Source organism: Microcoleus sp. D3_18_C2 (assembly GCF_036702395.1).
Classification (GTDB): domain Bacteria; phylum Cyanobacteriota; class Cyanobacteriia; order Cyanobacteriales; family Microcoleaceae; genus Microcoleus.
In genome coordinates this window covers 29,331-86,184 of record NZ_JAUBTG010000026.1, presented here as the reverse complement: position 1 = coordinate 86,184, position 56,854 = coordinate 29,331, and the positions used below count along the sequence as shown (strand labels likewise).

Sequence of the window (56,854 nt, the reverse complement as noted above, 5' to 3'; positions counted from 1 at the left end):
TCCCGCCCGTCATGAGTGGACGGGCGGGACGCCCATCCCACTTTCAAGAGTGGAAGTTATTTAATTCTCATTCCTTAGCAATTACCCCTTCCCAAATTTATTTAAGATAGCGAACCAAATACATATCCAACTCCCCTTTATTTTTAGCATAAATTTTGCCTCGGTATTCGCATTCAAAAAAATCTCTAACTAATTCAAACGTGTCGTGAGAGATATTGATATTTCCAGGGACACCGGAAGATTCCATCCGAGATGCAGTATTAACTGTATCTCCCCAGACATCATAGGAAAACTTTTTATTGCCAATTACCCCAGCCAGTATTGGGCCTGAATGAATGCCAATGCGGATATCCCAATAAGCAATGTTTTGTTGAGATTTCTGTATTTTTCGCAAATCCATGAACTGTCGAATTTCTAGGGCAGCAAGTACAGCGTCAAAAGCGTGTGTTGGGCGAGGCGTAGGGATTCCGGCCGCGCACATATAGCTGTCACCAATAGTCTTCAGTTTTTCCATAGAGTATTTATCCATCACGCGATCGAAATAAGAAAAACAATAGTCTAGTTCGTCAACTAATTCTCGCGGCGTCATTTTTTCAGATAACTGAGTAAAGCCTTTAAAGTCAGTAAATAAAACCGATACGTTATCATAATAAAGTGGTTCCACTTTGCCGTTATTTTTGAGTTCCTCAGCAATCTCAACCGGGAGCACATTCAACAGTAGCCGATCGGATTTGTGCTTTTCGGCATCGAGTTCGGAATACAGCCTATTTATTTCTTTAAAACGTTCAGCATTGCGGATGGCTGAGGATAGTTGCAAAGCCAAAAGATAGCCAATTCGCAAGTCTTCTTGAGTGTAAGCTCGCGGCTTGGTTGTGGCAAAATTAATGGTTCCTAAAACCTTACCTTCGCTTTCCAAAGGAAGGATTATTTGCGAAGCGTAGGGGGATAAAATAGCAGTAGCACCCGCTTCTTGAATTAATTGAGGTTGACGTGTGTTGAAGGCCTTGTGAATAGGGCCGCCCTCTGGGAGGGCTGCAATATCTACAGGAATATGCGGGCCAAATAAAGTCATGCAAGCATTAGTGCTGTGCAGGCAAACGCTACAGTGTTCAAAGTCGAGCAACCATTTGGCTTGCTTGCCTACTACCCGCAAAATCTGGCCCAGATCGAGGGTGCGGTTAATGGCTGTGGCAACTTCGTTAACGGCGGAAATGCGGATGGAAAGGGCTTGAGCTTCTGCTAACAAACGGCGGGCTGTCAACAGAAGTTCTTCTCGATCTTGATCTTCTAGCCGATCGCCCATAATAGGGGTATACAATGTAGATTACAAAGCATCTATTTCCAGGGCTATTGCATCCGTATATCGGTTGACAAAGCTAAACAAGTCTGCTGTCGCAATAATCTCAAATATTTCAGAATCATCTAGCCCTAAATCCCGCAGGTTTTGGTAATCAGTTTCTGTCACTTCCAGGGGTTTTGTAGCAGCGAGCAAGCCAAAGGTAATTACGGCTTTATCACGTTTTGGCAAAGGGCAATTGGCAAAGTCAGAAACTAGGGTTCGCAGTAGTTCTTCGCTCATCCCCAAGGCTGACAATCCGTGCAGGTGAACTTGGAGAGCGTACTCGCTATTATTTGATTGGGAAATAGCGACGCCGACCATTTCTTTAAGCGTGCGGGGTAAGTCTCCTTGCAGAATGGTTCCCCGGAATTTTTTCCAATTTGCTTCTAATATGTCAGGGTTGATTGCCATTGACTTGAACAGGTTGGGGACGATGCCAAACCCCAATTCTGTCAAGATTTCTTCGTACACTGCTTTGGCTTTAGGATCTGTAAGTTGCTCGTATTCTATAAGTGGAAAGTGTGTCATTTTTTTGTTGAATTTTACGGCAATTAACTGGGTGATAATTTACGTTTTTGTTATGTAATGCTACTCAAAGGTCGATCTTACGACAGATATTGGCTTGAGTCGGATTGATAATAAAATGCACCGCTGTCAAAAAACCGCGAATCATGAAAATGAGCTAGCAACAAATCGGATTTTTGAGGCTGGATTAAACCTGTAATTATAGCAGTAACAGGCTCCCATAAAATTCTGTTGCGATCGGGTTTTACGACTAATTTTAGATGTTTCCAATGGTTGTTGTCAAGGATCGGCAATTCATCGGGCGCGACGGCGTGAAATCTTACCACAACTCTTGAATTAGAGATGGCTGTTCGGTTCGCTAATTTTTAGGTAAAAAACACTGTTCGATCTCACATCTTGCACCATTGTCAAGAACAGGCTTTTCGGCCTGTTCCACAAAGAGTGAATTTTCTTGTGGAACAGGCCGAAAAGCCTGTTCCTAAAAAGCTTATTGAGAATGGTGCAACATCTCAGTTCGATCGAACTCCACAAATGGCCGCAATCTTATACTCCGGCGCGCACAGGGGAAGAAATAAAACGCTGTGCGATCGACTTTATTGAATTAATCAGACGCTCGATCGACAACCCATGCCCCAGATCAGCTAGGCTAACGCCGGCGACTGGAGTTATCATGGGTAAACTGTAAACTTCTATCATTGTCGCTGCATTTGCTATGAACCCTGCCCTGACTCAATTTGGCGCTCAGATGTCCCACCTCACGGGAGTTCGGGCAATTATGAAAGATATTATTGAAACACTCCGAGCCGGCAGCGGGCAGGAGTTTATCAATTTGAGCGCCGGAAATCCGGTGATTTTGCCGGAAGTCGAGCAGTTGTGGCGCGACTGCACTGCGGAACTTTTGGCGAGCCCGGAATACGGCGAGGTGGTTTGTCGCTACGGTTCCAGTCAAGGTTATCAGCCCTTTATCAATGCGGTGTTGGCGGATTTTAATCAGCGTTACGGACTGAATTTGACCGATCGCAATATCCTAATTACTCCCGGAAGTCAATCGATTTACTTCTACGCAGCCAACGCTTTCGGCGGCTACACCGCACCCCCCCCATCCCCCCCTTACCAAGGGGGGGCTAGGGGGGGTAGCCTTAAAAATATCGTGCTACCGCTGAGCCCAGACTACACGGGTTACGGCGGCGTGAGCTTGATTCCCGAAGCGGTAGTCGCCTGCAAACCTACCCTCGATATTGATGCAGCCGCCCACAGGTTCAAATACCGCCCGGATTTCAGCCAATTGTCGATCGACCAAACCACCGGTTGCGTCATTTTTTCCCGTCCCTGCAACCCCACCGGCAACGTTCTCAGCGACGACGAAGTGAAGAAAATTGCCGATTTAGCGGCCGCTTTTGACGCGCCGGTGTTCGTTGATTCCGCCTACGGCCCTCCGTTCCCGTCCTTGAATTTTACCGAAATGACGCCGATTTTTGGCGGCAATATCGTGCACTGTATGAGTTTGTCGAAAGCCGGATTGCCGGGTGAAAGAATCGGAATTGCGATCGGCGATGAAAAAATCATTCAAATATTAGAATGTTTTCAGACCAATATGTGCATTCATTCGCCGAGATACGGACAGGCGATCGCAACTCGTGCTATTGCTTCCGGCGCTCTTGCCGACATCTCCATCAACGTAATTCGCCCGTACTATCAAAGCAAATTTGCGATCGTAGAAAGCACTCTAGAACAAGCAATGCCGAAAGATTTGCCGTGGTTTTTGCACCGGGGCGAAGGAGCAATTTTCGCGTGGTTGTGGCTGAAAGATTTGCCAATGACTGATTGGGAACTGTATCAAGAGTTGAAAAAAGTCGGCGTAATTGTGGTGCCAGGAAGTTCTTTTTTCCCCGGTTTGCGGGAAGATTGGCAGCACAAACATGAGTGTATACGCATCAGTTTGACTGCAACAAATGATGAGATTGAAACTGCCATGAAACGCTTGGCTCAAATGGTAGAAAAGCTTTATCAGTCTTGATTTCTGATACCAAATCCGGCGAAATCCACCCCCTTTATGATGCGGCGGTTGAAACCGCTGTCGAGAGTCAAACAAAGTCCGAGTCCGATCGAGTGACCGCGATTAAAAGGGCGGGTTTTTGAGATTGTCAATTATTGACAGATATTTTTCGTGAACCCGCCTCTACCGTATTAGGGGTAATCGACCGGACATAATATCAAAAGCGATTTCAATCGCCGACTCTGATCGAGGAGTTTTTAACAATTAAACTACCCGATAAACAAAACTCAGAGTTGCCCAAACATTCACATCCAAAGCCAAATCATCCGTCGATAGCCCCACTTTCTGTACCCCCGGAATGCTAGCGGCGTGCAAATCTTCGAGTACCGCCCGCGCCACATTTAAAGGATTCAACAGCACTCGAATTGGCTGGGCATCCCTCGTTTGCTGGATCTCGGCTTCTATTGCAGCTAGAGTTCGATCGAAGGTAGTCTCACTAAATATAATCACGATTTCCGCAAGTCCGATCGGCGCAGATACCGGCCACCCGATCGTCCCAGCCGCCGGCACGGTCAAATTCTCCCCCGGAGCGATCGGCCGCGACATTCCCCCCACAGCGTCTTTGCCCTCAGCGCCCAGCACAGACAGCCGTCCCCCGCTGTCCGAGCCAAACACCGCAAAGTAAACCGGGCGATCGCTGTCGTTATACAATCTGCACTGAATTCGGCTGCTGTTGCTCACACTTAATATATGATCGCGGGCGGATTTCTCACTTTCTCCGCTCAGCGGTTCCAGCCGATAATCACCGCCGGCCCGCACCGGCTCTCGCTGCGCCACAGCCCGCGCTTGCGGTGCGGTAGTTGCCAGAACCGCCCGCACCTTCAGGCGCGAAGACCCCTCATTGGCTGTCAGCCGCAGCAACTTCCCAGCGTGCAGCGCTTTCAACTGCGGAGTCAAGCGCTGCACCGCCACCTTAACTGCTTCTCCCCCGTCGCCCTCAGTATCGGGAATCAGCGTTTGAGCCAAAGAAAACAAACCGTAACGGCTGGGATACAAAGCAGGCTCGTGAGCCGAAGAAGTTTCGGCTAAAGTCGTTTCCGGGACTCTGCCGAACCGACAGTCAGCCAATTGCTCGCTGGCTACCGCCGAAACTTGCGGCACAGTCGCAAAGGCGCTGGTAGCGTCCACCCGCTCGATGCGTTCCAAACCCGAGTCCAAAGCTACTGTCAAACCGATGTTTCGCGGCAAAACCCGAATTTCTTCCCTCACCACTTCGCCGACTGTTAATTGGCCGTCTGTTTGAGCAGACCCATCTAAAACTTGGGCTTTAGCAGAGAGGCCCGTGCGTCCCCGCAGCAACAGCCTCGCGCCCTCGGAAGAATCCACAGCAAACACAGAACCCCCGGAGCACTCCAAAACCGAGGGCGACAACCCCCCCAGCCACAACTGCACAGTTTTGCCCCCCTCTTCCACCGCCGTCACAGCGCCGTCAGATGCAGGGGAATTGAAGATTAAATTTGAAAAATTCACCGCCGGCGCGATTGTTAAATCGTGATTGAGAATTTGCGGTTGCTGCGATAACCCCGCCAGCTTGCTGTAAACATTGCCCGCAGCGCGACTGAAACTGACGCTGAAGCTGCTAGCGGGAGTTGCCCACCACAAAGTTTGGGTGAGGGCGTAGGTAAACAAACCTGCGGTAAATCCGTCCCACTCTTGTTCGGCGGCGAGTTGGGAATTCGCGCCTGCGGCAACTACGGCGGCGGCAGGACGAAGATTTTTGCGGGTTCGGAGGCCTTGGGCAAACGTTAATTCTGCGAGGCGAGGCTGGCCGATGGTGGGGCGGGGGCGGGAGCGAATGCGAAAGTTACCGTTTTTGGAGAAACCCGGATAGGGGTAGCTGGTGTCGAGGATGGCGATCGCATTTTCTGTCGCGAGCGATCGCATCAACAGCAACAGCGTTTCCTCTAAAATATCGTTCACCGCCCGGTTGGCTAACAACGGCAAAACATCATCCGCCGGCACCAAACTGTTTTGGATTTTTCCGGGAGACTCGCCCAAACTGACTCGGCTACCGCAGCCACTAAAGTGAAAAACTACCACGTCACCGGGTTTTGCTTGTTGAGTCAAGTGAGTCACAAAAGCCGTCTCGATATTCTCCCTCGTAGCTTGAGCGTCAGTCAAAGTCAAAATGTCCGACGGCACAAACCCAAACCGATATATCAGCAGTTCCCGCTGCATTTCCACATCCGTGACGCAGCCGTGCAGGGGCGAGTCTGGATATTTGTCAACGCCCACCAACAAAGCCAATTTCCTGGCTGTCGGTTGCGCTAAGGCTTGGAGGTAGCCATCGCCCAACTGCAGCCACAGGGCCTCGCTGATTCCGATGGCGGCCAGCACCCGGCCAGCTTGCTGCAAAAATTCCCGCCGCTTGAGTCCCATTTTTAAATAGCTTTGAATTTTAAGTTGTGACTTTTTAGTTAAATTCCCCGCAATAATTTTAGGGAATTTAATTAAGTTGTGAGTGTTTAGTATTAAGATAAGTTTTAAGTTTTAAGTTTTGAGCTTTAAGTTTAAAATTATAAAATTTTAACTCAAAACTCAAAATTCAAAACTCTTCAGAATGTCGCCCCCACCAAAGTTCAAGATTTAAATCTCGTAACTAAAAATATTCATTGCCTTGGCTAATTCAGCAGCGACTTCCGGCCGGGAAAACTGGGGCGGCGGCAATTTTCCAGCGCGCAGCATTTCCCGCACTTTGGTTCCCGACAAATGCACCCGTTGTTCGGGAGTGCTGGGGCTTGTTTTAGTTGTAGCCATTTGTTCCGTCAGTGTGCAATAGAAAGCGTGCTCGAATTTCATCGGCACAATTCCCAATTCTCCCGGCTCAAATTCGTCAAAAATATATTGGGCATCATAAGTCCCGTAATAATCGCCAACTCCAGCGTGATCGCGCCCCACGATAAAGTGAGTGCAGCCGTAGTTTTTGCGGATTAAAGCATGAAAAATTGCTTCTCGCGGCCCGGCGTAGCGCATCGCCGCCGGATTAATTGCCAAAATTACGCGATCTTTTGGATAGTATTTTTCTAGCAGAATTTCGTAGCAGCGCATCCGCACATCAGCCGGGATGTCGTCTTCTTTTGTCGTCCCGACTAGCGGGTGCAAGAACAAGCCGTCTACTGTTTCTAAGGCGCATTTTTGAATGTATTCGTGGGCCCGGTGGATGGGGTTTCGGGTTTGGAAACCGACTATGGTTTTCCATCCTTTTTCTGTGAACAGCATTCTCGATTTCGCCGGGTCAATTTGGTATTGGGGGAAGCGAACATCTAGTTCGCGTTCCAGCAGCCAAATGTCGCCTGCGAGGTTAACGGGCCCGGATTTGTCTACTACTTGGACGCCTGGGTGTTTGATGTCGTCGGTGCGGTAGACGTTGATGGCTTCTTCTTCTTTACTGTAGTGATATTTTTCTGCAAGTTCCAAGATGCCGACAAACTCGCCCGCCTGGGTGTCGAGGCGCACTAAAGTTCCTGCTTTCAGGGGGGCGGCGACTTCTTCTGTTACCGAGAGGGTGATGGGAACCGACCACGGAAGGCCGTTGGAGAGGCGCATTTGTTTAACGACCGATCGATAATCAGCTTCGTTCATGAACCCTTTGAGGGGACTCAGGGCGCCGATAGCGATCATTTGCAGGTCGGAGATCGATCGATCTGAAAGCTGAACTCGCGGCAGGGACTCTGCTTTGTCGAAAAATTCTTGTCTTTGGTCTAGTGTGGCAATGCGGTTGACCAGGATGCCGCCGTGAGGGGCAATGCGGTCTGAATGCTGGCTCATGTCGATTTGAAGTTGTGGGTTTTAGCTGCCAGAGTACATAGTATCAAGCGGTGGCTGCAATTCTACATTTTTTAATTGTTCTGGACTTGTGCACAACGCTGCTTTTGTGGCGCTGTAATTCTTTAACTGTAAACTCGCGCACTCAAAACTCTAAACTTTCGCCTCAAGTCTGGACTTGAAATTCTTCGGGATCTATTCCCCAATTTACCCAGCTAATCGCTTCTTTAGCGGAGCACACTTTTGGCGGCACTCGCAAAGCGTGAAGGTGTCCCGTACTCGGACAAGTCATCTTTAACAAATAAATTGGCTCTATGTCAATATTATTCTCAATTTTCAACAAAGTATATTCTTGGTAGGGGTAGCCCCCCGTGGCTACCCACTTATCCAATTCAGTTGCTTGCAATTCTTGACAAATTTTCGGATAGCCGATCGCCTGAATCAAAACTCGCCGCACTTCGGCATTCTGTTCTTTTAACAGCCATGAAGCTTGCCAAGATTGGGGCGGAATTTGACCGATTATTTCCGGCAGTCGGACGCCACGATAAGAGTATAGACTGAACTTGTCAGCAAATTCAACCGCTGGTTGACATAAAGCGTGGAGCAAATATTCGTTGTCAAAATGAAGTTGGATCGAGCGATCGCACACAAAGCACATTTTCTCAAACGGGTAAATCCAGCCGCAGTTTTCCATCTGAAATCTCCCGCCCAACTTCCTTGCTAATTTGACGTAAACTTCGTCTTTAACATGAAGGTGCAGTTGATTCATCAGTTGAGCGTACAGCGGATTATAGAGTTGGCTGTAAATCTTATTTTCTAATTTCCTGTCCAGTTGACTTCTTAATATATCGTACAATTCATTATGAATTTTGTTTCTGATTTCGCTGGCCATTCCCAGACCAGAATCGCGTATCCTTAGCGGTTCAACTGCTTGCAAAGCTATGTAAGGGCTGTCAATCGATTTTAGATTTTAGATTTTAGATTTTAGATTTTAGAGGCGATTCCACGGATAAATGCGGGGGCTTGAGGATTTTCGATTTTCGATTTTGGATTGATTCCCTTGTAGGCGGTGTTGATGGCCGCTGTCGCTTGCGGGCGATCGATCTGTGCGATCGAAAGTCCAATTTGTCGCCACTGCTCGCGATAAATCGGAATTAGCGCTGTTTTTTCTGGAGTCATTGCGATTATTGGTACAGCTATATTAAATGAATTCCGGTTGTATTGGAATGATTAAACCGCAGAGGGCGCAGAGAATACAGAGAAACGGAAGAGACAGATGAATCATTCCGATGCCAACGGATTTGATATTATTTGATTTTCGGTAATTTTTTTCGCTCTCGCCTCTGGGAAAAAAATATTATTAAGTTGGTAATAACCAGGGATTTTTCCTATAAACCTATTTTATTAGATTCGTCAACTTATTGGTATAAATTAACGATTGTTTGCAAAACACCTAAAATCATAGAAACATTATCTAGACAATAAACATCAACATCAATAATTAAATTATTTCCTTCTAATTTAAGAAACCGCCAGACAACCCCAGTAGTTACGCAGCCATATATTGCAGGTATGGAACTGTGTTCGCGTTCGTTAAATAGCTGAGCCGCTACCATTTGTGCTGCACACTGTGGCAGACAAGATTCTATTTCTCCGCCTTTAGTTTCTCTCAATACAAAAACCGGAACTTTAATTTCCAAATCAAACGGAACGGAAGACAATAGAAAGTCGCATTCCCCATTCAATCCCCGCTCAGGATCTACATCAAATGACCAACCAGAAAAAAGAGAAAATTGTCTGTTGTTCCTTTCTCTAAATTCTAACAGAATAGGAGAAATAATCCGTTCCGAACGTTCTTTTACAGTTGTAACAGCAGTGTTAGAACTAATTTCGATTGCTCTCCAAAGCCATTCGGAGGGTTCTATTGGAACCACCTTGGCACTCAAAAGAGGACTGAGTGATAGCTCCAATCCAAAGCGCTCTTCTAATTGTTGGAAAGTAAAGGATTTGTAAGACATATTTCTCTAATCAGTCGGTGAAAATAAAGATTACTTCGAGATAGAAAGCGAGTCGATAAATTCTAAACTCGCTTGTATAGCAACCCTTGCAGGATTTTGTCAACCTCTCTTTTCTTCCTTCCTCTCTATTACCTCGAACTTCGACATCGATCCGTTAGTTAAATCCGTCGAGCGAATCCGTTGCCGAACTTCCCTCTTCCTGCTAAACATTTAACCACTCAAGGAGTACCCTGGGCGCCGGCAACAAAATCATTAACAAAAGCCCGATCGCCATTAGCCCCAAAAAATCCCGCCGATCGTCCAATTCACTGACATCATTCAACGCCGGTTCGTCGTTTAGCGGCGTGAAAAACAAAATAATCGCCCACAGCAGCAAACCCTGTTCCAAAAAAGAAAGCAGCAGCATACAAAGTCTAGCAACTTGCCCGATCGCCATACTCGCTCGCTGGCCGAACATCGCGTGTACAATGTGCCCGCCGTCGAGTTGTCCCACCGGCATCAAATTAAACGCCGTCACGATCAAACCCAAATAACCCGCCACCGCTACCGGATGCAAATCGATCGCAGTTTCCGCATTGAAAGCACCACCCAAGGTTAACTTGCTCAACAAAGTCATCAGCAGCGAAAAACTGGGTTTGAAAGAGTCAAAATTTAACATTCCCGACTTGTCTGACAGCGGTACAATAGTCGAATGATTCAAACCCCAAATTAATAATGGCACTGTCGCCACTAAACCCGCCAGGGGGCCGGCAATGCTAACATCAAATAAAGCTCGGCGGTTGGGAATGGGACTCCGTATTTGAATGAAGGCGCCAAAAGTTCCCAAGAAAAAAGGAATCGGAATAAAATAAGGCAAAGTCGTGCGAATTTTGTAAAATCGGGCCGCTAAATAGTGGCCGGATTCGTGAATTCCCAAAAATGTAATTAGAGCCAGCGAGTAAGCCAAACCCTGCAGCAACATTGATGGGTTAGACTGCAAAGCTTGTTCACTAACTCCGGCAAGTCGCGTCCCGACAAGTGTAGTCGTAAACACCGTGATCAGCAGCAAAGCTAATGCAAAAAATGGCCTGGTTACAGATTCGGTTTTGACAGGAGTTTCGCCTGATTGGTGGCTGGGATTGGGAACTATAGCAAAAAAAGGTTGACCGCTCAAGCTGTTTTGAAATACTACTAAAAAGCGATCGCCAAACAGCCTCTCCACATTCTCCCGAATTGCCTCATAAGCCGCCTCCGGGTTCGTCCGCAACTGTCCGCGACAAATTACAGCCTGGGGCCGAAATTCCAAATCTCGCAAAAAGTAAATTGACCAAGGAAAACAATCGCGCAAACTCGCTTCTTCTGCTGCATCGATCGGCCGCACGGGCGGTTTTGGCTTTGCAGGTTCAGTCTCCGAGTCTGCTACCTGCTGTGCAGTTTCGGCGGTAATTTTCTTGCGCCCCAACTGTACCAAAAACCAATACAAAAAAGGGCAAACCAGAAAAGGTATAATTACCAACTCCGGCGGTACAGTTTTGCTCGTGCCGTAAACTAACATCCAACCACCCCAAATCAGCGCGGGCGCCATCATTACCAGCCACAGCAGCCATATCGGAGTCTTGGTGATGCGGCTGGTGCCGTTTTGCAACAAGTAGTAGGATATCAGCCCCAATACGAACAACCATAGTAAAAAGAACATAATATTTATCCCATTCCCTTCTGAAATACTTCCTTGAAACAACAGAGTTCAGTCTCCAAACAACCCAGGCCCGTGCTCGACAATATCCTGGCTTTCCCCCCTAACCGGGATACCCTGGGTGCAACAGCCTATTTCATTGTAGAAAACCAAACTAACATCCTGGTGGATTGTCCCGCTTGGGATGAGATTAACCAAACATTTTTGCGGGAACACGGCGGCGTGCGACTGCTGTTTCTCACCCACCGTGGCGCTATCGCCAAGGCGCGGGAGATTCAGGAAGCCACGGGGTGCGAGATCCTGATTCAAGAGCAGGAAGCTTATTTACTGCCGGGTTTGAAGGTGACGGTTTTTGAGCGAGAATTTGTTGTGAGCGATCGAATCAAAGCATTTTGGACTCCTGGCCATTCTCCTGGTTCCTCTTGCCTTTATCATAGTGGCAGCGGTGGAGTGCTGTTTTCGGGTAGGCACTTGCTCCCCAACCGAGAAGCCGCCCCAGTACCGCTGTTGACGGCAAAAACTTTTCACTGGCCTAGGCAAATTAACAGCGTGAAGTCAATTATCGATCGATTTTCGCCGGAAACTTTACAATATATTTGCCCCGGTGCAAATACTGGTTTTTTGCGGGGAAAAGGATCGATCGATCGAGCTTTTGAGAAATTAGCCAATCTGGATTTAGCTGTTTGTTTGCAGTCAAAACCTGAACCCTAAATGTATGCTACAACATCAAAAAATGATCTGACGCGCTAATTAAGCTGTCGCGCATTTAAATTGTATATTCAGGGCGGGCGGGACGCCCACCCACAAGATTTTTTTTTGACAGACAATTTAAATGCCGCAACAGCTTATAGCGGTAAGGTGCGCCCTTCGCACCCTACATTATTTTTCAGTCTCTTAGAGATGAAGTTCGTTGGTGAAGTAGCGGTTGAAACCGCCGATTCTTACCGTGGAAAAAACTGTGGAAAAAACCGAAAAACAAAAAATGCTCGCCGGTGAATTGTATTTAGCTGCTGATGAGCAATTAATTTTAGAGCGCCAGCGAGCCCGCCGCCTCGCCAGAACTTACAATTCTACCGGCGAAGACGAACCAGACAAACGGTTAGAAATTCTCGCAGAATGGTTCGGTGCAGTTGGCCCAAAAGTTGAAATCGAGCCACCTTTCTACTGCGACTACGGCAGTAATATTTATGCGGGAAACGGATTGTACATGAATTTTGGTTGCGTGATTCTCGACTGCAATCGAGTTAACATTGGCGAGAATTTGCTGTGCGGGCCAAATGTACAAATTTACACCGCTTTTCACCCCACAGACCCGGAAATTAGACTTTCTGGCCGGGAAATCGCCGCTGAAATTAATATTGGCAATAATGTTTGGATTGGCGGCGGCAGTATTATTTGTCCAGGAGTCACTATTGGCGACAATAGCACGATCGGCGCAGGCAGTGTTGTTGTCAAAAATATTCCCGCAAACGTCGTGGCGGCGGGGAATCCTTGCCGAATCATCCGGCATCTACCTTGATGTGGTACGATCGACACAATCGTGCGATCGGCTCCTTGGAGCTTAACCAAAAATTTTAGCTATTAGAACCGCCGGTTTGAGATTTTTAACGTAAAATCCCCGAAAAAAATCGTGGAATAAATCTCAAATCTCAAATCTAAAATCGCTTAATTTCTCGTTCCCGGTTTCCACACTACCAAGCTTTTCTTATGACGACTGCAACAGTTTATCCCAACGCTCCCGATCTCTGCACCGACGACTACATAGCAGTCGGTGTAGCTACCTGCTTCATCAAAGAAGAAGGCGAAGTTTTTGAAGTGCAAGTAATAGAAGCTATTCCCTCAGCAGCTTTAGAAGCAATTTTGAAGGGAATTCCCACATCCTATTTAATGATTTGCGGGACGACTTTGGGAGCAGTGCTCGACGGCGAAACACCCAAAATGTTGCCAGAATTCCCGACATCATCTCAGTTTAGTGAAGAATTTGGCTTTCGGGCGATCGCTGCTGCCCGCACTTACAAAATCCGCCCCCAAGCTCAACTTCACATTCCCTTGGGAACAGTTCGCAACGACTTTACTTATTCCTTAGAACGCAAAAGGGTGCTCAACTCCGAGCGCGTCATTCGCACTGAAGATAATGTGAAACAGCACGAACACACTCACAAGGTTCTTTAAACAAATCCCGCAACTGGGGCAATTTAACAGTGCCTCAGCCAGCGGATGCACCGCAAAAAGTTTTGATTTTTGAGATGTAAATAAAATATTTAACAAGTTTTTCCTTCATTAATAATGAACGAAAAATTTTCAATATTTCGTTATCAAGCAATAGTGCTGACAGTTTTTGATGACAACCGTAGAATAAGGGTTTTAAGGCGATTCAGCAATCGAACTATCAACTGAAAATCTAGGGTTTCAGACTACGAAGTAAAAACAGTCAGGACTTTTGATTAAGACACACACCAAGCATCTCAACCTAAAAAGTCTACTTCTCACATCACCTAAATAACATCAATTATTAACGCCTGTCAAAAAGAATTAAGTAGTTGATGATTTTTTTTATTTTGTCAAAGAAGTGGTATAATATTATTCCTGTTTAACAAAGTGATATCAAATCGAGTAGCATCAGAATTAATATTACCCACCGCTTTCGACACGGCAGTGCCGTGTCCTTACAATTAATCTGGGTAGGGAAACGGCACGGCCGTGTCCTTTATATCATAAGGAGTGTAACCGCAAACGATAGGAGCCGCTCGGCGGGAAAAAATTAAAAAATCCCCGCAATTATTGAATGCTAGTAGTTTAAGACTACTGGCAGGCGGGCGAGTAGATCGTAGGTGAGCTAAAGATTTCAATCTCACAAATTGGTCAAACCATGCGAAGCTTTGCGAGAGTAAAGTGGTGGAAATTAACTAGACTATTGCCAGCGGGATTAAAGGGCGAATACCTTCTTGGGTACCAAACTGCGCTCTTAATTTTGGGCGTAACAATTCTGGCAGCTAGCATCACTGGTTGTATGAGCTATCAAAGCGTTAGTCGCTTGATTATCACAAATTTAGAGCGAAATGCTTTGTTAGAAGTTAGGGAGCGGGCCAACAAGATCGATCGCTGGCTCGGCACTAGAAAGGCTGAGATCGAAGTCCTCGCCAATACTGCTCCCGTTCGTTCGATGAATTGGTCAGTGGCAGAGCCTTATTTAAAATCGGAAGTAAATCGACTACAAAAATTCCAATACTTCACATTAATTGATCCTGACGGTTCTTATTTCACCACAAAAGTCGGCAGAGCGTTGATTAATGTCAGCGACCGCGCACACTTCAAAAAGGCAATGGCTGGGGAAGTCTATGTTTCCGATCCTACCATTTCTCGCACGCTCAAAGGACAAAGTATTGTTCCCATTTCGGCTCCTGTGTGGTCAAATTCAGCAAATTCTATTGATAAAACAACCGAAAAGCCGATCGGCGTAATGAACGGCGTCATTAGCATGGCTCGAATTGCCCAAGTAGTAAGAAAGCTGGAATATGGCCCCGGAACTTACGCTTTTGTTCTCAATTCTCAAGGAGTGCCGATTGTGCATCCCGACGCTCGATTAATCGGAAATATCGACAATTCGGCTCCCAGTCTTTTAGAGTCTGCAGATGCTAATTTGGCAAATGTAGCGCGGGAGATGGTTTATCAAAAAACTGGCATTGTGCTGACTCAAATTAACGACGCCAGAGTTTATGTTGCCTATCTTCCTTTAGAACAAGCTGAATGGTCGATCGCCCTCGTAATTCCCCGCGACAATCTCGAAAAAGAACTCCTTCCTTTCAAGATACTAGCAGTAGCCGCCGGCGTACTTGCAGCAGCAGCTATTTTCTGTGCAATTGTGGCGCTCAAGCTGTTTGCCCTAAATGGCATTCGCAGTCGCACAGAAGCCCTTCTCCACCGCTTGACTGGCCGCATTCGCGCTTGCTTGGGCCTCGATCGCATCCTCCAAACTACAGTAGACGAACTCGGTACTTTACTGAAGCTCGATCGAGCAATTTTCGCCTGGTACGATCCCCGACAAGATACTTTAGAATTTAGCTGGGAATATTGCCGGGAAGGTTTGCCGGGGCGCTTGGGAATCTTTGGTGTTCCAGGAGGGCCCTCTGGAGATTTAGCTGCACGGCTTCACCGCTGCGAAACGATACTGCTACATAAAACCGCCGCCCCTGATGCCACAGCGTCTGAGGAACACGCCCATATCGAACTTACAAATAGTCACTACGCAGCAGTACCCGTACTAACCGAGAATCATCGGCTTGGATATCTGTTCGCCTGTGCAAACCGCCGATTTGCGAGTCCCGACGAGGTGCAAGTTTTGGAAGCAATTGCCGACTCGCTGGCGATCGCAATTTCCCAATCCCAACTCCACGGGCAAATTCAAGAAGAACTCAAACTTTTGGAAGAAGTATTAGCCAAACTCAGAATCACCGAAGAGCATTTAGTACAAAGCGAAAAAATTACAATGGTGGGTCAACTAGCCGCCGAAGTTGCCCAGGAAATCAATAACCCGATTAACTTTATTTACGGTCGCCTGATACACCTCAACGATTATATCAAAGATTTGCTTAGTATAATTCGCCTCTATCGCGAACAATATCCCGAACCTGTGCCGCGAATTGCCAAAAAAATAGAGCGTTGCGACCTAGATTTTATCAGCAAAGAGTTGCCACAAATCCTCAATTTTTTGAAAATAGGAGCCGATGGCATTCGCCAGATAGTCCTAGCTTTGCGAAAATTTTCACTTCCTGACGAAGCCAACAAAGAACACGCCAACGTTAATGAGAGCATCGACAATATTTTGCTGTTGCTGGCTCACAGACTGGAGCAAAAAATATTAGTAGTCAAGGAATACCACAACCTGCCGCCAATTTTGTGTTATCCCGCTCAACTGAGCCAGGTATTCGCGAGTCTGATCTGCCATGCTATAGATGCAGTTAAAAGTATTGAAAACTCGGCTCAAATTATTACTATCAAAACCGATATTTTCGAGGATGATACAGGTAGGTTTATTGTTGTATCGATCGCCCACAATGGTTCAACAATTCCGCCGGAAATTCAACAAATAATATTTGAGGAGTTTGGCCCTACTAAATCCTTTAAAAAATTTACAGGATTGGATCTGTCGGTGTGCTATAAAATTATTGTAGAATTGCACGGTGGCAGGCTGAAAGTTGAATCTCCGGTGCAACCTCAAATTAAATCTCAAACTGGGGGCGGTGCTGAGTTTATGGTAAAATTGCCGATCGTTTGATATCGCATTTTGCCGCCAGGAAAACCCGTCGCAAATCTTGCTAGTAAGCGGCGCGAAAAGCTTAATTTGGCTTCATAGGATCGTCAATTAAATAATTTCCCTTTTTTCTTGTAGGATGGGCGTCCCGCCCGCCCAGAAAGGACGGGCGGGACGCCCATCCCACAACAGTCATGAAAAGTGGATTTTATTTAATTCTCATCCCATAGTCAAGACTTTAGTCGTCATAAAACGGAGGGCTGAAGTCCTCAGTATAGAGCTAACTATCATTTGTTAAGAAAAATTGATAGCCTAGGATTAGGGAAATAATAAAGGTGCAACCACAGCAAACAACCAGCCTCCCATTACCAAGACTTCCGCAACAATTAATAAATTATTTCTGTTCATTTTCACATTAAGCATTTTCACATTAAGAGCGATCGACAAAAGAGCGAATTTTCTTCCACCAAGCAGCCGGCGAATCTTCCGGGCGATAGGCGGCATCAAACATCGACAAAATTAGCGGCAAACCCCCCACCTTCGCACTCATCAACAAGTGCATTGCCAGACAAAATACCAATACCACCCAACCAGAAGCGTGTAAATAATACCAAACCCGCGTCAATTCCCCAGCCGGCAGCCATTCTTCCTTAACCATACTGCCAGAAGCGATCGCCCAAGTCAGTGCTAGCAACATCAATGTATTCACAATCCGGTGCAAACTGTACCACCAAATCGGTTTTCCCAACTGCGTTAGTTTCCCAAAAGAATCCGGCTGCACCAAGCGTTTTTGGCCTGCGTGGAAACTGTACAATGCAAAAGCCGGCATTATTCCTAACAGCAACATCTTGCCAAAAGTGCCGTGAATCCCGATAATATCTGCAATCTGAGGCACGGGGACTTTGCCAAACCGCCCATCGTAGGTGTTGTAAACCAGAAATGCGCTCAAAATTGCTAAAAGGGCGATCGCAGCGTTAACCCCGTGCAGTAACCTGAGCAGCAATGGCTGGTAGGGTCTAGATTGCGGCATAGTCAATTCTGCTACTTGATAAATAATCTTTTACAGAATATAGCTAAGCGCTGATTTTTTCAACCCTCGCCAATTGTGAAATAAATGTGAGTCAAAAATGAATAGATTATGATAAAAACGCAATTATATCAAAACTTAGTGTAAAATAAAACAGTCAAGAGGAAGACTTTATTTATAACACCTAACATTTTACAAAAATGGATGCAGCCACTACCATTTTACTTTCCTTTGGACTAGCAGCAGATGCTTTTGCTGTCGCTGTTTCGAGCGGTTTAGCAATCAAGCACATGAAGGTAAATAAAGCTTTAAAAATTGCCTTATTCTTCGGATTTTTTCAAGCTTTAATGCCCGTAATAGGATGGTTAATCGGTCTTAGTTTTAGTTTTTTGATAAGACCGATCGACCATTGGATAGCTTTTGGGCTTTTGAGTTTCATTGGCGGGAGAATGATTTACGAATCGCTGCAAGGCGAAGAATGCGAGAAAAAGTTCAATCCCTTAGATACGGGGACTTTGATAACACTGTCGGTGGCGACGAGTATCGATGCCCTCGCAGTTGGCCTCGGATTTGCTGTGCTAAAAACTTCGATCGGCCCTGTCGTTAGTGCGATCGGATTTATTACTTTCTTTTTAGCCTTTGCAGGCGTGTTTATCGGACACAAGTGCGGCAACTTATTTGCAAATAAAATTGAGATATTGGGCGGAGCAATTTTGATTTTCATTGGCAGCAGAATCTTGTTTATGCACTTGACAGAAGTGCCATTAGTTATCGGCAATTAGTCATTAGTCAGTAGTTATTAGTCGAAGAGTGACATCAAAGTCTCTGTGGGCTGCAATTTCCAATTCCCAATTCCCAAAAAATGCTATAACAGCAATATTGTGTTAAAGGATAAAAATTTCGTGCTGAAACTTTACGGCCCAGGTCGCAGCAGGGCCTCAATTGTCAAGTGGTATCTAGAAGAAATAGCGGTTCCCTACGAATTTGTCACCCTGGATATGCAAGCAGGGGAACACTTGCAGCCAGAGTATCTCGAAATTAACCCGATCGGCAAAGTACCCGCGATCGCCGACGGAGATTTTAAACTTTGGGAATCCGGCGCAATTCTGCTGTATTTAGCTCAAAAACATGGTAAAATGCCAGACACTTTGGAGCAGCAAGCTCAAATCGTGCAGTGGGTAACGTTTGCTAACGCTACGTTGGGGCCGGGAATATTTACAGAAGCAACTCGCGATCGCGAAACTCCCAAGTTGTTAAAACCGTTAAATGAAATCTTCGAGAAACAGCCGTTTTTAATGGGTGATGAATTCGGCGTCGCCGACGCAGCAGTCGGGTCAATGTTGGCCTACATTCCGATGATGCTAAAACTCGACCTCAGTGCTTATCCGGCCGTTGTAGATTACATCAAGCGGATCACAGAAAGACCGGCATTCAAAAGTGCGATCGGCGGTAGCTGAAGGAAGGCACTACACGGATTAATTATTCATCTCTCTCTTCTCTTCCTCTGCGGTCTCTGCGGTCTCTGCGGTTAAATCATTCCGAAACAACCGTAAACGAGATCAGCCCAAAAACTCAACACGTAAAATCAGGGGCAATTCCAGAATTGCCCCTGCTTTTATTAAAATCAAACTTATCTAAATCCGACAGCCGCCTGCCAAACAAAAGCCAGCAGCAAGAAAAATACGGGAATGACTGGCAAAACATTAACCAAAGGCTCAAAAATCGAATAAGCTTCGGGCAGTTTTGCTAAGAGTAATGCAGCTTCCATGAATCAACCTACCTATCCAACAGAATTTTCTTGACACTCCTCAGCCTAAAGGCGTGAGGATTTTTAAGACTTTTGAGTCGTGAACAAACCTGACGGTCAACTGAGTACAGTTAGACCGGAGGCTTCTTTTTCCTTTTTTTCAAAGGCTTTTTATAGTGAGGTAGTTCCACCCCCACTTGCTAATATAGTATCAGAGTATTTCCAGATCATCTTGGGGTGTACAAGAATAATTGTCGGTTTCCGTACCTACACCCAACACGCCTTTCATCACGCGGGCGTAATTTATTCGGGGTACTTCGCGCAGCGCTCTGATTAATCCCCTCTAAATATACCGAGGGACTTCCCGGCTGGTAGTTAATATCCCTATTGCTAGGGTTCCCAGGCTGACCACGTATGCACGTTACGTGCGTAGTCATGTCTCCTCAAGAATGTTTTGGGCGTAGACTTTCCCCCAGTCCGGGGGTAGGTTTTTAAATCTTGTCTGATCTCGATAGCATACCACACAAAGCGCGTGGATATGTTTACCCAAATACCTAGGATTTCTGACTTCGCACGGTGTGGAAAAAGCCGTCCTACAACGACTGGGTTTTAAACCCAATTTTCAGATAATTGTCGCATATCTTCACCCAAGGCAATCACGATCGATCGACTGTCGGTGCAAGCCAGTAGGCAAACTCTTCAGTAAATCGATCGGCCAAAATCGCCTCCCGCATCCTCCCAGTAAAGCGAATCAACTCCGTCACATTGTGAATCGCCAGCAAAGTATACCCCAGCACTTCGTTAGCCCGCGCCAAATGAGCCAAATAAGCCCGACTGAATTTTTGGCAGGTATAACAAGGACAAGACTCATCCAGCGGAGCAAAATCCTCCCGGAACCGAGCATTTTTCAAATTCCAGCGTTCCCCACCAACAAAAGCCGTCCCGTGGCGGGCGAGGCGAGTCGGAATCACGCAGTCAAACATATCTACCCCACTCGCCACCGCCAACGCCATTTCCCGATAAGTCCCAATCCCCATCAAATAACGCGGTTTATTTGCCGGCAACAGAGGCGCAGTCACCTTCACAATCTCTGCGATCAAATCCCCCGATTCCCCCACACTAACCCCGCCGATGGCGTAGCCTGGTAAATCCAAATCTACCAACTGGTTCGCCGCGCGCGATCGCAAATCGGGGAAAACGCCCCCCTGGACGATGCCAAACAAAGCTTGATCCGGGCGCGAGTGAGCTTGAATGCAGCGTTGCAGCCAGCGGTAAGTGCGATTTGTGGCAGCCTCCACCTCCTCCCGCGTAGCGGGGTAAGGGGGACACTCGTCAAAGGCCATAATCACATCGGCGCCCAACTGATTCTGAATTTCGATCGATCGTTCCGGCGTCAAATTAATCATGCGGCCATCGCGGGGAGAGCGAAAAGTCACCCCATTCTCAGAAATAGTCCGCATTTGGCTCAAGCTAAACACCTGAAAGCCGCCCGAATCCGTCAGCATCGGGCCTGGCCAAGCCATAAATTTGTGCAATCCGCCGGCGCCTGCGACAATTGCTTCCCCCGGCTGCAAGTGCAAGTGATAAGTATTTGCCAAAACCATTTGAGAACCCGCCGCCTCAAGATGTGCCGGTGTCAAAGTTTTGACATTAGCTAGCGTCCCCACTGGCATAAATTTAGGCGTTTCCACCACACCGTGGGGAGTCGCAAAAACCCCTGCACGCGCTTGGGTATGGCTGCAATTAGCCTGACATTTAAAAGAAAATTTCGCCTTGTCCTCAGTCATTAGTCCTCGATGCTCGTTAACCGCTACTCGGCCGTCCGTGTTATTTGAGATGTTGCACCATTCTCAATTACTTGTTTAGGAACAGGCTTTTCGGCCTGTTCCACAAGAAAATTCACTCTTTGTGGAACAGGCCGAAAAGCCTGTTAACCGAGAATGGTGCAAGATGTGAGTGTTATCTAATCTATTGTTGATGACATCGCGACAAAAAACTCATGACCGAGAATTTCTAGATGGTACCCGCCACGTGATTTATCTCGCGCAAATCAATCCAAAACCGACAATCGAAAATCCTTGCGTCCCCCGAATTTATCTCGCGCAAGTCAATCCAAAATCGACAATCGAAAATCTAAAATCGAATGACCCCGCCCAAAAACGGAGACAAGTTTCCGACAATCGTCGTGGAGGGCAAAAAATTTTAGACCTTAGTTCTATCTCCCAGATTCACGGCGCTGCGAGTAAATCTAAAATCTAAAATCTAAAATCTAAAATCGACTGACTGACCATTAAAAGGGGGAATCATCTTCGTCCAATTGCAGATCCCAGTTGCCTGAGAGTACCTGATCGACAACCGCATCCAAAGCCGCAGCATTTAAATTCCGGGCGAATTGCTCTTGCAAAGGATTGGAGAGGGGAATTAACCGCAACAGCCGTCCGTCTTGAACCAGGTCAAAATAAGCACCATCTTCAGGAGACTGTTTCAGTTCCAGGTAATCAAAACTATACACGTTCAAATAAAGCGCATGGTTGGCAATCAGGGTAGAACGCTGGGGGTTGGCGAAGACTTCGAGTACATAACCTTCCCCTTCGCTATAAATCTGGCCATCTTGTATGTGAAGGTAGCGGACACGTCCTAAATCAAACAGCAATCTTTTGATATCGCGTTTGTTGACGACGATCCCTGTATCGATGATGCAAGGAGCAACTACCCTGTTATTCAATTGATCGTGACTCATGGAGTAAAAGCCTCTGTTGTAGTATTTTCCCGTCTTGAAAATCAGGGAGTTAGCTAGAATTCTTGGTACGGGAAACGCGGATCTTGAGTTTAGTCTTTTTAGATAGGGAGCTTGGGGATCGCTGCCGACAGAGGTTTTCCTGGGAAAAGAGCCGGCGACAGGAGGAATGCTCGATCCAAAAAACTAGGGTGTTACAGTCCAATTCTGGCACACGCTAATCGATTGACAACTGCATACCTGATGAAAAATTTTCTATCTTATGGTGCATGATAAATGGGTTCGCTCTACGATCGACTTTTTCCGGAATCAAGGCGCTGCCATCGCAGCCGCAGTCGCTTTTTATACTTGTTTGCCGGTACCGGTGTCCTGGACTTTGGAGTTTCGGGGCATTGCCCGCTTGGCACCGGCGATCGGGCTTTTGATTGGGGGGATGCTGGGACTGGGGGATGTTGGGTTGCAGTTGTTGGGAATGCCTGCTCTGACTCGATCGGCCTTGGTGGTAGTCTTGGGCATCGCCGTGACTGGCGGGCTGCACCTAGACGGCGCAATGGACGCGGCGGACGGACTGGCTGTACCCGACCCCGTGCGTCGGCTGGAAGTCATGCGGGACAGCGTTACAGGAGCCTTTGGGGCGATGGCTGCGATCGCGATCGTGCTGCTGAAAACTGCCGCTCTCTCGGACTTGAATAACTATCGGTGGCTGGCTTTGATGGGTGTGGCGGGTTGGGGGAGGTGGGCCCAACTGGTGGCGATCGCCCGCTATCCCTATCTCCGGGCCGAGGGTAAGGGAGCTTTTCACAAGGAATCGATTTATTCTCCTTTTGATTTTATACCGGGAGTGCTGTTGCTGCTGAGTTTGAGCGTGGTGCAAGTTGTCTTGGATGGCGATCGGTGGCTGTTGGCGGTGGGGATGGCTTTGGGGGGAAGTGCGATCGGAATTTTTGCCGGAGCCTGGTTTAACTACCGTTTGGGCGGCCACACGGGCGATACTTACGGTGCTGTAGTCGAGTGGACGGAGGCTTTGTTGCTGTGTCTGTTGGCTGCTTTGGAAGGGTAAGTTATGCCATGTAGCCATTGTTTTAGTGAAGACTTTAGTCCTCAATTTACCAAATAACAACTGTTCTAGCAGGTGGAAATCCGCACTCAATAGCAATGGTTTTCATCCTGTATGCCTTCAAATGCCACCCTAGATTAGATACAGCAAACCTCAAAGTTTAAAGAAAGCTATGGGATACTTTATTGCTGCGATCGTCCTCGCAATGTTAATTTGGGCTGGGTTCGAGATTGTCCAAACAATCCGCAATTGGGAAACGAATCCCGAACAAACTACCAGCAAAATTCAAGCTGAAATGGTCAAAGAAACATATCGCGGTCAATTTGGTGCAGATGCGCTGGAGGGAGGGAGTCAGGCTGTCGGAAACGCACTCCACGCCGGCCACTGCGCCGCGGAAGCTGCTGCTTGCGAATCTGCTCCAAGTGCGATCGGTCATGTGGTAGAAGGCTTGTTGCACGTGCTACACCATTAATATCGTGTCTGCTAGCGTAAGTTGTGCAAGTGTTTTTGATGCTGTAGGGGCTGGTTTTACCAATAATTTTTGACGCACAGAAACAATCTCATAAACCCGCCCCCTCACAACTAATAACCTATATCAACCTTGACTTTTATCAAATGGAAAAAATGTACATTGAGGTTTAACCTTGAGAGGGGGCGGGTTTATGGGATTATTAGTTTTTGGCGTAAATGGTTGATAAAACCAGCCCCTAGGAGAGCGCACATGATACAAAAACGAACCAACCGAACCAGATATAACAACACAAAATGAATGGAAAATGCCACTGCAAATTTTCCATTCATTCTCACTTTTTAGGCTTTCGGCTCGACCCAAACCGTCATCCCCTCAACCCTCAAACCTTTGCCGCGAGTGCCGCAATATTGACCGTTAGCAGTAACAGGAGTATCGCCCACATTCTGAATGTGAGCCGTATAAAATACGTCGTATTTATCAGCTTGCGGCCCAGTCAGTCGCGCGGCAAATCCCTCAATCCGCTTAGCTTTGCCCCGGAAACCGGCTAACTCTCCTTCCGAGAACCAAGCAGTATCGCCAACTCCTTCAACGTGAGCCATGTACTGCAAATTTAAATCGGCAACGGGAGGCTCTATTTTAATTTGAAATCCTTCGACGCGGCGGCCTTGAGCTTTAGTACCCGCATATTCTCGATCGCTAAAAGTTCGATCGCCAATTCCTTGAATATGCGCCAACACTTTTAAACCCACAGGCGCCACAACTTGGGAACTCGCAGACGGCGCGATCCAAACTTTGATGCCCTCTATTCTCAAAGCTTTGCCGCGAGTGCCGCAATATTCGCCGTTGGAGGACACATCGGTGTCGCCGATATTCTGAATGTGAGCGCTATAAAATACGTCGTACTTATCAGCTTGCGGCCCGCTCAACCGCACCGCAAATCCCTCAATTCGTTTGGCTTGACCCCGAAAACCCGCCAATTCTCCTTCGCTAAGCCAAGGAGTATCCCCAACACCTTCGACGTGAGCCATGTACTCGACATTTAAGCCGGGAATTGGGGGATCGATATTAATTTGAAATCCTTCGACGCGCCGCCCTTGACCCTTAGAACCCGCGTATTCTTGAGAACCGAAAGTTCGATCGCCAATTCCCTGAATGTGCACCAAAACTTTGATTCCCAAACCGCCCTCTACTGCCACCGGTTGTTGAATGTCCCGAGGTGCCCCAAAAACAATGTTCCCGGAACCGGTTGTCTGAAGAGACTTAGGTACTTCCACGCTGGGAACAATAATTACCTCGTGCATGGGGACAGAAGGCGCGGGGGATTCCAAAATCTGGATCTGTGGCGCAACTGTAACTTGTTTCGGTGCCACATTTCCTGACGGGATGACAATCACTTCTGGCAAAGGTTCGGCGCTGATTTTTTGTTCTGGCGCTGGTTTAAATGCGGGTTCGACTTTTGCAGGTGCTGCTTTTACCATCTCAGCAATGGTTAATTTGCCTCTGGAAATGGCTACGGCTATTTGTTTGCCAAAAGCGGCGCTGACTGTTTCTTCGAGAATTACCCACTGTTCGTCGTCTAATTTGTCTTGCTGTTCCACCAGGGCGAGGACTGCTGAAACTGGGTGTTTGCCGCTGACTAAGGATTCTGCGTCGGAATGCAGTTGAGTTGGGGTGGATTCGGAAATCGCGCGCTGCAGTTCGCGGGCTCTGGCATGAACTGATTGTAAGGGTGCGAAGTCGCTTTGTTCGCGGTGGGCGATCGCCAATACTCGATCGATCACTTTCAATGCTGCATCGCGAATTTCTGCTTTACCTTCAGAAGCGGAGGCAGTCTCGACTAAGTTTTGAATGTCTTTGAGGGAAGTAATTTCCCCCGGTGCGATACCGGATTTGTTGAGATCGAGAGCTTGTTTTTGGACTGCGGCAAAGTTGCGACTGTAGGCGGCAACTTCTTGCAGCAAGCTGTCGGAGGGAGGAAGGCCGGAGTCTTGCAGTTGTTTTGCTGCCATTGATAGGCGATCGGCCAAATTAGCATAAGTTTCCGATAGTCGGGCTATTTGTTGTAGCAAATCTTTATGTGGTGCTTCCATATGTCTTGCAGTAAATATTTAACTTGCTGATTATAGACGTTGAGCGTCTTCTGAAGGTAGAAGGCAGTAGTCAATGGATTTTAGATTTTAGATTTGAGATTTTAGATTGAAGCCTTGACCGCACGGATAAATTCGGGGGCTCCTTTATCGGATACAGGTTTTTTATTTCTGGACGGATGAACCCGGGGGCTTGTATCCTAGACGCTTTCGGTCATTAGGATCGTCAATTAAATAATTTCCCTTTTTTCTTGTGGGACGGGCTCTTAGGCCCATCCCACAACAGTCATGAAAAGTGGATTTTATTTAATTCTCACCCTTAGTCATTAGTCCCAGGGAAGAAGAAAAATGCTCCCCCTCTCCGACTCCTCCACTCGGATACTCTCCGACTCCCCCATCCAGACACCCGGACACTCTCCGACTCCCCACTCTCCGACTCCTCCTCTGGTATCCCCCGCGTGATCTCCGTCACAACAGTGCAAATACTTAGTCACACTCTGCGACTCCGGCTGTCACGAGTGGCCCGTCACAATGTCACACCTATTGAGCAATAGCCGTCACTGCTGATTCTGTGAAAACATTCGATACTTAGGCTTGAACCAATAAAATCCCGAAGTGTTATGGTACTAATTCGCGACCTCGCCCAGCAAGCTCTGGCTCTGGGCTATCTAACCCTTGAAGCCGAAAATCAACTGCGGCGGATGTTAACTACCACCCATTATGACTTGGAAGACTTAAATGCTTTTATGGCTTTGCAACTAGCAGCTATGTCTGGAGGAGTGAAACAAGAGTCTCGCGAGCTAAAAAAGTTTGAAATCTTTGGCGAGACGGCTTCCGAAACTTCCTGTTAGTAATTAGTTGGCTTTTGATTAGTTAAAATTTAGTAAGGGACATTTTTACCGTGCAGGTTCGTGAAGTTGTAAAACAAGCTATTGCCGCTGGATATCTGAGTTTGGAAGCAGAAAATGAAATGCAGAAGATTTTTTCCTCAGCCAAGTGTGATTTGGAAGATTTGAATGCTTTTATGAGCTTGCAGTTAGCTGCGATGGCGGGTCGGGTGAGGCAAGAGTCTTTGGAAGTGATTAAAATGCCAAATTTCCATGATAGGAATTAATTTGTTATTCAATCATCTGGGGATATAAATATTAAGCTTTATTTAAAATAAAGGGTGAAAGCATATAATTATTGGCTGATTTATATACTAATTAATTTAAAAAATATTGGTATTTTGCTTCAAGGGGTGTTAAGCAAATTCACTAAAATTGAAATAAATATTAAAATGAAGATTTAAGTGGATAGTGAGGACTTCACTCATCAAAGGTCAGGCTGGATGACCGGATGACCAGACCTGTCAAGGCGTAGTCACAGTGTTTGGTTCGTAAAATTTGAGCATTATTATTGAGATGTTGTTTAAGCTGTTCTACCTTGAAATTGTCTGTTAAAAAACAATCAAAGTTTTGTGGGGAGTAGGGGTTGGGCGTCCTGGCTGCCCTGAATATACAATTTAAATGCGCGACAGCTTATGGTTAATTATCTATCAAATCGAGAATATTTCTCGCTCGCCCCAAGCAGAGATTTCCAGCGTTTTAGCCACTTTTTAGCCGTTGCATAATTGCGGGATGATTTTGATTGTTTTTTTGTGGAATGGGCTCTCGTAAGCTGTTGCGGCATTTAAATTGTATGTCAAAAAAAATCAAAGTCTTGTGAGGTGGGCGTCCCGCCCGCCCTGAATATACAATTTAAATGCGCGACAGCTTAGCCCGAAAGCGTGTATTTTCACCGCAGGCGGAACCCCCCACAATATATTAGTGTCAACTTAAGCTTTTAGTCCGCCAGTCCTCCCGCTTACCCGTCAGTCCGCCAGGGAATGAATTCCCTGTCGAGAGAGCAAAAGTCCTCTCAAAGAGGACTGAAGAACTCATTAGTCCTCATAGCGAGGACTTTCGCTTTGATGGAGACTCTTGTTGAAACCCGTGCTGGAATAAGGGTTTAACGTTAAGTTAACACCAATGCCCACAATAATCATCCTCAAATTGTGTAACGCTCCTTTTTCACCTTATTGACAGATATGGCTGGGATAATGGCAAACAATTTACGATCAATGATTAACTGGGGTTGGTATGAAACAGCTAATATTATTTTCCCTCCATCGACCGTAATAAAGTTAGTTCGTAGTGAGTAATTTAACCGTCATAAAACTAGCTCGTACTTCCGTCGTCACTCCAAACGTTATAACGGTTATAATACCCGATTTTCTATCATCACTGAGACTATTTCCTACGACTTCGACGCTCTAACTCTTTAATTCCTCTCAGAACAAAGAGCGACATTAAAGCGCCAATTAAGGCCAGTTGCCACAACCCGCATCCTGCAGCCGTTCCTAAAGCTGCTGACACCCAAATAGCGGCGGCAGATGTGAGCCCGTGAACTTCAACTTTGCCTATTTCATGTCGATTTTGCCGCAGGATTTCTCCGCCTCCCAAAAACCCAATCCCGGCAGCAACGCCTTGAATTACGCGCGCTACAGCATCTCCTCCGTTTTCATTTTTCCCCATTGCCAGCGGCATTAAAACAAACAGCGCACAACCCATACTAACTAGCATATGAGTTCTCAATCCCGCTGGTTTATTTCTGAGTTGGCGCTCCCATCCAATAATTCCGCCAACAAACATGGCTAGGCACAACCTTAAAAGTATGCCTAGCCAATTATCGGGAGACCACAAGTTAGCGATCGACAATGTTTTACTGCAAATAATTGATTCGGAAGATACCAATATTAGCGGAGCACGATGTCCGATCGCAATCTCACTGCCAAATCTTGTTCCGGGCGAATCACCAGCACGTCAACGCTGCGCCGCCCCAACAATACTCCAGCTAAAGCGCCGATCCCAACGCCTCCCAATACTTCTTCAGTCGCGATCGCTTTGTCGCCGGTAATGCCTGCGAGTGCAGCCGCAGCAGCAGCACCCAAGGCTGCACCTTGCGCTACTGAACCTGTGCCAGCACCTTTTTGGACTCTTTCGGTTCGGGTAATAATTCCCGAATAGCCATCAATCCGATAGCGTTGGCGGCGGCTGATAATTAACTCTCTGGCAACAAATTGAGTACCGATTTGATTGCCTCTTCTGACAGGTTGCAGTGCCCCGACTATCTGGCTGCCTCCGGGGATTAACACTCTGCCTTGAGGTGTGCGGATGTCTTGCGCTACTGTTAAAGTTAAAGGTGAAGTTTCTTCGCGGGTGACAACTATTTTGTCTTTTTCATACCTAACTGGAATTACACTGCCCGACGGAATTCGGATGCTATCAAATTGGGAAATTCTTTGTTGGGCTTCTGCGGGAGTAGCTACCACCAGCGGCGCGCTGGTTCCCACTGTAATGCCCAGTGCGAGGATTGCTGCTGTTGCTGAACGCCATTTTTGAGAAGTAATCATATAAATTGTCTCCTTGCTTCGGTTTTTGTTTACTTAGGAACGCACTACTGCTAAATTTGTTTCTGGTTTCGCATTCATCTGATGTTTTGATTATGGCAGGCTGGAATTCTACCAGTTGGGAAGATAAGGTTGATAATCAAGAAGTTGAAAATTTGGAAAAATCGAGAAAATCCCCAATACAGGGGCGATCGGGAAGATAAGGAAGATAGTCAACAGCCAGTCGATTTTAGATTTTAGATTTTAGATTTTAGATTTTAGACTTGACTCCACAGATGAATCTGGAAGCTGGAAAGTAGGTGTAAAATATTTCGCTTGTCAACAGTCAACAGTCAACAATTAATTGTTGAGAGCGTTTAAGGCTAGCAATCCAGCACCGAAAGCTGGTTCGTATCGGGGCGAAATTACCTTAGCTTTTGGGGCGATCGCACTTATGGCTGCTTCAAACCGACCTCGGCAATTTGCCTCTCCACCCCACACACCTCCTACGATCACAATTTCAAATTCTTCTGTTTGGTTAAATAGCGCTGAAATGGCTATTTTGGTTGAATAGGTTAATTCTGCTACAGCATTATTGATAATGCAGTCAGCGACGCGATCGCCCTCTGCTGCGGCTTGTTGGACAATCGGCGCTAAAGCAGCAATTTCTTTGACTCCCCAACCGCGCCCGTAAACGACTTCTACCAATTCTTCTAGGTTATTGAGGCCTAAATGCGTTTGAAATTTTTCCGCAAGCACGGTAAAATCTTCGCGTCCGTCATAGAACTTCAAAGCAGCTTGCAAACCCTGAAGGGCAATGTTATATCCGCTGCCTTCATCGCCTAAAATATATCCCCAACCGCCGACTCGTTTAGTTTTTCCTTGACGGTTTTGCCCGAAAACAATCGAACCTGTTCCTGAAATAACGGCGATACCTACTGGATAACCTGTACCGCCAGCAAGTGCGATCGCGCAGTCGCTGCTAATTACTATATTCCTGGGCAGGAACGATCGGGTTACTGGTAAAGTATTCGTCAACTGCAAGTTCTGCACTACAAATTGCACTATTTCACGATCTTTTGGACGCCCGACGCCTGCTAGTCCCAGACCAATTGCTTCTATGTTGAGATTGCTATTCGTCTCGATTTTAGCGGACAGAACTGCTCGTTCGATCGCCAATTGGATGGATTCTTTGGCTGTCTCAATTCCCAGGGTTTGATAATTGGACGGCCCTGCTTCACCCCGTCCTAAAACAAGGTGGTTGTCATCCATTAAAAGGCAGATTGTTTTAGTGCCGCCGCCGTCGATGCCGAATACGTAGCTCATGAATAATTTAGAGAATAATAGAGCAACCCAGATTAACAGATATCTCTCTATTCTACGCTTTGTACAATCAGATTAAACTGAGATGTTGTACCATTGTCAATAAGCCTTTTATGAACAGGCTTTCCGGCCTGTTCCACAAGAAAATTAATCTCCTGTGGAACAGACCGGAAAGCCTGTTCTTCAGAATGGTGCAAGATGTGAGATTAAATCGACAGAGCAATGCTAATAATAATTAAACCTAATAATGCTAACCAAACCAGATGGCGCTGACACCAATTTTTGATTGATTGCAGCCCGTCGCCGCTGCTGTAAGGAATCGTCTGTGGCACAAGTGGCTCAGCTCGATCGTGATAAAGCGTGCATTCTTTGGCAAAAGGACGCTGCGGGTAGTTGCAAGTATCGTCTTCGTGATAAATACAGGTAGCGCACAGAAATTCTTCGGGTTTCGATCGATAAAGAGGGATACCCGGATGACCGAAAGCTTTGAGGGGGATTTTGCAGTGTGGACAGGCGAGCGCTTGGGCGTCTACAGGTTGGTGACAGCGGGGGCAATCAGGCATAGACAGCAGGGTGATGGGGTAATGTGGTGGGTAGGCTCATTAGCGGGTTTTCCGAACGCCGAGAATGGGCGATCGGCTCGCCATCAGGCGGCTGGATGCTCCAAAATAGAAAGGTAGGTGTGCGCTGATGTAACTTTAAGTTTACAGATGGTTTCGCAGCGACTGCAGGCGACCTGAGCCGATCGGGTATCAAAGGGCAAACATTAGGAAAAATCTATGGATAACAATAGCAACTTACTCAAACAACTGGTAATGCTGGGCATTGGTACTACCTCTCTGGTGGCAGAGAAATTGCAGGAAGTCAGCGAGCAATGGGTCAAAGATGGCAAAATCAATCCTGAGCAAGCCAAAACCTTTGTCGATGACATGACGGAGCACATCAAGTCTGAACAGGGGAATTGGGAGACGCAGTTGCAGCGGCAACTACGGAATATGCTGCAAGATATGGGAGTCCCCCGACAGTCCGAAATGGATGAGTTGCGGGGAAGGCTCGATCGTTTGGAACGTCAGATGCGGGATTTAGAAAACCGTAACTGGCGCTGAGTTCGCTCCTCTTCTGCAAGCTTCGCTAACGCCCGCGAGAAGTTGGCTGCTATCTTGTGATAAGATTGTCACCCGAAGGCAGAAGGCTAAAAAAGGCACTTATGTAGAAGCCATTTATGTAGAATAACAAACATTTTGACTTCATACTTTTGCCTTTAAAATTATCTGATACCTGCCGTTTTTTGGTGGAAAAGTTCAGATAAAATTTGGTAGTTCTTGTTGTACTAGATGTCTTAGATATCTGAGATATCGCGGTTAAAAGTATTAGGAGGATTAATTTTGCGAGGAGTTCTAGTCAGCTTGGGAGTAATGCTGGTTTGCTTTTTGTTTTTGATAGTCGCTCAAATGGGCGGTTCTGGGTCCCAAGCAGTTGCAGCCGAATTGAACAATCTTTTACCCGAGACTGCTATTGAGAAGTTGTCAGCGCAGTCTTTGAATGAAAATAGCTTGCTAGTAGCTGATGCTACTTTACCGAAGGTACCAGCTACTATCGCTGGCAATAACATGACTGATAATACTGAGAAAACTGTTAATACTGAGAAAACTGTCACCACAGATTCAGGTCTGAAATATGTTGAATTGACAGAGGGTAAGGGGGCGACTCCAAAAACCGGGCAGACGGTTGTCGTACACTACACTGGAACTTTGGAGGATGGCACGAAGTTTGACAGTTCGCGCGATCGCAATTCACCTTTTCAGTTCAAAATTGGCGTGGGTCAAGTAATTAAGGGTTGGGATGAAGGTGTCGGTACGATGAAAGTTGGAGACCGGCGCAAGTTGATTATTCCCCCTGAACTCGGTTACGGCGCTCGCGGTGCGGGCGGGGTGATTCCTCCTAATGCTACGCTGATTTTTGATGTGGAATTGTTGAGAATCGGTGGCTAGGTAGCTCAATCTAATTCAACGTAAAACTTTTACGGTGTTTAGAAACCCGGTTTTTTTTGAGAAACCGGGTTTCTGTGTATGTTCTGGTTGATTTACGATCGCTTCGGAGATGCCAGATTGCGAAAGCAGGTATATTGGGCGTCAAATAATAGTTTGATGATTCCTGTGGGCCCGTTTCTGTGTTTGGTAATAATTACTTCTGCTATTCCGCGATCGGGCGAGTCAGGGTTATAGTATTCATCGCGGTAGAGCATAATTACTAAATCCGCGTCTTGCTCGATCGATCCGCTTTCGCGTAAATCAGACATCATAGGCCGCTTGTTTGTCCTCGCTTCCACACCCCGACTCAACTGAGATAAGGCAATAATCGGCACGTTGAGTTCGCGGGCTAAACCTTTAAGACTTCTGGTAATTCGAGATAGTTCTTGCACACGGTTGTCGCTAGTACCTTCCATTAATTGCAGGTAATCTAGCAAGACTAATCCTAGGCTTCCGCCTTGTTCTGCTTGGAGGCGGCGGACTTTCGATCGTATTTCTGTGACGGTAATATTGGGAGTATCGTCAATAAATAGTGGTAGTTCTGATAAATTGCCAATGGCTGTACTGATTGGTTCCCATTCGTTTTGACTGATTCTACCCGATCGCAACCTGTTGCTTTCTATTTTGGCTTCACTCGACAGGATACGCTGCACTAGCTGTTCTTTCGACATTTCTAAGCTGAAAACGGCAACCGGCAATTTTTGCTGTCCGGCGGCGATGTGATGGGCGATGTTGGTACAGAAAGCTGTATTGTGAACGCAGATATCGTTAGCCACAAAATTGTGTGTCTCCGGGATAGTTAAGTCGTAAACTTGCTTGTTTCCCATCGGTTCGATAGAAACTATTTCATCCCAGTAAACCTCGCTATCTGCCAGTTTTTTCAGCCATAAATTATCTAAAGCCGTTGCTAAAACTAAAAATCTTTCTCTGGACAGCGCACGTTTACCAACGTGGATATTTGAGTGACCTTTGATGTCTGCGCGTTTTGCTAAGGATGCCCAAGATTCGTTGCCTTTTGCTAATGCTAGGTATTCCCACGCCTCTACAGGAATCAAATCGCGGTTATTGTGAGATTCTTTATTTTCTAATGCTTCTTTTACTTTGAATAAGGCTACCTCTTTGCCAAAAATGCCAATTTCTGATATGAATGTTTTGATTGATTTTGCATCAGTAATATCGATTTGCCAAGCTGGTCTACGAGTATTTTTGTATTTGACAGAACGCTTTTTGAGGGCTGCAATGATGCCAAATCTCAGCAGTAGATGCTGTACGTGTCTGGCTAGTCCTTCGCTGACAGAACAGTAGCCTAGTTGAGATTGACCGCTGGTAAGTAGGGTTGCCCAGCCGTCAGTTGAAAAGAGGCGGTTGAGGAAAAGGGCAACTTGCGATCGCCGCAATCTAAACACTATGTCCGGTACGGTTTTCTCATGAGCATTTTTTCCCATCAGACCTAACTTTTCTAACCAATTTCTCAGGGGATTTTTATGACTTGTATTAATAACATCCATTCCCTCATCGGCAAGGTGTTCTGGATCTACTCTTAAAACTCTGCAAATGCCACTAAATAATTCTTGATTGGGAAATGCTATTCCTTCCACCCAAGACCGGACTAATCGCGGTGGAACTTTCAATTCTAGCGCTAATTTTTTAGAGTCAAAATTTCGTTTTAAAAGGATTAGTTCTAAATTATAACCAAAGTTTTTTATACTATCTGTGTAACTTTCTCGATCGCCCATGACATAATATTCTGGTGCGCGTCTCCCTTTATCGTTAAATCGCAGCTTAAGACCTCCGAAGCTAGTAGCAGCTTCAGCAAAATCTTGTAGTATAGCAGTATTTCCATTGGTGAAGTGTGGCGCGCTGCGTGTCAAACACCCATCGCCAATTAGATAAGCCAATAATTTAACTTCACAGTCTCGGATGGTTTCTTTACCAAAAACATTCATCCTGCGGGGAACAGCAATCTTATCGCCTACTTGTATTTCCCTCAACTGCCGCCAGCCCTTAATTGTTAAAAATGGGTGTGTAATTGTAGTTTCTATAAATCGTCCCAGTCTTGTTGTAACCCGAAATACAGGCTTAATTCCATCATCTATAAAAGCTGATGGTCTAGTTAGGTGAAATTGCCAATCTTCTCCTAATGTTAGTAATTCAGCTTGACGTTTTTGATAGATTTGTTCTATACTAGAAACAGTTCCATCACTTTCTACTATTACGGTAGAGGCTGCTTGGCACTTGCCCATCGCCGGCCTGGCTGCAACGATGATTAAATCCGATCGCTGAAAGCCTCCTGTCATAGCATCTAAGTCATAAAAACCGCACGGAATACCGGGAAGTGTGAGGCCTTCATTGCGATTTTCTAGGTCTTGAAATGTTTGGTTTAGTGTTTCGCCGATCGACACTAAATCCTGTTGCGGGCGTTCTTGAGTTATGCTGAAAATTTCTTGTTCGGCGCGGTCTAAGACTGTTTCTAGCGGTACTGCTGTCTCGTAACCTAATTGTACTATGTTGTTGCCAGCTTCGATTAATTTGCGGCGCTGATATTTGTCTTCAACTAAAACTGCATATTGGTCGATGTTGACTGCGGAAACTGTGCGATCGACTAATTGTGCTAATTTAGTTAGTCCTCCTACTTGCTCTAACTGGTTGCGGTCGGTTAGCGCAGTTGTTACCGTCATTAAATCGGTAGGTTGGCCCTGTAAAAATAGCCCTAATGCCGATCGATAAATGACTTGATGAGCGGTGATGGCAAAAAACTCCGGGCGCAGCAGTTCGGCAATTCGGGAAATAGCTTCGGGGTCAATTAAAATCCCGCCCAAAATTGCTTCTTCTGCCTCTATATTTGTCGGCATCAAATCGCTCATTAGTCAATAGTCCTCAGTCAGTCGATTTTAGATTTTAGATTTTAGATTTTAGATTTTCTGTTTTAGGTTTTAGGTTTTAGATTTTCGGCTTTAGGTTTTAGGTTGTAGATTTTCGATTTTAGGTTTTAGGTTGTAGATTTTCGATTTTCGATTTTCGATTTTAGATTTACTCTACAGATGAATCTGGGAGCTTGAACAATATCCTAAAATTGTAGGTTCGACCATCAGGAGCGTCGGGGCTTGTGTCCGTTTTTCCGGCGGGGTCATTAGTTATTATCAGTGTAAGGTTTTGTAGGAGTGCGATCTGTCGCGAGCTCGCGTTTATACCAGACTCACGCTCTCTCGATCTCGCACTCCTGAAAAAATGCTTCTTACTCTCTGCAGAGATGCTCCGGTTCTCAATCTGCAAGTTAGCGTTACTGAGTCCTTACTTAGCAGTGCTTAGTTGTTAGCTAATGACTAATGACTAACAACTAATGACTGATAACTCTTAATTACATCGGAACAACTTGAATATCAACTTCGGCAGTAACTTCTGCATGTAGTTTGATTTCAGCTTTGTATGTACCAGTTTGGCGAATTTCGGGCAGAGTGATGCCGCGCCGATCGACTTCTTGACTGGTAGAGTTGAAAATCAGTTCTGCTACTTCTTGGTTGGTAACAGTACCAAAAATCGCGTCAGCTTCGCCAACTTGCTTGGAAATGATGAAAGGCCCAGCCGATTCGAGGGCGGTTTTGCGGACTTCAGCTTGCTGCTTGAGTTCTAGCTGGCGCAGTCTTTCTTCTTCACGGCGGCGCTCTGCTTGCTTGAGAATGCCCGGAGTGGCTCTAAATCCCATTCCTTGGGGTACTAGGTAGTTGCGGGCGTAGCCTGGGGCTACTTCTACTACGTCGCCAGCTTTGCCGAGTTTGCTGACATCTTTATTTAAAACTAATTGAACGCGCTTGGCCATGATCGTGGGTTGTGGGGTTTTAACTGCAACTTTTTATAATAGCGAAGTTTGAGGGGCGATCGCAAGGGAGTTCGGCAACGGATTATGTAGCGGATGTAACGGATTTAACGGATGTAACGGATGGATGTTGAGATTCGAGGTTCGAGATTCGACGTTCGAGGGAAGAAACAGGGATAATATTTTTAACGGGCAAATTCAGTTTGAAATTACGCAAAACGGGGGTGCTGTAATGAGCAAAATCAACTACAGTGCAATGTCTTACAGAGCACTCAGGCTTTATTTTCAAGGCGCTGGGCGATCGATCGCGCTACAGTAGCAACTAACTGGGTCGAATTGATCGGCTTGGCTAAGTGTTGGTCAAATCCGGCTTGCAAAATTTGGCGCTCGTTCGCTTCTCCAGCATAGGCCGTTAAGGCGATCGCCAACAACTGCCGATACTCAGGCGCAAGCTGAGTGCGGATGCGATGGATCAACATATATCCGTCCATCTGGGGCATTCCGATGTCGCTGACGAGCAAATCCGGTGCAGTTTGTTCGATCGACTCTAGCGCCTCAGCAGCAGATGACAGGGAAATCACCTCTGCACCCGCTTCCTCAAGCACGAAAGCCACAAAATCTCGCGAGTCGAGTTCATCATCTACCACCAAAATTCTCAATCCAGCTAGGGGCAAGGATGAGAGAGCGGGACAAGCAGACCAATTGAGGGCTTCATCCTCCTGCCTTCTAGAATCATCATTTAATAGCGGTAATCTCACCGTAAACGTCGCTCCTTGACCTTCTCCTGCGCTTTCTGCAAACACCGTTCCGCCGTGAAGTTCGATCAGTTGGCGAACGATCGCCAATCCCAGTCCCAAGCCGCCAAATTTGCGAGTTGTTGCGCCATCTTCTTGTCGGAAATGGTCAAAAACATAAGGCAAGAAATCGGGAAGAATACCTTTACCCGTGTCCGTAACTTTAATTTGAGCTTGGTGTTCGATTTGCCCTAATCGAACTTCTACTCGACCGCCTTCTGGCGTGAATTTCACAGCATTTGATAACAAATTCCACACAATTTGTTGCAAGCGACTTGTATCACCGAGAACTTGCCCGACATCGGGATTTAAGATTGTTTGGATTTGAATTTTTTTAGCTTCCGCTGCTAATTGCACGGTTTCCACAGCAGATGGAATAATGGTTGCCAGATGCATTGGAGCAACATTCAATCTGAGTTTTCCTTGCAGAATCCGAGATACGTCAAGCAAGTCTTCGATTAATTGAGATTGCAGTCTGGCGTTGCGCTCAATAGTCTCAAAAGCTTTGGCACTTTGACTGGCGTTCAGCTTGCCGCCGACGAGCAGTTGCGACCAGCCTAAAATCGGATTCAGGGGCGATCGCAACTCGTGAGAAAGCACAGCCAGAAACTCATCTTTAATGCGGTTAGCTCGCTCGGCTTCCGTGCGGGCAGTTTGTTCTAATTGGAGAACTATATCACGGTCGGTTTCCACTTGTTTGCGTTCTGTAATGTCGATTACAGAGCCGATATAACCCTCAAATTGTCCGCTTTCGGAAAATCTGGGAGCAGCCGCATCTATCGCCCAAGAATATCCGCCATCCTTGCGCCCGACGCGATATTCCACGCTGTACCGTTCCTGGCGTTCGTTGGCGGTCAAAAATGCGTTCTTGACCTGTTCTCGGTCTTCTGGATGCAAGGCGTTTATCCAACCCAATCCTAAACCTGTTTCCTCAGTTTGACCTGTGAATTCATACCAGGTTTCGCTCAAGAAAGTGCAATAGCCTGTGGAGTCTGTTACCCATACCATAAAAGGAGCGTTGTTAGCCATAGTGCGGAATCGTTCTTCGCTTTCTTGCAGCGCTGATAAAGCTTGTTTGCGTTCTGTGATATCCCGACAGACAATCACTCCGCCTTTGATTTGGTTGCTAGTATCAACTACCGGATAACCGCTGATACTGATCCAGCGACCTTCAGCATCTTCGCGGCGGACAAATACCTCTACATCATTGACATATTCACCTTTGATTGCTCTGGCTAGAGGTAGTTCAGCGGCGGGGAAAAGGGTTTTTTGGTCTGCCAAAAATAGTCCGTAAGTCCTCGACCATTCCTCACAAGATTTTTCATTCGATAGCTGACCGAATATTCCTACGGCGGCTCGGTTAAACAACACAAACTCGCCTTGTTGGTTGGCCAAAATCAAACCATCACCAATGCTGTCAATAATTACTTGCAGTAACTTAGTTTGTTCTTGCAGGGCGACTTCTGCTCGTTTGCGATTTGTGATGTCGCTGGAGATGCCAATCAGGCCGATGACTTCTCCCGCCTGATTGCGGTAGGGAGCTTTCATTACCAGAAATGTCCGAATGCCATCGTGAGATTCTTCGAGGACTTCTGTTTGTCCCGACTCCATAATCCGCCGATCGTTTTCCGTGACTGCGACTGCAAGTTCTGTTACTGGGTATAAATCGATATCGCGACCACCAATTACTTCAGAAGCAGATTTGCCCATTATTTCCAGCGTGGCTGGATTGGCATAAATAATCCGTCCTTCTCGATCTTTGACAAAAATGGGCGTGGGTGCTGACTCGTTAATTACGTTCAAAATCGCATTTTTTTGTCGCAGTTCTTCTTCCGTGCGTTTGCGATCGCTAATATCGCTCCAATAAGCCGTAAGTCCTTCGGCCGCAGGATAGGCGCTCACTTCTATATACATTTGGAGCGAGGGCGAGAACTCTTCAAACTTGACAGAAACTTGCTCGTTAACGACTCGATGAAATTCTTGATATGCCCTTGAATAGGATTCTTTTTCGGCGGGGAATACCTCCCAGATAGATCGACCTAGCAAGTCGTTTCTCGATCGAGAAAGCAGTTTTTCTGCTGTGGCATTAACGTAGGTATAGCGCCATTGTGAATCGATCACCATAAAGGCATCAGTAATACTTTCTAGAATATTGCTGACTTGCTGGGAGGCCGCTTGTACCGCGAGTTCAGCGTTTTTGCGCTCGGTGATGATTTCGCAAAAAATCATGATGCCGCCAATCTCATTGGTGTTGGTTCGCCAAGGGTGAATTTCCCAGCGCACCCAGTCGATGGAGCCATCAGGGCGGGTAAACCGATCTTCAGGGCAGGTTTCGACTGCTCCCGCCAGACAGCGCTCGTGGATTTGTTTCCAACGATCAGGCAAATTGGGAAAGATGTCGTAGTGCGATCGGCCCACAATGTTTTGAGTGCCGAGCCCGTAACTTGCCAGCCAGCGGTCGCTCACCAGCATATACCGCATCTGGCAGTCAAACATCGCCACCCCCGCAGGCGAATGTTTGACGAACAGTCGCAGTTGCTCGGACTGTTGCTGCAGCAGATTCTCCGATTGTTTGCGATCGCTGATGTCTTTGAAAAGTATGGCAACTTTGCGGCTGTCCGGCTCAGGAGTGCGGAACGCCGAAACCTCAAACCAGCGGTTCATGGCTTCCGAGCCGTGTTCAAAGCGCAATGGTTCCCCCGTGAGCGCGACTTTGCCGTACATCTCAAACCAATAATTTTCGTGATTTGGAAGGAGCTGTCGCACCGTTTTACCTGTAGCTTGTTCGAGTCCGGTTTGTTTCACAAAAGCAGGATTGACTTCCAAAAAGCGGTAATCGATCGGCTTTTCGTTGGCGTCAAACAGCATTTCGATGACGCAAAAACCTTCGTCTAGGGACTCAAACAAAGTGCGATAGCGTTCCTCGGAACGACCCAAAGCAGCAAGAGCTTGTTTGCGATCGCTAATATCCATAAACGCCGCCACACAGCCGCGAACTGCGCCCTCTTCGTCAAATAACGGCACCGCATTCACCAACCAATCAAAGGCTACCCCGTCCTCGCGCACCATTTGAATTTCCACATCTCGCACTTGGACGCCGGAAGCCGCAGCTAGTTGCATTGGGAGTTGTTCTCCTGGAATTTCTTCTCCGTTGCGGAATCGTCTAAAGGGAAGGGTTGCGGCTTGCTCTCCGGTTCCAGAAACATTGGTATCCGGCGGCACTTTCAACATCGACTGGGCAAATCGGTTAGCGCGAATTACTTTACACTGTGGGTCGCGGGCGATCGTAATGCCAACGGGTACAGCATCAAGTATCGATTCCAGTTCATTGACTCGTCGCTCTAGTTCTTGGTTGAGCCGTTCAATTTCTTTTTTGGTAGCTTTGCGATCGGTAATTTCTAGCACCGTCACATTCACTCCCAGGACGCGATCGTCCTCGGCCCTGAGTGGATAGACACTCAACAGCCAATCGCGATCGACTCCCGGCTGTGCTGAGTTCGTCCTGCTAAGTTCGAGCTGTTGAAGTGGAACTTTAGTTTCAATAACTTGTCGGTAAAGTGGCTCTAAATCATCTGCCATTTCTGGCAAGATTTCGCGCAATGTTTTGCCGATGTGGGCGGCGGCTGGAACTCCGTTTATTTCTGCTAGCCGATCGTTGATGCGGACAAACCGCAACTCGGTATCGAGGAAGCAAAGTCCGATCGGCGCACTAGCATAAATCGCCTCGATTTCTGTTAGTTGTTGCTGCGAAGTTTGTGCTTGTTTAATTGAATCAGCCCGATCCGCTTTCTGCTCGGTGACATCTTGAAAATAAACGGCAAGTCCCGATGGGATGAGATAAGCTCGTACCGCATACCAAGCATTGAGTGGCGGATCAAAAAATTCAAAACTCACCGTAATTTGTTCCCGAACAGGCAAGATGCCTGTTCCACAAGAAGAAAATTCATCTTTTGTGAAACGGGCATCTTGCCCGTTCTTGAGAATGGTGCAAGATGCGATCTCAAACAAACTGCCCACTGATTCGGGAAACTCTTCCCAAATGCTGTTGCCAATCAAATCTTTCGAGGGTCGATTCAGCCACCGCGCCGCTTGCGAATTGAGGTAGGTAAATCGCCAGTCTCGATCCAAAGCAAAGAACCCGTCCGAAATACTTTCGAGGGTGTCTGACAGTTGGGCCGCGGGCGCGTTACAGACTGGTTCGGGTTGAGGCTGAGCGATAGGAGTGAAGGTTGTTACTACCGCATAGGGAGTCGATCGATCTCCCTGAAATAAAGGTTGAGAATTGAGCGTCAACCAAATCAATTCTCCCTGTGGCCGCTCAAAGCCCATGATGACATTTGAGGATGGTTGCCCGGTTTGCAGCGCCACCATCGCCGGATGCGTCTCGCCGGGAAAATCCGAGCCATCTTCACGCAGAGTCTGCCAGCGACTGTTGATTGAAGTGCATAAGAGCATCTGTTCTGCTGTCATCCCCAATAGCTCCTGGGCGTGAGAATTGCACCCCTGAATGCTACCATCTGCCAATTGCAGAACCATCCCTACATCAGTTGGCAAAGGCGGGGCTGGGTAAAACGCTTTGTTAGAATCCGTTGAAACAGAGGGGTCGATTTTTGCTTGGGGTTCAGTATTGCGTGGGTTTTGCATCGGTTTCTAACAACGATCATTTTACTTTTGGAAAAGCAAATCGCGCTCAATAATAGGGAAATAACCAGAGGAACTTTTGACTTGAGCAGGGTGACACTTCAAACCTAAGATGGATGTCGATCGTTCTGCGGTAATAATATCGATATCTAGACAATTTATTTTATCGTAGAGTCCCACGTCTGAACCATTTGCGGGATTCGGCAGAGGCGACGGGGAATTTTCTGGCTGTTTCAAATGCCAGGTTAGTCCGTCTCATCAGTTTTCCGTGTTGCTGCATATTACCCATTGCTGTTGCTGGTTTTCGCGCGAACAGATGGCACTTGCACACAGATAAATAAGTAGATTAAGCTGGAAAATAAATAAGCCCTCTCTTGCAGCGAGTGAAACGAAGCAATCGCTCTGGTTACGCCCGCGTTACCTTCTGTTACATTGTGGTAAACTTTATTTGCGCCTACCTACTTAAAAACCCGGTTTCTTTGCGTAAACCAGATGGTAAATTTAGGCAAGGTTCTGTTCGTCTCAACGGTAAACGGGCGATCGTATTTACCCAATACAGGGCAGCCTGCTTCCTCCCGTGCCGACGTTTGTGTCAAGTTTGACCGCGCGCCTTTTACCTTTGTTAATTTCACAAACTTAATCCTATGCACATATTCACCGCCGGCGATCGCAACTATATTCTGGGGTTGGCAGCACTTCTTAAGTCTATAGATTTGAATGTTAGTAAATCGGGACAGGAGCAGGTAAAAATTACCATTGTATCTACCGGCATAGCTCCACAGCAAAAGGAACAGTTACAGAATTGCTGCAAATACCAGATTGAATGGCAAGAATTGCAATCTAGTTACGACCAACTTCTTTCTCTGTCAGGTTCTAAACTTGCTTACGTTAAATTGCAGCCTGAAAAATATACCAAGGAAACAGAAAGGCTGATTTGGCTCGACAGCGACACGATCGTTCTGGGAAGTTTAGATCCACTGTGGAACCTCGATCTTCAAACAATGCCGATAGCAGCCGCACCCAATGTCTGGGGAAATACGAACAATTCTCAAGATCGAAACCCTTATTTCAATACGGGTGTTTTAGTTTACAACATGAAGCTTTGGGAGGAAGAGCAACTGTCCGAAAAGTTGATGGAAAACGCTCGATTAAACCTTTGGGGGGATCACGATCAGGGTGCATTAAATTCTGTTTTAGCGGGAAGGTGGAAGCAATTAGACCAAATCTGGAACAACCACAAGACTGATGATATGTCAAGTAAAGTGATGCACTTTATGTCAAGACCGAAACCGTGGGAAAGCTCAACCCCCAATCAATTATGGCTCGATATGTTGTCTCAGACACCGTTTAAGGACGAAGTGGAAAAAATTCCCAAGAATTTTAATTGGTTGTCGAGATTTAAGATAAAATACAGAGCATTTGGCCAGTGGTTGAGGGAACCGACAACCAAGTTTAAGAGTTACCTGAAGAAACAAAAACGTTAAGGTCAATCAATTTTAGATTTTAGATTTTAGATTTTAGAATTGAAGCATTGACTTGCGCGAGATGAATCACGTGGCGGGTATCCTGGATGCGAGGGGGTCAAAATTGGTCTTTCATGCCGCGCAATCGAGCGAAGGTTTGCACTGGATCGGAGGTGTTGGTGGCTGATTGGAGGTTGGGAAAATCCCAGCGCAAAAATGGGTTTGTGCTTTTTTCGATGCCGATCGATGATGGTATTGTAGGTTGCGATCGACTGCGCGCTTCCTTGACTTCGGCGAAGCGCTGCTGTAAATCGGGATTGTCGCCATCCACACTCAAGGCAAATTGCAGGTTGTTCAGCGTGTATTCGTGGGCGCACCAGACTCTCGTACTATCGGGCAGGTTTCGGAGTTGCCGCAGAGAGGCTAACATTTGGGCGGGAGTGCCTTCTTTGAGCCTGCCGCAGCCGCCGGCAAATAAGGTGTCGCCGCAAAACAATTCGCCGGTTTCGCTGGGGTTGCTGGGGGGGAAATAGTAGGCGATGTGAGCTTTTGTGTGGCCGGGTAGGAAGAAGACTTCGGCGGTTCTGTTGGCGAAAGAAACTCGATCGCCCGCTTGTAAAAACACTTGCTGTCCGGGTATTCTGCCTCTATCTTCTGCGCCACCATAAACTTTAATTTGGGGAAAGCGATCGATCAGTTCCTGATTGCCGCCTACGTGGTCGCTGTGGTGGTGGGTAATGAAAATTGCGGTTAATTCGGCTCCGAGCGATCGCAGTTGCTCTAATACTGGCTGCGATCGTGCTGGATCGACGACTGCTGCGGTGTGGCGATCGGGGTCGTGCAGTAAAAAAATGTAATTGTCGGACAGTACCGGAAGCCGATAAACCTGCATAGAAAAGTGCCTCTCTCGGAAAAATATTATATAATTAAGTTACTCTGAACGCTATCCGAAGGCTGATTGCAGATTTATTAAGTCCGCATATCTATCTTGGGATGTAAAACTTGGGATGTAAAACTTGGGATGTAAAACTCGGATACGTTATTTCTGCTGTGCCAGCAAATTGATTTGCGGTCGAGTACGCACCATTTTTGAGTCAATAACTACAATCGGCTTTAACTATTTTGGCATAAAAGCGATCGAATAAATGCGAACATCTCACAACAAATCAAACTTAACAATTTCTCAAAAAGTCGATCGGATTGTAGCGTCTGGTAAGATAACTCGCAGGGAACACTTAGTTTTGACTTCGGCTATCCTGTCAGATGATAAAATTTCAGAAGAGGATCGACATCAAATCAATCGGATATTTGATTATATCCAAATTGGTCGCCTCAAGTTTATCGATTGAAAACAAAGACTTGCACAGTCAGCATCTATCTGGAGTATAAAAAGCGTTTTTTAGGAGTGCGATCGTCCCGTCGGGCACAGCAAAGCCTATATATTTCGCTTGAATTCTCCGGCTCACGCGGAGTGTGAAGGCGTCAGTTGTGGCAGTCTCAAATTAACAAGGCTCTTAGCAATCCCAGCTACAAAAACAGGCAGAATAAAATGAGTGCAGACAAACCAACTATTTTGGTGACGGGCGGAGCTGGATATATTGGCTCTCACGCAGTATTAGCGCTGAAAAACGCCGGTTACGGTGTGGTGATTTTGGATAATTTAGTTTACGGTCACAGAGATTTAGTAGATCGGGCTTTGCAGGTGGAGTTGGTAGTTGGCGACACGAACGATCGCACTCTTCTCGATAACTTGTTTGCTACGCACAAGATTGATGCGGTAATGCACTTTTCGGCTTACGCTTACGTGGGCGAATCTGTTACCGACCCAGCTAAATATTATCGCAACAATGTCATCGGCACTATTACGCTTTTGGAAGCAATGATCGCTGCTGACGTGAAGAAATTTGTGTTTTCTTCTACTTGCGCGACTTACGGTGTACCGCAGAAAATCCCGCTCACAGAAGACCACCCGCAAAACCCGATCAATCCCTACGGTGCTACTAAGTTAATGGTAGAACGGATTTTGTCGGATTTTGACGCTGCGTATGATTTCAAGTCTGTTTGTTTCCGCTATTTTAACGCGGCTGGGGCTGACCCGAACGGGTTGTTAGGAGAGGATCACAATCCAGAAACTCACCTGATCCCGCTGGTGTTGTTCGCGGCTTTGGGTAAACGAGATTCGATCGCGATTTTTGGCACGGATTACGATACTCCTGACGGTACTTGCATTCGGGATTACATTCACGTTAACGATTTGGCATCTGCTCACATTTTGGGATTAGAATATTTGCTAAATGGTGGCAAATCAGATTTTTTTAATTTGGGCAATGGGGGCGGGTTTTCGGTGAAAGAGGTGATAGAAACGGCTCGCCAAGTGACTGGAAAAGAGATTAAGGCTGTTGAGTGCGATCGGCGTCCAGGAGACCCGCCTGCTTTAGTTGGCAGCAGCAAAAAGGCGATCGAAATCTTGGGTTGGTCTCCAGAATATCCCGACATTAAGGATATTATCTCCCATGCTTGGCAGTGGCATCAAAAGCGTCACACTTAGCATAAACTCAAATAAAAAAAGTGCAAAAATTGAGTCTAAAATAATGTTAAACAGTCACAAAGATTTTTGTTTTTGCACCTTAGCTTTTGGGAAAAAGTATTGCGAATTAGCCAAACAACTAGCAGCAGACTTAGAAACTCATTCTCTAGGGACGATGCTAGTTGTTTGTACTGACTACCCAAATGACTTTCAGAATTTGACGAATGTTTTTGCTTTTAAAAAAAGTCGCGAAGGTGTAGATTATTGTTATAATGATAAACGATTTGCACTAAAAAAAGCCTTAGAATTATTCCGAGTGGCAATCTTTGTGGATGCAGATACAAGAATCATAGGAAAAGTGCCGGAGAGAGAATGGATGTCAGGAATTACTTGTAAAGGGTTTATTCCCATTCTAGAACATCCACCTAATCAATCTTTGCCAGGTAGAAAAGAGGCAATTGATAAATTAGCAAAAAAGCTAGAAATACCATTGGAACCTGTAAGTTTTGTTCAAGAAAATTTGTTCGTAATTGCGAGAGACAATGGGAAAGAAATTCAGTTTATTCAAGAATGGGGAAAGATTGGAAGATTTTTTGAAGTGCAAAAAGTCAAAACAAAAGACGGTAATCCCATTGGGTTAGCAACTGCTAAAGTTGGGTGGAATATTCGTAATGACGGGTGGCAGGAACTCGCTCAAAGTATGGAGCATTCTTTTGCTCATTGGGACTGGCAAAAAAATCAAGTAAGAACCTTTTGGGATAAAGTTTGGGATAAATTGCAGTTTGAGCATTGGCAATATCTCTATAGGTTATTAAAAACACAGTTAATTGCCTTATTAAATTTCAATTTTTACTATCGCTAGAGAAAAGAGATGTATAGAGGATTTATCACCATTTTAATTGGATTGTACTCATTTCAAGACTGCATACATTTTCTAGCTTCAGTCAGGAAGTTTCACCGCGAACCAATTATTATTTTAATAGATAGAGTCCCTCTAATTTTATATCCTTTACTTCAGGTGTTTGGAAATGTCATATTGAAACCTGCACCGTCTCACGAAAATCCTGTTTTAGCGTCGCGGCTAGCTAAGCTGGCTTTGTATCAACAATCTCCTTTTGAGAAAACTATTTATCTGGACTGCGATATTTGTTTGCTATCGCCAATATATGAAGTTTTTGACTATCTTGATGAAGTAGATTTGCTGATAACAGAAGATGTGCAGCCTGCGATTGCTAAAGCTGCAAATTTATTAAGAGTCAAGCAGGATATTCTGTCAACTTTGCAGTCTGTCGGGTTGCCGCTAAATGAAAATAGCGTTCAATACAATGGCGGATTTATCGGTTTTACGAAAAGCAGTAAAACTCAGGAATTGTTTATAAACTTTAAGAAATATTTCGAGATGGTAGTGGCGCATCAAAATGTGCTACTGTTGAAAGACCAGGGAGCTTTTGCGGCGGCTGTTGAATCAGTGAAACCGAAAATGACAACTTTGTCCCCGGTTTACAACTACTTGGATAAGTGGAAAGATGTTTATACGATCGACAAACCGATTAAAGTAATGCACTGCACTTATCCTTACCGCCCTCAGTACGCGAAGAACGTGACGCGATCGCTCTTTACTAGAATAGTCGATCGCACGGCTAAAATATTTTTACCAAATCAACTTAACAATCCCTGGCGTTTAAAATAATTAAAGTTTGTTGGCAAACTGCATCAAAAGCAACAAAGTTTTGCCCAAACACAAAAAAATTAGCCTCAACATATCCGAAAATTTACCTAGAAGAATTATTGCTGGCTTGAATAACAGTCTTGGGTTCATTATTGTGTTTTTTTACCAAAAGACGCGTTGCTGCCCTTTCCCGTGGTTAAAAACCTGGTTGCTTTGGTCGGGAGTGCGTGAGTCCCCATCGCCTTGACAAAAGCTCGGTTAAGCAGGAAAATTAAACAAATGTTTTAAACAAAATACTCAGTGAAAGTTTCATTAGTAGTGAGCGATTTGTCAGGAGGAGGTGCAATTCGTGCTTTTTTATTAGCTCAAGTCTTGATAGAGCTTAAATGTGATGTAGAAGTTGTTGGATTTCAGTTTGGCAAGGAATTGTACGCTACTCCTCCCAGAGACATCCCGGTATGTGCGATACCGGGGAAAAATTATCCGGGGTTTTTAATGGATGCTCAAAAACTTTGGAAAAAAATAGATGGGGATATTATTTATGCAGTTAAACCTAAACCTACAAGCTTTGGATTATCACTGCTAAAAAAACTGGCGACTCGCCACTCTATAATTTTAGATATAGACGACTGGGAACTGAGCTGGTACGGGGGAGATGAATGGCAATACCGTCCCTCTTTCAAACAACTTTATCGAGATATTTTTAAACATAACGGTCAATTGAGAGAACCAGATCATCCCCTCTATCTCAAGTGGATGGAAGGTCTCATTCACCGTGCGGATGCAGTCACCGTTGATACTGAGTTTTTACAACAGCGTTTTGGTGGTGTATATTTGCCTAATGGTAAGGATACTGCAATGTTCGACCCTGCTAAATACAATCCTGAATTGAGCAGACAGCGTTACGGCTTGTCCGGGTATAGAATCTTAATGTTTCCCGGTGCGCCGCGACCTCACAAAGGTGTTGAGGATGTTTTGATGGCCCTCGAACAGTTAAATGAACCCGATTTAAAATTAGCGATCGTCGGCGGGAGTCCTTATGATGATTATGATGATAAACTTGTGAAACAATGGGGACGTTGGATTATTAAACTGCCAAGGTTTCCAGTGGAGACGATGCCGTCGGTTGTAGCGGCGGCTCATGTTGTCGTTGTTCCTCAGCGAGAAACTCTCACAGCCGTGGCTCAGTTTCCGCTCAAGCTGACAGATGGTATGGCAATGGCTAAGCCTGTTTTATCTACGCGAGTGGGGGATATTCCATCAATTTTAGGAGGAACGGGTTATTTAGTCGATCCGAGTTCTCTCGCTCAAATTTCACAAAAAATTCAATGGATATTTCAAAATTTGACAGCGGCTAATTTACAAGGAATGAAAGCTAGGGAAAGATGTGTGAAAAAATATAGTATTCAAGCAATGAAACCGATACTTTCAGAGATAATCGCAGGTATGTAAATGTTATTTTAAAACGACTCAATGGAGGAAGAAAAGCTGGCTGTTATTAAAGAATATTTTAAGATGCCGTACTGTTTAGCTGGGAATGCTTCATGTCTGCCAATAAGCTACTCCTAAAATTTGCCAGACGATATCCCGGCAGGATTCTCTTAACTGTGATGCTGGGCTTTTCTGGCGCTTTATTCAACGGTATCAGCACTACTCTGATTGTACCAGTGCTTTTAAGTTTTTTAGAGGAAACTATCGAGCTGCGGGGTGCTCCACCTCTAATTAAAACTTTGATGTATCCCTTTGAGGGAATGCCCGGAAATCAGCGTTTAATGTTGATGACCGGGGCGGTTGTGCTGGCAATTTTTTTAAAAAATGTTGCGAGTTATATCAATACTTTAGTAGCTACTTCTCTGACGCGCTCTCTGACTTTTGATTTGCGAGAAGCAGGTTTGCGGTTGTTGTTAGAAGTAGATTTAGATTTTTACTCTAAAACAAAAGTCGGGGATTTAATTAATAGATTGGGCGGAGAGATTGGTCGGACTGCTAGTGCAGTTGGTACGGCCATCGGAATGTTTACTACGTCAATCACGGTTTTGGTGTTTCTGGGCCTGCTACTTTCTATCTCGTGGAAACTGACGGTGACAGCTACAGTTTTGCTGGCGTTAGTTGCTTGGGCAAATCAATATATTATTAACCGTTCCAAGCATTTTGGCCACCTGCTTTCTGAAATGTCGAAAGATTATTCGGTTAGGGTGCTGGAAACCATTACGGGGATTCGGCTCGTCAAGTCAACTGGGAACGAGGAAAGGGAGTATCAGCGGATCAAGTATTTAATTCAAAGGCGAGAACAAGCGGATTTTCAGGCTCAGGTAAATTATGCGGCGATCGCCCCAATTAACGAAGTTGTTAATTTGATAGTTATAATTCTGATTGTATTTATAGGCCGCACCATATTTGCGAATGAGATAGAGTCTATTGCTACAATTTTATTAACCTACTTATTGGTACTTTTTAGGTTAATTCCTTTAATTTCACAGTTGAATAGCGGGCGCAGTCAATTTGCTAATACGTCGGCTAGTGTAGAGGTGGTTAATGATTTTTTGAGCTGCGAGGACAAGCCATTTATGCTGAACGGTTCTGTGCCTTACACTCATTTGCGATCGGGAATTCATTTTAATAAAATATCTTTTAGTTATCCCAATCACAAGAATTTAGTTCTGCAAGGAATTGATTTATTTCTACCTCACGGCACTACTTTAGCTTTGGTAGGAACTTCGGGTTCTGGCAAATCAACTTTGGCAGATTTACTGCCGAGATTTTACGATCCAACTGAAGGTCATATCTCGATCGATGGTAGAGATTTGCGCGAATTTGAGCTGAAAAGTCTCAGACAAGCGATGGGTATTGTTAGCCAAGATACGTTTTTGTTTAATGCTTCAGTGCGCGAAAATATTGCTTACGCTAGGCCTCAAGCGACTGAGGAAGAAATTGTGGAAGCGGCGAAGGGAGCTAATGCTTACGAGTTTATCCAACTGTTGCCGGAGGGGTTGGATACTCAAATTGGCGATCGGGGCGTGATTTTATCGGGAGGGCAGCGTCAGAGAATTTCAATTGCTAGAGCCCTGCTGCAAAACCCGGAAATCTTAATTTTAGATGAGGCAACGAGTTCGCTGGATACGGTTTCGGAAAGGTACGTACAAGCGGCGATCGAGAAATTGAGTTGCGATCGCACCACCTTAGTCATCGCCCACCGCCTCTCCACAGTCCAAAAAGCCAACAAAATCGCCGTGATCGATCGCGGGCAAGTAGTAGAAATGGGTTCCCACGAAGAATTGCTAGCAAAAGGAGGATACTACACTCGCTTGTATTCAGTGCAATTTGCCGAAGAAACCGCTCGCGATGAAGCTCTAATTAGAGGTTCTTACGAAATTCGCACCCGCCTGACTCCCATGATAGCTTACCTCAAATTGCTAGTAGATGAAATGGTAGACTCTCCCGAAGAAAGAGACGAATTAATCAGAGAATCATTTCATTCTGCTGCTAATATTTTCACTACTTTAGAATTTATAGAAAATACTATTAAGCGTCAGGCAGTTAAAAAGTAGTCATTAGTCAACAGTCTGCACAGTCAACAATTACCAATTACCAATTACCAATTACCAATTACCAATTACCAATTACCAATTACCAATTATATCATGTCCGGTCAATTAACCATGATTCCTGTAGGGGCGGGTTCACCAAGATATTGAATAAAAACGGGAAAATCTGTAAACCCGCCCCGGCCTTTAATCGCGGTCAATCGATCGGACATGATATTACCATTTACTAACTACCAATTACCATGTCTAAATATTATGTATTTTTTACCAGAAATATCTTGCCGCAACCCAATGTAGCAAGCTTAGTTCAAGTTGCACACTCTGCCAATGCCGCAGCAAATCTCGGTTTACCAGCAGTTTTGGTATATCTCCGCAAAGGCTGGAGTGCTTTGAATCCAGTTGATTGGCTTTTTCCTTTTCAACCCAGGAAACCCGATGACAAACTTGCCAAAATTTACAATATTCAAGATAAATTAAAAGTAGCAGATTTACCGATGCCGTGGCCGATCGACCTTTGCGACAGCAAGTGGACGAGTGCGAGTACAATAGTATCAAAATACTACTTACCGATTCACCTGCTTAAATCGACTCAAATTGTCCACAGCCGCGACTGGAACTTTGTCAAAGCTGCCATTAAAAACGGTATTCCCGCTATCTACGAACAGCACCACCATGAAAACAAGCAATTTGAATCAGAAATTATCCGCAATCCTCTGTTTCAGATTTCCGTAACTGTTGCCCATACTGTCCGAGACAGCATGATTAAGAATGGAATGCCGCCGGAAAAAGTAATTACACTGCACAATGGTTTTAACCATTTGTTTCTCGCGAGACAAACAGAAGCAGCCCAGAATTGGCGACAGCAATTATTAGAAGATGACAGACGGCATTTAGCAGTTTATGCAGGGGGACTTTACCCGTTTAAAGGTGTCGATATGTTGGTGGATGTGGCTAAGGAATTGCCGCTGGTTCAATTTGCGATCGCCGGCGGTGATTCATCCCAAGTAACAGCCTACCAGCAATTAGCCAAATCCAAGCAAGTTAACAACATTAAATTTCTCGGCTACCTCCCTCAAAATCAACTAGCTAGCTTGCTGCAAGCAGCCGATGTTTTGACTCACCCGCACTGTTTGACAGAAGCCGCGACATTCACATCTCCTTTAAAATTCTTTGATTACATGGCATCGGGAACCCCGATTGTAGCGACGGAGATTGCGTCTTTAATGGAATTTAAATCGGGAAATATAGCAGCAACTTGGTGCGAACCGGATAACCCGCACCAGTTCGCGCAAAGCATTCGAGATTGTTTAACCGAATATCCGAGGAAAACCGAAGGTTATGCAGAAACAATGGATTTTGTCAAGCAATTTTCGTGGGAAAACAGGATCGAGAGAATTATGGGTTATGTGGATCAGCAAGTGCGATATCCGATAATTCAAAATTCCGTAGGGGCGGGTTTTACCAACAATCATCGCCTCAAATAAACAATCTCATAAACCCGCCCTGCCAAAAGCAAAAACCACATTTAAAATCCGTAGGGGCGGGTTTTACCAACCATAATCGCCTCAAATAAAAAATCTCATAAACCCGCCCCGCCCACACGCAAAAACCAGATTTATTATTAGATATGAACCCAAAAATCATCGGCACAATCACCACCTATCCAGGCATGAGTCAAAGCGACTGGCTGTGGCAACAAACCTCCCAAAACTTCGGCAACTGGGGCAACATTCAAATGCTCGCCAACCACCCCGAACCAGACTTTTTACTCATGTATCAATTCGACTTTCCCCAACCTTCCAAACAGCAATCCTGGCTCGACAAAATCCGCCGTCCAAGCCCCAGAAATCCCGAAAACGACATTCGAGAAAAATTGCGCGGTGTCCCCAAGGAACGCATAATTTACCTGATCCGCGAGCCGCCATTACCAGAAGTAATTGAGATTACCAAAGCCAACTACGAACAAGCCAAACTTTATTGCGGTTACGTTTCCGGGCCCGACGATTTCGCACCAAAACCCGATTATATGCCCGCGATTTGGTATCACTCTAACTCGTTTCGAGAACTAGATGAAATGCCGGCGCCGCCGAAAACTAAATCCTGTTCTTGGATTACTTCAGGTGTTAGCCGCACCGCCAATCACCGCCACAGATTAGACTTTATCAAATTGCTGCAAGCACAAGAATTAGACTTTGACCTTTACGGGCGAAACTTGCCAACTTGGGCGCGCGGAAACGGCACTATGAACAATAAATGGCACGCCGTCGCACCATACTATTACAACTTAGCTATTGAAAATTATGCCGAAAACGATTGGTATGTCAGCGAGAAGCTTTGGGATGCTTTGTTAGCTTGGTGTTTGCCAATTTATTACGGCGGTTCGGCGGCGGATAAATTGTTGCCGGCGGGGAGTTTTCTGCGGCTGTCGAGTTTGGATGAGAAAGGAGTAGAATTTATTAAAGAGGTTGTAGCTACGCCGGATTATTGGCATGAAGCGAGGGAAAAAATTGCTGAAGCCAGACAAATCATTCTCCACGAATTAAACTTGCTCAATTGGCTGTCTAACTTTGCATCTTAGGAAATAGCGCCATGACAGAAAACCAAAATCAACCCAGAGAATACGATGCCGTACTCGGCGGTCAAAATCCTCCCCCCATAGGTGCTGCTGTTTTAGGTGGGATTCCCGGCGTTAAGAGTCGTTTGGCTTCACCGATTCTTGAGGTAAAAATTGCTGCACTATCTGAAGCGCTCAAATATGGAGATGCAGGTTTAGATTTAATAATTGGGGCACTGCAAGATGGATCAATGGCGGTGAAGTTTGCCGCCTATTCGCTGCTGAGAAATAGAGATGAGGAGAAGATTCAACAACATTTACGTAGCTCTTTTGAATTTGATGTTATCGCAGTCGATGCTACAGGAAAGGAAAACAGCCGTAGTCAGTTCTTTGCTCGCTTCTTCCCTGAAGACTTAGGGAACTCAGTTGTGCTCGAAATGGTATCGATTCCCGACGGGGTATTTATGATGGGTTCGCCAGAAACAGAAGAAGGTAGAAAAGAGAGGGAAAGTCCGCAGCATCAAGTAAAAGTACCCGCTTTTTTTGCTGGTAAGTATCCCATCACCGAAGCACAGTGGCGAGCAGTGATGGAAAAAAATCCATCGGTTGTCAAAGGTGAAAAACGTCCTGTAATAGGTGTGTCGTGGCAAGATGCCGTCAAATTCTGCGACAAACTCTCAGAAAAAACCGGGAAAAAATATCGCCTCCTGAGTGAAGCAGAATGGGAATACGCCTGTCGTGGGGGTACAACAGGGCCATTTCATTTTGGGGAAACCATTACCATAGAATTAGTCAACCATGACAAATACCCTGCCTACGCAAACGCTCCCCCCACAGACTCTTATCATCGCAGCCGAGAAACAACGGATGTCGGGAGTTTTACCCCCAATGCCTTTGGACTGTACGATATGCACGGCAATGTTTGGGAGTGGTGCAGCGATACCTGGCACGAAAACTATAACGGTGCACCAACTGACGGAAGTTCTTGGGAAACTGGCGCAAATGATAAACGTATGCAGCGTGGCGGTTCCTGGGAATATTCTGCGGTATATTGCCGCAGTGCCACTCGTCTTAGATATTCGGCTAGCTTCCGGGCTATAGACGTTGGTTTTCGCGTGGCTTGTGTTTTAGCGTAGTCTCTCGTTTTCGGTTTGTAGTATCCGGCGATGATTTTTATGTCTTGTCATTTTTGCCCGATGCCGATAGACTTTTATTTGAAAGCTTTAAATCGTGATTAATCGAGCGGACACGATATAATTGAGCAACTATATATGAATGGAATTTGCACGCTAGCCAACGATACAGTTTACGACCAACTAATTGCCTTGCTCAACAGTATTGAAGTTATCTTAGGCTCAACTATTCCCGTCTGTATTTATCCTTTCGACGACCAAATAGAGCAAATCAAAGCAGAAATTGTCAACCGTCCCAACGTCTTTATTTATGAAGATAGCGCATCAATCCAGCGATGGGATAAATTCATGCAAGCAGCCGCACCAGAGCGTTTGAATCGCAAAAAATTCCGGCTTTACGGCGCACATCGGCGCTTTTGCGCTTTCGACGGCCCGTTTGAAAATTTTATCTATATGGATGCGGATACTTTGGTGATGAATTCCCTTGATGCGGTTTTTCAGAAGTTAGAGGAATCGGATTTTGTGGTTTATGATTTTCAATTTCGAGCTCCAACTAAAGTATACAATATTAAGTCGCCGAAACTGCTCGAAGTTTTTGAGCAAAATCGGATAGACTCGGAAATATTTTGTTCGGGATTTTACGCCAGCAAGCAAGGATTGTTTGAGCAAGATACTAGGGAATGGCTGTTAGCTCAACTGCAATCGGGCGAGGCGGAAATTCTCTATAAAGGTGCGGGAGAACAGCCGTTGCTCAATTATATGGTGATGAAAACGGGGATGAATAGCTATAATTTTGCTTATAGCCTCCCGGATGGCGAAAAAACTGGGTGCAGTGTCACTTCTAAACATTTTGAAGAGCAAGATCAGATTTTGTACGACAAGGGAAACCGACTTACTTACATTCATTATATTGGTGTGCCGCCGGATTTAATTCGGAGAGTTTGTGCGGGGGAAAATATTGAGTTTCCCTATCGCGATTTGTTCCTGCATTACCGCTATCTCCGCGAACCGTCAAAGCGTCCGATTTTTGCCCAAGCGCCCAAGTCTTATACTGAGGTTTCTGGGGCGAATTTGTTAACCAGGGTATTGAGAAGGTTGAGGATAAATGTATGAATCGCGGTATTTATATTGTTGCGAATGATAAGGTGATCGAAAGTGCGATCGCCCTTCTAAACAGCATACGTCTGTACAATTGTCAAGTACCTGTTTTTCTGATTCCCTTCGACGACAATTATCAGCAAGTCGCAGCCGCACTCAGCAGTCTCCACGGTGTGCAATTGTTCCCAAATCTGGAGTTTGTGGAACAGTTTACCAGAGAAATTGGCCAAATGTTCGATCGCAACTTTTTAGCCCTCCCCAACAAAATGCGAAAACTCGCCGCCTGGTTTGGCCCCCTTGACGAATTTCTGTACATCGATACCGATATCATCGTCTTTGAAGATATCGCAGCCAACTTAAACAAACTATCAGAAGTAGACTTTTTTTGCTGCGACTATCACCACCTCAGCGAAAAACTGCGAAATGTATTTTCACCCGCTGTAAAAGAACAAAATATCTTTACAGACTCACAGCTTCAAGATGTATTCAACAGCGGCTTTTGGGCTTCGAGAAAAGGAACGATTACAGAATCGCAAATGTATGAAATTTTGCAAGAATGTTCGCAGCATCGAGAATATTTTGACTTTACTCAAAATGTCACCGATCAACCTATACTAAATTATATCATTCTTAAACTGATTCCCAAACGCTGCAACCTGGTTAAAGATTCAGCAACCGAACCTGGAAGCTGGGCTGGTTCTAAACATTTTCAAGAAATAGATTATGTTCTTTATGACAAAGGCAAAAGGTTAAAATATATTCACTGGGCTGGAATACCGATTAAATCGGGTAGTCCTTATTGGCAACTTTGGAAACATTATCGTTATCTCAATGAGGAAAAACCAAATTTAGTGCAAAAAATATTTCTGGCTTTCAGTAGGTGAGGATAAACTCATATGTTGTATCATTATCAACAAGCTTGGAAGAACAGGCAAGATGCCTGTTCCACAATTCATAAATTTGGTGGTGTTTTTGACACCAAACAAGCTTGGAAGAACAGGCAAGATGCCTGTTCCACAATTCCTAAATTTGGTGGTGTTTTTGACACCAAACAAGCTTGGAAGAACAGGCAAGATGCCTGTTCCACAATTCCTAAATTTG

47 protein-coding genes and 1 pseudogene are annotated in these 56,854 nt (G+C 45.7%); 27 read left to right on the top strand and 21 right to left on the bottom strand.

Annotation, left to right across the window (positions count from 1 at the left end; all coding sequences use genetic code 11):
- Nucleotides 1–97: 97 nt before the first annotated feature.
- From QUA88_RS17060 to QUA88_RS17050, 3 genes are all read right to left on the bottom strand, one after another.
- Nucleotides 98–1,318: an adenylate/guanylate cyclase domain-containing protein gene (locus QUA88_RS17060; protein WP_333053875.1), complete on the bottom strand. Its 1,221-nt coding sequence runs from the start codon at nt 1,316–1,318 to the stop codon at nt 98–100.
- A 6-nt stretch (nt 1,319–1,324) separates the two neighbouring features.
- Nucleotides 1,325–1,867 (bottom strand): peroxidase-related enzyme, encoded by a 543-nt coding sequence (locus QUA88_RS17055; RefSeq protein WP_333263997.1) that lies wholly within the window; start codon nt 1,865–1,867, stop codon nt 1,325–1,327.
- Between the two features lie 77 nt (nt 1,868–1,944).
- Nucleotides 1,945–2,190 (bottom strand): hypothetical protein, encoded by a 246-nt coding sequence (locus QUA88_RS17050; RefSeq protein WP_333264001.1) that lies wholly within the window; start codon nt 2,188–2,190, stop codon nt 1,945–1,947.
- A gap of 170 nt (nt 2,191–2,360) precedes the next feature.
- Here QUA88_RS17050 and QUA88_RS17045 point away from each other — a divergent pair, with 170 nt between their 5' ends.
- Both QUA88_RS17045 and QUA88_RS17040 read left to right on the top strand, forming a co-directional pair.
- Entirely contained in the window at nt 2,361–2,549 is a 189-nt protein-coding gene (locus QUA88_RS17045; protein ID WP_333272771.1) for a hypothetical protein, read from the top strand.
- Nucleotides 2,550–2,576: 27 nt separating this feature from the next.
- Nucleotides 2,577–3,881, top strand: coding sequence for a valine--pyruvate transaminase (locus QUA88_RS17040; RefSeq protein WP_333264007.1), 1,305 nt, complete (start codon nt 2,577–2,579; stop codon nt 3,879–3,881).
- Between the two features lie 243 nt (nt 3,882–4,124).
- On the opposite strand, the gene QUA88_RS17035 is transcribed toward QUA88_RS17040, so the two are convergent.
- The 5 genes and pseudogenes from QUA88_RS17035 to QUA88_RS17010 form a co-directional block, all read right to left on the bottom strand.
- Nucleotides 4,125–6,299 (bottom strand): caspase family protein, encoded by a 2,175-nt coding sequence (locus QUA88_RS17035; RefSeq protein WP_333233032.1) that lies wholly within the window; start codon nt 6,297–6,299, stop codon nt 4,125–4,127.
- A 207-nt stretch (nt 6,300–6,506) separates the two neighbouring features.
- On the bottom strand, nt 6,507–7,688 hold the full coding sequence (sat, locus tag QUA88_RS17030; protein ID WP_333272768.1) for a sulfate adenylyltransferase: 1,182 nt from the start codon (nt 7,686–7,688) through the stop codon (nt 6,507–6,509).
- Nucleotides 7,689–7,851: 163 nt separating this feature from the next.
- Nucleotides 7,852–8,873, bottom strand: a pseudogene (locus QUA88_RS17025) (DUF6745 domain-containing protein).
- Between the two features lie 230 nt (nt 8,874–9,103).
- The gene (locus tag QUA88_RS17015; RefSeq protein WP_333210286.1) at nt 9,104–9,703 is read right to left on the bottom strand and encodes a hypothetical protein; all 600 of its coding nucleotides are present in this window, start codon (nt 9,701–9,703) and stop codon (nt 9,104–9,106) included.
- Between the two features lie 202 nt (nt 9,704–9,905).
- Nucleotides 9,906–11,378 (bottom strand): site-2 protease family protein, encoded by a 1,473-nt coding sequence (locus QUA88_RS17010; protein ID WP_333053858.1) that lies wholly within the window; start codon nt 11,376–11,378, stop codon nt 9,906–9,908.
- Between the two features lie 33 nt (nt 11,379–11,411).
- Here QUA88_RS17010 and QUA88_RS17005 point away from each other — a divergent pair, with 33 nt between their 5' ends.
- From QUA88_RS17005 to QUA88_RS16990, 4 genes are all read left to right on the top strand, one after another.
- A complete protein-coding gene (locus tag QUA88_RS17005) occupies nt 11,412–12,086 on the top strand; it encodes an MBL fold metallo-hydrolase (protein ID WP_333053856.1) in 675 nt (224 codons plus the stop codon).
- 247 nt (nt 12,087–12,333) lie between these two features.
- Nucleotides 12,334–12,894 (top strand): sugar O-acetyltransferase, encoded by a 561-nt coding sequence (locus QUA88_RS17000; protein WP_333053855.1) that lies wholly within the window; start codon nt 12,334–12,336, stop codon nt 12,892–12,894.
- 188 nt (nt 12,895–13,082) lie between these two features.
- On the top strand, nt 13,083–13,547 hold the full coding sequence (locus tag QUA88_RS16995; protein WP_333053853.1) for a hypothetical protein: 465 nt from the start codon (nt 13,083–13,085) through the stop codon (nt 13,545–13,547).
- A 742-nt stretch (nt 13,548–14,289) separates the two neighbouring features.
- Nucleotides 14,290–16,650, top strand: coding sequence for a cache domain-containing protein (locus tag QUA88_RS16990; RefSeq protein ID WP_333272762.1), 2,361 nt, complete (start codon nt 14,290–14,292; stop codon nt 16,648–16,650).
- Nucleotides 16,651–17,056: 406 nt separating this feature from the next.
- Here the strand turns inward: QUA88_RS16990 and QUA88_RS16985 are convergent, their stop codons facing one another.
- Nucleotides 17,057–17,656: a cytochrome b/b6 domain-containing protein gene (locus QUA88_RS16985; RefSeq protein ID WP_333053851.1), complete on the bottom strand. Its 600-nt coding sequence runs from the start codon at nt 17,654–17,656 to the stop codon at nt 17,057–17,059.
- A gap of 197 nt (nt 17,657–17,853) precedes the next feature.
- Here QUA88_RS16985 and QUA88_RS16980 point away from each other — a divergent pair, with 197 nt between their 5' ends.
- Both QUA88_RS16980 and QUA88_RS16975 read left to right on the top strand, forming a co-directional pair.
- Nucleotides 17,854–18,435 carry a manganese efflux pump MntP family protein gene (locus QUA88_RS16980; protein ID WP_333240070.1) on the top strand — a complete coding sequence of 194 codons (582 nt, stop codon included), beginning with the start codon at nt 17,854–17,856 and terminating at the stop codon, nt 18,433–18,435.
- A 120-nt stretch (nt 18,436–18,555) separates the two neighbouring features.
- Nucleotides 18,556–19,110 (top strand): glutathione S-transferase family protein, encoded by a 555-nt coding sequence (locus tag QUA88_RS16975; protein ID WP_333240148.1) that lies wholly within the window; start codon nt 18,556–18,558, stop codon nt 19,108–19,110.
- Between the two features lie 173 nt (nt 19,111–19,283).
- Here the strand turns inward: QUA88_RS16975 and QUA88_RS16970 are convergent, their stop codons facing one another.
- From QUA88_RS16970 to QUA88_RS16960, 3 genes are all read right to left on the bottom strand, one after another.
- Nucleotides 19,284–19,421: a photosystem II reaction center protein K gene (locus QUA88_RS16970; protein ID WP_006634808.1), complete on the bottom strand. Its 138-nt coding sequence runs from the start codon at nt 19,419–19,421 to the stop codon at nt 19,284–19,286.
- A gap of 635 nt (nt 19,422–20,056) precedes the next feature.
- Nucleotides 20,057–21,187, bottom strand: a complete 1,131-nt coding sequence (tgt, locus tag QUA88_RS16965; RefSeq protein WP_333240068.1) for a tRNA guanosine(34) transglycosylase Tgt — start codon at nt 21,185–21,187, stop codon at nt 20,057–20,059.
- A gap of 503 nt (nt 21,188–21,690) precedes the next feature.
- Entirely contained in the window at nt 21,691–22,140 is a 450-nt protein-coding gene (locus tag QUA88_RS16960) for a hypothetical protein (RefSeq protein ID WP_333053847.1), read from the bottom strand.
- A gap of 259 nt (nt 22,141–22,399) precedes the next feature.
- Between QUA88_RS16960 and cobS the strand changes: the two genes are divergently transcribed.
- Both cobS and QUA88_RS16950 read left to right on the top strand, forming a co-directional pair.
- Nucleotides 22,400–23,197 (top strand): adenosylcobinamide-GDP ribazoletransferase, encoded by a 798-nt coding sequence (cobS, locus tag QUA88_RS16955; protein ID WP_333272757.1) that lies wholly within the window; start codon nt 22,400–22,402, stop codon nt 23,195–23,197.
- 169 nt (nt 23,198–23,366) lie between these two features.
- A complete protein-coding gene (locus QUA88_RS16950) occupies nt 23,367–23,666 on the top strand; it encodes a hypothetical protein (RefSeq protein WP_333207093.1) in 300 nt (99 codons plus the stop codon).
- 338 nt (nt 23,667–24,004) lie between these two features.
- Here QUA88_RS16950 and QUA88_RS16945 read toward each other — a convergent pair whose 3' ends face one another.
- Nucleotides 24,005–25,756 (bottom strand): hypothetical protein, encoded by a 1,752-nt coding sequence (locus QUA88_RS16945; RefSeq protein WP_333272754.1) that lies wholly within the window; start codon nt 25,754–25,756, stop codon nt 24,005–24,007.
- Between the two features lie 617 nt (nt 25,757–26,373).
- Here QUA88_RS16945 and QUA88_RS16940 point away from each other — a divergent pair.
- The gene (locus QUA88_RS16940; protein WP_333053842.1) at nt 26,374–26,604 is read left to right on the top strand and encodes a hypothetical protein; all 231 of its coding nucleotides are present in this window, start codon (nt 26,374–26,376) and stop codon (nt 26,602–26,604) included.
- A 50-nt stretch (nt 26,605–26,654) separates the two neighbouring features.
- On the top strand, nt 26,655–26,867 hold the full coding sequence (locus tag QUA88_RS16935) for a hypothetical protein (RefSeq protein WP_333053841.1): 213 nt from the start codon (nt 26,655–26,657) through the stop codon (nt 26,865–26,867).
- 1,156 nt (nt 26,868–28,023) lie between these two features.
- Here QUA88_RS16935 and QUA88_RS16930 read toward each other — a convergent pair.
- From QUA88_RS16930 to QUA88_RS16915, 4 genes are all read right to left on the bottom strand, one after another.
- The gene (locus QUA88_RS16930) at nt 28,024–28,425 is read right to left on the bottom strand and encodes an MgtC/SapB family protein (RefSeq protein ID WP_333053839.1); all 402 of its coding nucleotides are present in this window, start codon (nt 28,423–28,425) and stop codon (nt 28,024–28,026) included.
- Between the two features lie 104 nt (nt 28,426–28,529).
- Nucleotides 28,530–29,186, bottom strand: coding sequence for a hypothetical protein (locus tag QUA88_RS16925; protein ID WP_333053838.1), 657 nt, complete (start codon nt 29,184–29,186; stop codon nt 28,530–28,532).
- Between the two features lie 336 nt (nt 29,187–29,522).
- Entirely contained in the window at nt 29,523–30,488 is a 966-nt protein-coding gene (locus QUA88_RS16920; RefSeq protein WP_333053837.1) for a BadF/BadG/BcrA/BcrD ATPase family protein, read from the bottom strand.
- A 203-nt stretch (nt 30,489–30,691) separates the two neighbouring features.
- Nucleotides 30,692–31,048 carry a zinc ribbon domain-containing protein gene (locus QUA88_RS16915; RefSeq protein WP_333053836.1) on the bottom strand — a complete coding sequence of 119 codons (357 nt, stop codon included), beginning with the start codon at nt 31,046–31,048 and terminating at the stop codon, nt 30,692–30,694.
- A 216-nt stretch (nt 31,049–31,264) separates the two neighbouring features.
- Here QUA88_RS16915 and QUA88_RS16910 point away from each other — a divergent pair, with 216 nt between their 5' ends.
- Both QUA88_RS16910 and QUA88_RS16905 read left to right on the top strand, forming a co-directional pair.
- Nucleotides 31,265–31,591 (top strand): phasin family protein, encoded by a 327-nt coding sequence (locus QUA88_RS16910; protein ID WP_333053835.1) that lies wholly within the window; start codon nt 31,265–31,267, stop codon nt 31,589–31,591.
- A gap of 279 nt (nt 31,592–31,870) precedes the next feature.
- Entirely contained in the window at nt 31,871–32,476 is a 606-nt protein-coding gene (locus tag QUA88_RS16905) for an FKBP-type peptidyl-prolyl cis-trans isomerase (protein WP_333053834.1), read from the top strand.
- A gap of 92 nt (nt 32,477–32,568) precedes the next feature.
- Here QUA88_RS16905 and dnaB read toward each other — a convergent pair whose 3' ends face one another.
- The 3 genes from dnaB to QUA88_RS16890 all read right to left on the bottom strand — a co-directional run bounded on the left by dnaB (nt 32,569) and on the right by QUA88_RS16890 (nt 41,767).
- On the bottom strand, nt 32,569–35,379 hold the full coding sequence (gene dnaB, locus QUA88_RS16900; protein WP_333053832.1) for a replicative DNA helicase: 2,811 nt from the start codon (nt 35,377–35,379) through the stop codon (nt 32,569–32,571).
- Between the two features lie 494 nt (nt 35,380–35,873).
- Nucleotides 35,874–36,332 (bottom strand): 50S ribosomal protein L9, encoded by a 459-nt coding sequence (rplI, locus tag QUA88_RS16895; RefSeq protein WP_333175112.1) that lies wholly within the window; start codon nt 36,330–36,332, stop codon nt 35,874–35,876.
- 269 nt (nt 36,333–36,601) lie between these two features.
- Nucleotides 36,602–41,767, bottom strand: coding sequence for a PAS domain-containing protein (locus QUA88_RS16890; protein ID WP_333272747.1), 5,166 nt, complete (start codon nt 41,765–41,767; stop codon nt 36,602–36,604).
- Nucleotides 41,768–42,408: 641 nt separating this feature from the next.
- Between QUA88_RS16890 and QUA88_RS16885 the strand changes: the two genes are divergently transcribed.
- Entirely contained in the window at nt 42,409–43,248 is an 840-nt protein-coding gene (locus QUA88_RS16885; protein ID WP_333053829.1) for a glycosyltransferase, read from the top strand.
- A gap of 97 nt (nt 43,249–43,345) precedes the next feature.
- Here the strand turns inward: QUA88_RS16885 and gloB are convergent, their stop codons facing one another.
- Entirely contained in the window at nt 43,346–44,119 is a 774-nt protein-coding gene (gloB, locus tag QUA88_RS16880) for a hydroxyacylglutathione hydrolase (protein WP_333053828.1), read from the bottom strand.
- A 253-nt stretch (nt 44,120–44,372) separates the two neighbouring features.
- Between gloB and QUA88_RS16875 the strand changes: the two genes are divergently transcribed.
- The 12 genes from QUA88_RS16875 to QUA88_RS16820 form a co-directional block, all read left to right on the top strand.
- Nucleotides 44,373–44,576, top strand: a complete 204-nt coding sequence (locus QUA88_RS16875) for a hypothetical protein (protein ID WP_190659093.1) — start codon at nt 44,373–44,375, stop codon at nt 44,574–44,576.
- A gap of 200 nt (nt 44,577–44,776) precedes the next feature.
- Complete coding sequence (galE, locus tag QUA88_RS16870; RefSeq protein ID WP_333053827.1) at nt 44,777–45,775, top strand: UDP-glucose 4-epimerase GalE; 999 nt, start codon at nt 44,777–44,779, stop codon at nt 45,773–45,775.
- Nucleotides 45,741–46,616, top strand: coding sequence for a hypothetical protein (locus QUA88_RS16865; protein ID WP_333053826.1), 876 nt, complete (start codon nt 45,741–45,743; stop codon nt 46,614–46,616). The genes galE and QUA88_RS16865 overlap by 35 nt, the downstream gene beginning before the upstream one ends.
- A gap of 9 nt (nt 46,617–46,625) precedes the next feature.
- Nucleotides 46,626–47,444, top strand: a complete 819-nt coding sequence (locus tag QUA88_RS16860) for a hypothetical protein (protein WP_333053825.1) — start codon at nt 46,626–46,628, stop codon at nt 47,442–47,444.
- A 279-nt stretch (nt 47,445–47,723) separates the two neighbouring features.
- Nucleotides 47,724–48,875 carry a glycosyltransferase family 4 protein gene (locus tag QUA88_RS16855; RefSeq protein ID WP_333053824.1) on the top strand — a complete coding sequence of 384 codons (1,152 nt, stop codon included), beginning with the start codon at nt 47,724–47,726 and terminating at the stop codon, nt 48,873–48,875.
- Nucleotides 48,876–48,967: 92 nt separating this feature from the next.
- On the top strand, nt 48,968–50,971 hold the full coding sequence (locus QUA88_RS16850) for an ABC transporter ATP-binding protein (RefSeq protein WP_333053823.1): 2,004 nt from the start codon (nt 48,968–48,970) through the stop codon (nt 50,969–50,971).
- A 239-nt stretch (nt 50,972–51,210) separates the two neighbouring features.
- Complete coding sequence (locus tag QUA88_RS16845; protein ID WP_333272742.1) at nt 51,211–52,452, top strand: glycosyltransferase family 4 protein; 1,242 nt, start codon at nt 51,211–51,213, stop codon at nt 52,450–52,452.
- Nucleotides 52,453–52,595: 143 nt separating this feature from the next.
- Entirely contained in the window at nt 52,596–53,546 is a 951-nt protein-coding gene (locus tag QUA88_RS16840) for a glycosyltransferase family 10 domain-containing protein (protein WP_333272740.1), read from the top strand.
- An 11-nt stretch (nt 53,547–53,557) separates the two neighbouring features.
- The gene (locus QUA88_RS16835) at nt 53,558–54,658 is read left to right on the top strand and encodes a formylglycine-generating enzyme family protein (RefSeq protein ID WP_333053820.1); all 1,101 of its coding nucleotides are present in this window, start codon (nt 53,558–53,560) and stop codon (nt 54,656–54,658) included.
- 135 nt (nt 54,659–54,793) lie between these two features.
- Nucleotides 54,794–55,768, top strand: coding sequence for an Npun_R2821/Npun_R2822 family protein (locus QUA88_RS16830; RefSeq protein ID WP_333053819.1), 975 nt, complete (start codon nt 54,794–54,796; stop codon nt 55,766–55,768).
- On the top strand, nt 55,765–56,637 hold the full coding sequence (locus QUA88_RS16825) for an Npun_R2821/Npun_R2822 family protein (protein WP_333053818.1): 873 nt from the start codon (nt 55,765–55,767) through the stop codon (nt 56,635–56,637). The genes QUA88_RS16830 and QUA88_RS16825 overlap by 4 nt, the downstream gene beginning before the upstream one ends.
- Nucleotides 56,638–56,649: 12 nt before the next feature.
- On the top strand, nt 56,650–56,854 hold a 205-nt coding region (locus QUA88_RS16820), incomplete at its 3' end, for a hypothetical protein (protein ID WP_333053816.1).

What these genes read in the sequence shown, in the direction of transcription:
- sat (WP_333272768.1), bottom strand. Translation starts at nt 7,688, where the DNA reads ATGAGCCAGCATTCAGACCGCATTGCCCCTCACGGCGGCATCCTGGTC.
- tgt (WP_333240068.1), bottom strand. Translation starts at nt 21,187, where the DNA reads ATGACTGAGGACAAGGCGAAATTTTCTTTTAAATGTCAGGCTAATTGC.
- dnaB (WP_333053832.1), bottom strand. Translation starts at nt 35,379, where the DNA reads ATGAGCGATTTGATGCCGACAAATATAGAGGCAGAAGAAGCAATTTTG.
- QUA88_RS16840 (WP_333272740.1), top strand. Translation starts at nt 52,596, where the DNA reads ATGAACCCAAAAATCATCGGCACAATCACCACCTATCCAGGCATGAGT.
- QUA88_RS16995 (WP_333053853.1), top strand. Translation starts at nt 13,083, where the DNA reads ATGACGACTGCAACAGTTTATCCCAACGCTCCCGATCTCTGCACCGAC.
- QUA88_RS17040 (WP_333264007.1), top strand. Translation starts at nt 2,577, where the DNA reads ATGAACCCTGCCCTGACTCAATTTGGCGCTCAGATGTCCCACCTCACG.
- QUA88_RS16830 (WP_333053819.1), top strand. Translation starts at nt 54,794, where the DNA reads ATGAATGGAATTTGCACGCTAGCCAACGATACAGTTTACGACCAACTA.
- QUA88_RS16980 (WP_333240070.1), top strand. Translation starts at nt 17,854, where the DNA reads ATGGATGCAGCCACTACCATTTTACTTTCCTTTGGACTAGCAGCAGAT.
- QUA88_RS16940 (WP_333053842.1), top strand. Translation starts at nt 26,374, where the DNA reads ATGGTACTAATTCGCGACCTCGCCCAGCAAGCTCTGGCTCTGGGCTAT.
- gloB (WP_333053828.1), bottom strand. Translation starts at nt 44,119, where the DNA reads ATGCAGGTTTATCGGCTTCCGGTACTGTCCGACAATTACATTTTTTTA.
- QUA88_RS17045 (WP_333272771.1), top strand. Translation starts at nt 2,361, where the DNA reads ATGGTGCAACATCTCAGTTCGATCGAACTCCACAAATGGCCGCAATCT.
- QUA88_RS16835 (WP_333053820.1), top strand. Translation starts at nt 53,558, where the DNA reads ATGACAGAAAACCAAAATCAACCCAGAGAATACGATGCCGTACTCGGC.
- QUA88_RS16860 (WP_333053825.1), top strand. Translation starts at nt 46,626, where the DNA reads ATGTATAGAGGATTTATCACCATTTTAATTGGATTGTACTCATTTCAA.
- QUA88_RS17035 (WP_333233032.1), bottom strand. Translation starts at nt 6,299, where the DNA reads ATGGGACTCAAGCGGCGGGAATTTTTGCAGCAAGCTGGCCGGGTGCTG.
- cobS (WP_333272757.1), top strand. Translation starts at nt 22,400, where the DNA reads ATGGTGCATGATAAATGGGTTCGCTCTACGATCGACTTTTTCCGGAAT.
- QUA88_RS16890 (WP_333272747.1), bottom strand. Translation starts at nt 41,767, where the DNA reads ATGCAAAACCCACGCAATACTGAACCCCAAGCAAAAATCGACCCCTCT.
- QUA88_RS16875 (WP_190659093.1), top strand. Translation starts at nt 44,373, where the DNA reads ATGCGAACATCTCACAACAAATCAAACTTAACAATTTCTCAAAAAGTC.
- QUA88_RS16910 (WP_333053835.1), top strand. Translation starts at nt 31,265, where the DNA reads ATGGATAACAATAGCAACTTACTCAAACAACTGGTAATGCTGGGCATT.
- QUA88_RS16865 (WP_333053826.1), top strand. Translation starts at nt 45,741, where the DNA reads ATGCTTGGCAGTGGCATCAAAAGCGTCACACTTAGCATAAACTCAAAT.
- QUA88_RS17015 (WP_333210286.1), bottom strand. Translation starts at nt 9,703, where the DNA reads ATGTCTTACAAATCCTTTACTTTCCAACAATTAGAAGAGCGCTTTGGA.
- QUA88_RS16985 (WP_333053851.1), bottom strand. Translation starts at nt 17,656, where the DNA reads ATGCCGCAATCTAGACCCTACCAGCCATTGCTGCTCAGGTTACTGCAC.
- QUA88_RS17055 (WP_333263997.1), bottom strand. Translation starts at nt 1,867, where the DNA reads ATGACACACTTTCCACTTATAGAATACGAGCAACTTACAGATCCTAAA.
- QUA88_RS16970 (WP_006634808.1), bottom strand. Translation starts at nt 19,421, where the DNA reads ATGGAAGCTGCATTACTCTTAGCAAAACTGCCCGAAGCTTATTCGATT.
- QUA88_RS17010 (WP_333053858.1), bottom strand. Translation starts at nt 11,378, where the DNA reads ATGTTCTTTTTACTATGGTTGTTCGTATTGGGGCTGATATCCTACTAC.
- QUA88_RS16960 (WP_333053847.1), bottom strand. Translation starts at nt 22,140, where the DNA reads ATGAGTCACGATCAATTGAATAACAGGGTAGTTGCTCCTTGCATCATC.
- QUA88_RS16850 (WP_333053823.1), top strand. Translation starts at nt 48,968, where the DNA reads ATGTCTGCCAATAAGCTACTCCTAAAATTTGCCAGACGATATCCCGGC.
- QUA88_RS16845 (WP_333272742.1), top strand. Translation starts at nt 51,211, where the DNA reads ATGTCTAAATATTATGTATTTTTTACCAGAAATATCTTGCCGCAACCC.
- QUA88_RS16925 (WP_333053838.1), bottom strand. Translation starts at nt 29,186, where the DNA reads ATGATTACTTCTCAAAAATGGCGTTCAGCAACAGCAGCAATCCTCGCA.
- QUA88_RS16885 (WP_333053829.1), top strand. Translation starts at nt 42,409, where the DNA reads ATGCACATATTCACCGCCGGCGATCGCAACTATATTCTGGGGTTGGCA.
- QUA88_RS16945 (WP_333272754.1), bottom strand. Translation starts at nt 25,756, where the DNA reads ATGGAAGCACCACATAAAGATTTGCTACAACAAATAGCCCGACTATCG.
- QUA88_RS16920 (WP_333053837.1), bottom strand. Translation starts at nt 30,488, where the DNA reads ATGAGCTACGTATTCGGCATCGACGGCGGCGGCACTAAAACAATCTGC.
- QUA88_RS16915 (WP_333053836.1), bottom strand. Translation starts at nt 31,048, where the DNA reads ATGCCTGATTGCCCCCGCTGTCACCAACCTGTAGACGCCCAAGCGCTC.
- QUA88_RS16950 (WP_333207093.1), top strand. Translation starts at nt 23,367, where the DNA reads ATGGGATACTTTATTGCTGCGATCGTCCTCGCAATGTTAATTTGGGCT.
- galE (WP_333053827.1), top strand. Translation starts at nt 44,777, where the DNA reads ATGAGTGCAGACAAACCAACTATTTTGGTGACGGGCGGAGCTGGATAT.
- QUA88_RS16930 (WP_333053839.1), bottom strand. Translation starts at nt 28,425, where the DNA reads ATGTTTGTTGGCGGAATTATTGGATGGGAGCGCCAACTCAGAAATAAA.
- rplI (WP_333175112.1), bottom strand. Translation starts at nt 36,332, where the DNA reads ATGGCCAAGCGCGTTCAATTAGTTTTAAATAAAGATGTCAGCAAACTC.
- QUA88_RS16825 (WP_333053818.1), top strand. Translation starts at nt 55,765, where the DNA reads ATGAATCGCGGTATTTATATTGTTGCGAATGATAAGGTGATCGAAAGT.